At 72.8% G+C, this 54731-nt stretch carries 62 protein-coding genes and 1 riboswitch (1 of these 63 running past the window's edge); of the genes, 19 read left to right on the top strand and 43 right to left on the bottom strand.

All coding sequences use genetic code 11. From position 1 onward, the window contains the following. A protein-coding gene (gene cls / locus DEI81_RS05005) for a cardiolipin synthase (RefSeq protein WP_111009431.1) crosses the window boundary here: on the top strand, positions 1-648 show its 3' end. It extends 813 nt beyond the left edge of the window; 648 of the gene's 1461 nt are visible here — the last part of the coding sequence; its start codon lies off the left edge, out of view; the stop codon is at positions 646-648. Here cls and DEI81_RS05000 read toward each other — a convergent pair. The 4 genes from DEI81_RS05000 to DEI81_RS04985 all read right to left on the bottom strand — a co-directional run bounded on the left by DEI81_RS05000 (position 629) and on the right by DEI81_RS04985 (position 5101). Further along, positions 629-1696, bottom strand: coding sequence for a DUF418 domain-containing protein (locus DEI81_RS05000; protein ID WP_111009430.1), 1068 nt, complete (start codon positions 1694-1696; stop codon positions 629-631). The two genes, cls and DEI81_RS05000, sit on opposite strands and share 20 nt — an antisense overlap. A gap of 7 nt (positions 1697-1703) precedes the next feature. Beyond that, positions 1704-3074 (bottom strand): FAD-dependent oxidoreductase, encoded by a 1371-nt coding sequence (locus DEI81_RS04995; protein ID WP_111009429.1) that lies wholly within the window; start codon positions 3072-3074, stop codon positions 1704-1706. A gap of 43 nt (positions 3075-3117) precedes the next feature. After that, positions 3118-4194, bottom strand: coding sequence for a polyprenyl synthetase family protein (locus DEI81_RS04990; protein WP_111009428.1), 1077 nt, complete (start codon positions 4192-4194; stop codon positions 3118-3120). A gap of 88 nt (positions 4195-4282) precedes the next feature. Further along, positions 4283-5101, bottom strand: a complete 819-nt coding sequence (locus tag DEI81_RS04985; RefSeq protein ID WP_111009427.1) for a demethylmenaquinone methyltransferase — start codon at positions 5099-5101, stop codon at positions 4283-4285. 88 nt (positions 5102-5189) lie between these two features. On the opposite strand from DEI81_RS04985, the gene DEI81_RS04980 reads away from it, so the two are divergent. Further along, a complete protein-coding gene (locus DEI81_RS04980; RefSeq protein ID WP_375334762.1) occupies positions 5190-6476 on the top strand; it encodes an isochorismate synthase MenF in 1287 nt (428 codons plus the stop codon). A 30-nt stretch (positions 6477-6506) separates the two neighbouring features. Here the strand turns inward: DEI81_RS04980 and menD are convergent, their stop codons facing one another. Next, positions 6507-8204 carry a 2-succinyl-5-enolpyruvyl-6-hydroxy-3-cyclohexene-1-carboxylic-acid synthase gene (gene menD / locus DEI81_RS04975; protein WP_258368508.1) on the bottom strand — a complete coding sequence of 566 codons (1698 nt, stop codon included), beginning with the start codon at positions 8202-8204 and terminating at the stop codon, positions 6507-6509. Between the two features lie 61 nt (positions 8205-8265). Further along, a complete protein-coding gene (locus tag DEI81_RS04970) occupies positions 8266-8649 on the bottom strand; it encodes a PLD nuclease N-terminal domain-containing protein (RefSeq protein WP_111009424.1) in 384 nt (127 codons plus the stop codon). Between the two features lie 100 nt (positions 8650-8749). Here DEI81_RS04970 and DEI81_RS04965 point away from each other — a divergent pair, with 100 nt between their 5' ends. Further along, positions 8750-9082 (top strand): DUF4229 domain-containing protein, encoded by a 333-nt coding sequence (locus tag DEI81_RS04965; protein ID WP_111009423.1) that lies wholly within the window; start codon positions 8750-8752, stop codon positions 9080-9082. Between the two features lie 148 nt (positions 9083-9230). Here the strand turns inward: DEI81_RS04965 and DEI81_RS04960 are convergent, their stop codons facing one another. The 4 genes from DEI81_RS04960 to DEI81_RS04945 are packed head-to-tail and all read right to left on the bottom strand — an operon-like array spanning position 9231 to position 12881. Next, positions 9231-10190 (bottom strand): 1,4-dihydroxy-2-naphthoate polyprenyltransferase, encoded by a 960-nt coding sequence (locus DEI81_RS04960; protein ID WP_181435327.1) that lies wholly within the window; start codon positions 10188-10190, stop codon positions 9231-9233. 17 nt (positions 10191-10207) lie between these two features. After that, complete coding sequence (locus DEI81_RS04955) at positions 10208-11380, bottom strand: AMP-binding protein (RefSeq protein ID WP_111009612.1); 1173 nt, start codon at positions 11378-11380, stop codon at positions 10208-10210. 37 nt (positions 11381-11417) lie between these two features. Further along, positions 11418-12347: a 1,4-dihydroxy-2-naphthoyl-CoA synthase gene (locus DEI81_RS04950; protein WP_111009422.1), complete on the bottom strand. Its 930-nt coding sequence runs from the start codon at positions 12345-12347 to the stop codon at positions 11418-11420. 48 nt (positions 12348-12395) lie between these two features. Further along, positions 12396-12881, bottom strand: a complete 486-nt coding sequence (locus DEI81_RS04945; protein WP_146244018.1) for a hypothetical protein — start codon at positions 12879-12881, stop codon at positions 12396-12398. Positions 12882-13020: 139 nt separating this feature from the next. On the opposite strand from DEI81_RS04945, the gene DEI81_RS04940 reads away from it, so the two are divergent. Then, on the top strand, positions 13021-14028 hold the full coding sequence (locus DEI81_RS04940) for an o-succinylbenzoate synthase (RefSeq protein WP_258368507.1): 1008 nt from the start codon (positions 13021-13023) through the stop codon (positions 14026-14028). A gap of 26 nt (positions 14029-14054) precedes the next feature. Here the strand turns inward: DEI81_RS04940 and ccsB are convergent, their stop codons facing one another. The 8 genes from ccsB to DEI81_RS04900 form a co-directional block, all read right to left on the bottom strand. Beyond that, positions 14055-15038, bottom strand: a complete 984-nt coding sequence (gene ccsB, locus DEI81_RS04935; RefSeq protein WP_111009420.1) for a c-type cytochrome biogenesis protein CcsB — start codon at positions 15036-15038, stop codon at positions 14055-14057. A 103-nt stretch (positions 15039-15141) separates the two neighbouring features. Next, on the bottom strand, positions 15142-15489 hold the full coding sequence (locus DEI81_RS04930; RefSeq protein ID WP_111009419.1) for an ATP-dependent DNA ligase: 348 nt from the start codon (positions 15487-15489) through the stop codon (positions 15142-15144). 3 nt (positions 15490-15492) lie between these two features. Further along, complete coding sequence (locus DEI81_RS04925) at positions 15493-15828, bottom strand: hypothetical protein (protein WP_111009418.1); 336 nt, start codon at positions 15826-15828, stop codon at positions 15493-15495. A gap of 101 nt (positions 15829-15929) precedes the next feature. After that, positions 15930-17678, bottom strand: coding sequence for a cytochrome c biogenesis protein ResB (locus DEI81_RS04920; protein WP_375334761.1), 1749 nt, complete (start codon positions 17676-17678; stop codon positions 15930-15932). 70 nt (positions 17679-17748) lie between these two features. Further along, positions 17749-18447 carry a cytochrome c biogenesis CcdA family protein gene (locus DEI81_RS04915; protein WP_111009609.1) on the bottom strand — a complete coding sequence of 233 codons (699 nt, stop codon included), beginning with the start codon at positions 18445-18447 and terminating at the stop codon, positions 17749-17751. A 48-nt stretch (positions 18448-18495) separates the two neighbouring features. After that, the gene (locus DEI81_RS04910) at positions 18496-19143 is read right to left on the bottom strand and encodes a TlpA disulfide reductase family protein (protein WP_258368505.1); all 648 of its coding nucleotides are present in this window, start codon (positions 19141-19143) and stop codon (positions 18496-18498) included. Continuing rightward, on the bottom strand, positions 19140-19784 hold the full coding sequence (locus DEI81_RS04905) for a histidine phosphatase family protein (RefSeq protein ID WP_111009417.1): 645 nt from the start codon (positions 19782-19784) through the stop codon (positions 19140-19142). The genes DEI81_RS04910 and DEI81_RS04905 overlap by 4 nt, the downstream gene beginning before the upstream one ends. A gap of 103 nt (positions 19785-19887) precedes the next feature. Next, positions 19888-21390: a SulP family inorganic anion transporter gene (locus tag DEI81_RS04900; RefSeq protein WP_111009416.1), complete on the bottom strand. Its 1503-nt coding sequence runs from the start codon at positions 21388-21390 to the stop codon at positions 19888-19890. An 82-nt stretch (positions 21391-21472) separates the two neighbouring features. Here DEI81_RS04900 and aspS point away from each other — a divergent pair, with 82 nt between their 5' ends. Further along, the gene (gene aspS, locus DEI81_RS04895; RefSeq protein WP_111009415.1) at positions 21473-22816 is read left to right on the top strand and encodes an aspartate--tRNA(Asn) ligase; all 1344 of its coding nucleotides are present in this window, start codon (positions 21473-21475) and stop codon (positions 22814-22816) included. 87 nt (positions 22817-22903) lie between these two features. Here aspS and DEI81_RS16155 read toward each other — a convergent pair whose 3' ends face one another. From DEI81_RS16155 to proC, 6 genes are all read right to left on the bottom strand, one after another. After that, positions 22904-23197 (bottom strand): Dabb family protein, encoded by a 294-nt coding sequence (locus DEI81_RS16155; RefSeq protein ID WP_181435326.1) that lies wholly within the window; start codon positions 23195-23197, stop codon positions 22904-22906. Then, a complete protein-coding gene (locus DEI81_RS16150; RefSeq protein WP_111009414.1) occupies positions 23194-23448 on the bottom strand; it encodes a glutaredoxin family protein in 255 nt (84 codons plus the stop codon). Before DEI81_RS16150 ends, DEI81_RS16155 begins: the two co-directional genes overlap by 4 nt. Positions 23449-23528: 80 nt before the next feature. Beyond that, positions 23529-23627, bottom strand: coding sequence for a 30S ribosomal protein bS22 (locus tag DEI81_RS04880; protein WP_003792170.1), 99 nt, complete (start codon positions 23625-23627; stop codon positions 23529-23531). A 110-nt stretch (positions 23628-23737) separates the two neighbouring features. After that, positions 23738-23932, bottom strand: coding sequence for a helix-turn-helix domain-containing protein (locus DEI81_RS04875; RefSeq protein WP_111009413.1), 195 nt, complete (start codon positions 23930-23932; stop codon positions 23738-23740). Between the two features lie 120 nt (positions 23933-24052). Then, a complete protein-coding gene (locus DEI81_RS16650; protein WP_111009412.1) occupies positions 24053-24571 on the bottom strand; it encodes a helix-turn-helix transcriptional regulator in 519 nt (172 codons plus the stop codon). A 71-nt stretch (positions 24572-24642) separates the two neighbouring features. Next, positions 24643-25473 carry a pyrroline-5-carboxylate reductase gene (gene proC, locus DEI81_RS04865; protein WP_111009411.1) on the bottom strand — a complete coding sequence of 277 codons (831 nt, stop codon included), beginning with the start codon at positions 25471-25473 and terminating at the stop codon, positions 24643-24645. Positions 25474-25528: 55 nt separating this feature from the next. On the opposite strand from proC, the gene DEI81_RS04860 reads away from it, so the two are divergent. After that, on the top strand, positions 25529-26485 hold the full coding sequence (locus DEI81_RS04860) for a cation diffusion facilitator family transporter (RefSeq protein WP_111009410.1): 957 nt from the start codon (positions 25529-25531) through the stop codon (positions 26483-26485). A 93-nt stretch (positions 26486-26578) separates the two neighbouring features. Next, entirely contained in the window at positions 26579-26956 is a 378-nt protein-coding gene (locus DEI81_RS04855; protein ID WP_111009409.1) for a hypothetical protein, read from the top strand. Between the two features lie 24 nt (positions 26957-26980). Here DEI81_RS04855 and DEI81_RS04850 read toward each other — a convergent pair whose 3' ends face one another. After that, entirely contained in the window at positions 26981-27412 is a 432-nt protein-coding gene (locus DEI81_RS04850) for a nucleoside deaminase (RefSeq protein WP_111009606.1), read from the bottom strand. Between the two features lie 161 nt (positions 27413-27573). On the opposite strand from DEI81_RS04850, the gene upp reads away from it, so the two are divergent. From upp to DEI81_RS04820, 6 genes are all read left to right on the top strand, one after another. Continuing rightward, positions 27574-28209 (top strand): uracil phosphoribosyltransferase, encoded by a 636-nt coding sequence (gene upp, locus DEI81_RS04845; protein WP_111009408.1) that lies wholly within the window; start codon positions 27574-27576, stop codon positions 28207-28209. 623 nt (positions 28210-28832) lie between these two features. Further along, on the top strand, positions 28833-29675 hold the full coding sequence (locus DEI81_RS04840) for a winged helix-turn-helix domain-containing protein (protein WP_111009407.1): 843 nt from the start codon (positions 28833-28835) through the stop codon (positions 29673-29675). Between the two features lie 276 nt (positions 29676-29951). Continuing rightward, positions 29952-30491: a MarR family winged helix-turn-helix transcriptional regulator gene (locus DEI81_RS04835; protein WP_309146665.1), complete on the top strand. Its 540-nt coding sequence runs from the start codon at positions 29952-29954 to the stop codon at positions 30489-30491. Further along, a complete protein-coding gene (locus tag DEI81_RS04830; RefSeq protein WP_111009406.1) occupies positions 30488-31837 on the top strand; it encodes a deoxyribodipyrimidine photo-lyase in 1350 nt (449 codons plus the stop codon). The genes DEI81_RS04835 and DEI81_RS04830 overlap by 4 nt, the downstream gene beginning before the upstream one ends. After that, on the top strand, positions 31834-33351 hold the full coding sequence (locus DEI81_RS04825) for a serine hydrolase (RefSeq protein ID WP_181435325.1): 1518 nt from the start codon (positions 31834-31836) through the stop codon (positions 33349-33351). The genes DEI81_RS04830 and DEI81_RS04825 overlap by 4 nt, the downstream gene beginning before the upstream one ends. Positions 33352-33451: 100 nt before the next feature. Then, positions 33452-34153, top strand: a complete 702-nt coding sequence (locus tag DEI81_RS04820) for a TetR/AcrR family transcriptional regulator (RefSeq protein ID WP_111009404.1) — start codon at positions 33452-33454, stop codon at positions 34151-34153. On the opposite strand, the gene DEI81_RS04815 is transcribed toward DEI81_RS04820, so the two are convergent. The 3 genes from DEI81_RS04815 to DEI81_RS04805 all read right to left on the bottom strand — a co-directional run bounded on the left by DEI81_RS04815 (position 34143) and on the right by DEI81_RS04805 (position 37039). Further along, on the bottom strand, positions 34143-34757 hold the full coding sequence (locus DEI81_RS04815) for a superoxide dismutase (RefSeq protein WP_111009403.1): 615 nt from the start codon (positions 34755-34757) through the stop codon (positions 34143-34145). The genes DEI81_RS04820 and DEI81_RS04815 overlap by 11 nt on opposite strands. Next, positions 34750-35340, bottom strand: coding sequence for a flavin reductase family protein (locus DEI81_RS04810; RefSeq protein WP_111009402.1), 591 nt, complete (start codon positions 35338-35340; stop codon positions 34750-34752). The genes DEI81_RS04815 and DEI81_RS04810 overlap by 8 nt, the downstream gene beginning before the upstream one ends. 175 nt (positions 35341-35515) lie before the next feature. After that, a complete protein-coding gene (locus DEI81_RS04805; RefSeq protein ID WP_111009401.1) occupies positions 35516-37039 on the bottom strand; it encodes an MFS transporter in 1524 nt (507 codons plus the stop codon). Between the two features lie 138 nt (positions 37040-37177). Here DEI81_RS04805 and DEI81_RS16645 point away from each other — a divergent pair, with 138 nt between their 5' ends. Together DEI81_RS16645 and DEI81_RS16145 are read left to right on the top strand one after the other, a co-directional pair. Further along, the gene (locus tag DEI81_RS16645; RefSeq protein WP_111009400.1) at positions 37178-37726 is read left to right on the top strand and encodes a TetR/AcrR family transcriptional regulator; all 549 of its coding nucleotides are present in this window, start codon (positions 37178-37180) and stop codon (positions 37724-37726) included. 66 nt (positions 37727-37792) lie between these two features. Beyond that, the gene (locus tag DEI81_RS16145; RefSeq protein WP_181434856.1) at positions 37793-37963 is read left to right on the top strand and encodes a hypothetical protein; all 171 of its coding nucleotides are present in this window, start codon (positions 37793-37795) and stop codon (positions 37961-37963) included. A gap of 167 nt (positions 37964-38130) precedes the next feature. Here the strand turns inward: DEI81_RS16145 and ribH are convergent, their stop codons facing one another. From ribH to DEI81_RS04785, 3 genes are read right to left on the bottom strand one after another with little or no spacing between them, the layout of a single operon-like run. Continuing rightward, the gene (gene ribH / locus DEI81_RS04795) at positions 38131-38610 is read right to left on the bottom strand and encodes a 6,7-dimethyl-8-ribityllumazine synthase (protein ID WP_111009399.1); all 480 of its coding nucleotides are present in this window, start codon (positions 38608-38610) and stop codon (positions 38131-38133) included. Beyond that, positions 38607-39281 (bottom strand): 3,4-dihydroxy-2-butanone-4-phosphate synthase, encoded by a 675-nt coding sequence (gene ribB, locus DEI81_RS04790; RefSeq protein ID WP_111009398.1) that lies wholly within the window; start codon positions 39279-39281, stop codon positions 38607-38609. Before ribB ends, ribH begins: the two co-directional genes overlap by 4 nt. Beyond that, positions 39278-39895, bottom strand: coding sequence for a riboflavin synthase (locus DEI81_RS04785; RefSeq protein WP_111009397.1), 618 nt, complete (start codon positions 39893-39895; stop codon positions 39278-39280). Before DEI81_RS04785 ends, ribB begins: the two co-directional genes overlap by 4 nt. Positions 39896-39967: 72 nt before the next feature. Then, a riboswitch (FMN riboswitch) is annotated at positions 39968-40105 on the bottom strand. A 106-nt stretch (positions 40106-40211) separates the two neighbouring features. Here DEI81_RS04785 and DEI81_RS04780 point away from each other — a divergent pair. Further along, positions 40212-40643 carry a GNAT family N-acetyltransferase gene (locus DEI81_RS04780; protein WP_111009396.1) on the top strand — a complete coding sequence of 144 codons (432 nt, stop codon included), beginning with the start codon at positions 40212-40214 and terminating at the stop codon, positions 40641-40643. 7 nt (positions 40644-40650) lie between these two features. On the opposite strand, the gene DEI81_RS04775 is transcribed toward DEI81_RS04780, so the two are convergent. The 3 genes from DEI81_RS04775 to DEI81_RS04765 all read right to left on the bottom strand — a co-directional run bounded on the left by DEI81_RS04775 (position 40651) and on the right by DEI81_RS04765 (position 42326). Beyond that, a complete protein-coding gene (locus DEI81_RS04775) occupies positions 40651-41187 on the bottom strand; it encodes an Lrp/AsnC family transcriptional regulator (protein WP_111009395.1) in 537 nt (178 codons plus the stop codon). Between the two features lie 75 nt (positions 41188-41262). Further along, positions 41263-41907, bottom strand: a complete 645-nt coding sequence (locus tag DEI81_RS04770) for a hypothetical protein (RefSeq protein ID WP_111009394.1) — start codon at positions 41905-41907, stop codon at positions 41263-41265. 38 nt (positions 41908-41945) lie between these two features. Beyond that, entirely contained in the window at positions 41946-42326 is a 381-nt protein-coding gene (locus DEI81_RS04765) for a DUF5997 family protein (RefSeq protein ID WP_111009393.1), read from the bottom strand. A gap of 43 nt (positions 42327-42369) precedes the next feature. Between DEI81_RS04765 and DEI81_RS04760 the strand changes: the two genes are divergently transcribed. After that, positions 42370-43128 carry a LysR family transcriptional regulator substrate-binding protein gene (locus DEI81_RS04760; RefSeq protein WP_181435324.1) on the top strand — a complete coding sequence of 253 codons (759 nt, stop codon included), beginning with the start codon at positions 42370-42372 and terminating at the stop codon, positions 43126-43128. A 4-nt stretch (positions 43129-43132) separates the two neighbouring features. On the opposite strand, the gene DEI81_RS04755 is transcribed toward DEI81_RS04760, so the two are convergent. The 3 genes from DEI81_RS04755 to DEI81_RS04745 form a co-directional block, all read right to left on the bottom strand. Continuing rightward, on the bottom strand, positions 43133-43861 hold the full coding sequence (locus DEI81_RS04755; protein ID WP_146244016.1) for a DNA-3-methyladenine glycosylase I: 729 nt from the start codon (positions 43859-43861) through the stop codon (positions 43133-43135). Positions 43862-44053: 192 nt separating this feature from the next. Next, a complete protein-coding gene (locus DEI81_RS04750; protein WP_220035630.1) occupies positions 44054-44413 on the bottom strand; it encodes a hypothetical protein in 360 nt (119 codons plus the stop codon). Positions 44414-44441: 28 nt separating this feature from the next. After that, the gene (locus DEI81_RS04745) at positions 44442-46121 is read right to left on the bottom strand and encodes a sodium:solute symporter family protein (protein ID WP_111009391.1); all 1680 of its coding nucleotides are present in this window, start codon (positions 46119-46121) and stop codon (positions 44442-44444) included. 237 nt (positions 46122-46358) lie between these two features. Between DEI81_RS04745 and aroQ the strand changes: the two genes are divergently transcribed. Beyond that, entirely contained in the window at positions 46359-46799 is a 441-nt protein-coding gene (gene aroQ, locus DEI81_RS04740; RefSeq protein WP_111009390.1) for a type II 3-dehydroquinate dehydratase, read from the top strand. A 441-nt stretch (positions 46800-47240) separates the two neighbouring features. On the opposite strand, the gene DEI81_RS04735 is transcribed toward aroQ, so the two are convergent. Together DEI81_RS04735 and DEI81_RS04725 are read right to left on the bottom strand one after the other, a co-directional pair. Then, positions 47241-48236, bottom strand: a complete 996-nt coding sequence (locus DEI81_RS04735) for a hypothetical protein (protein WP_146244015.1) — start codon at positions 48234-48236, stop codon at positions 47241-47243. Positions 48237-49071: 835 nt separating this feature from the next. After that, positions 49072-49677 (bottom strand): NAD(P)H-dependent oxidoreductase, encoded by a 606-nt coding sequence (locus tag DEI81_RS04725; protein ID WP_111009602.1) that lies wholly within the window; start codon positions 49675-49677, stop codon positions 49072-49074. Between the two features lie 217 nt (positions 49678-49894). Between DEI81_RS04725 and DEI81_RS04720 the strand changes: the two genes are divergently transcribed. Beyond that, complete coding sequence (locus DEI81_RS04720; protein ID WP_111009387.1) at positions 49895-50383, top strand: MSMEG_6728 family protein; 489 nt, start codon at positions 49895-49897, stop codon at positions 50381-50383. 236 nt (positions 50384-50619) lie between these two features. Here DEI81_RS04720 and DEI81_RS04715 read toward each other — a convergent pair whose 3' ends face one another. The 4 genes from DEI81_RS04715 to nadB form a co-directional block, all read right to left on the bottom strand. Further along, positions 50620-50880: a hypothetical protein gene (locus tag DEI81_RS04715; protein ID WP_146244014.1), complete on the bottom strand. Its 261-nt coding sequence runs from the start codon at positions 50878-50880 to the stop codon at positions 50620-50622. A gap of 88 nt (positions 50881-50968) precedes the next feature. Then, the gene (locus DEI81_RS04710) at positions 50969-52108 is read right to left on the bottom strand and encodes a cysteine desulfurase family protein (RefSeq protein WP_111009385.1); all 1140 of its coding nucleotides are present in this window, start codon (positions 52106-52108) and stop codon (positions 50969-50971) included. A gap of 7 nt (positions 52109-52115) precedes the next feature. Then, positions 52116-53057 carry a carboxylating nicotinate-nucleotide diphosphorylase gene (gene nadC / locus DEI81_RS04705; protein ID WP_111009384.1) on the bottom strand — a complete coding sequence of 314 codons (942 nt, stop codon included), beginning with the start codon at positions 53055-53057 and terminating at the stop codon, positions 52116-52118. Continuing rightward, positions 53054-54682: an L-aspartate oxidase gene (nadB, locus tag DEI81_RS04700; RefSeq protein ID WP_111009383.1), complete on the bottom strand. Its 1629-nt coding sequence runs from the start codon at positions 54680-54682 to the stop codon at positions 53054-53056. Before nadB ends, nadC begins: the two co-directional genes overlap by 4 nt. Positions 54683-54731 lie beyond the last annotated feature (49 nt).

The raw sequence follows: 54731 nt of genomic DNA, 5'->3' as shown, positions 1-54731 counted from the left end.
GGGATCAACGCGCTGTTCGTGACCGACTGGTACTCGGAGACGGACGAGCTCCTCGTGCGCGAGAGCGACCCGGTCCACCGCGCCGACCGGCAGGACGCCCTCGACTGCCAGGTGGTCCCCTCGGGCCCCGGGTACGACGGCGAGAACAACCTCCGCCTCTTCAACGCGCTGCTCTACGCGGCGCAGGAGCGCGTCGTGATCACGAGCCCGTACTTCGTGCCGGACGAGTCGATGCTCTACGCGATCACGACGACGGCGCAACGCGGCGTGGCGGTCGAGCTCTTCGTCGGCGAGATCGGTGACCACGCCCTGACCTGGCACGCCCAGCGCTCCTACTACGAGGGGCTGCTGCGCGCCGGCGTCCGGATCTACCTGTACAACAAGCCGACGATCCTGCACGCCAAGCACTTCACGATCGACGACGCCGTCTCGGTGATCGGATCGAGCAACATGGACATGCGGTCGTTCAGCCTCAACCTCGAGATATCGGTCATGGTCCGAGGACATCGCTTCGTCGACGCGCTCCGCGAGGTCCAGGACGCCTACCGCCGTGACGCGTTCGAGATCACGCTCGACGAGTGGCTCGAGCGGCCCACCCGTTCGCAGGTGCTCGACAACGTCGCGCGGCTCACCGCGGCCCTGCAGTAGCCGCGGCGAGGAGCATCTCGAGCGGACCGCGCCGGAACCGGTGCCGCCAGAGCACGGCGACGAGCACGGCGCCGAGCAGGAACGAGGCCGCCACGGCGGGACCCTCGGTCGGCCCGAGGGTGTGCGCGAGCACGGCGATCGCGACGATGTGCAGCGCGTAGACGGACAACGGCATGCTGCCGACCGCCACCGCGGGCCACACGATCCGCGCCAGCCGGGCTCGGCGTTCGGTCAGGAGCAGACACGCGCCGAGGGCCGCGACCGCCACCCCGGTCGAGCCGAGGACGTCGACGACCGACGACGAGTGGGCCCGCGGCGACAGCCACTCCTGCACGACCGCTGACGGTCCCGTCGCGCCGCCGGCCGATGGCACCCCGGTGACGACGGCCACCGCGGGGTCGACCGGCGCGACGACCGCACCGACCGTGTACGCGGCGACGGCGAGCGCCGTCCCCGTGACGACGAGCAGCACCTGCGTCCGGCGAGCGGGGAGGTCGCTCCGCCCCACCGCGAGTCCGACGAGCAGGAACTCGAGGAAGGTGAGGACCGGGTACGTCCGGCCGAACTGCGCCGTCGCGGCGTCCGCGTGGGCGAACAGCGCGGCGGTCGCGAGCGCGACCGGGACCGACAACGCGACCGCCCCCGCGGCGAACGACAGCAGGACCGACCGGGGACACCGCAGTACCGGGACGACCAGCAGGAACAGCGCCCCGTACGTCGGCAGGATCACGGCCACGGACGTGCCGAGTGCCACGAGCAGCACCCCGAGCGCGACCAGGAGGACCGCCCGGACCACCAGCCGGATCCGGGCGGCGGCCATCGCGGTCGGAGCGAACGGGCGAGTCCGACCCGTGACGAGCGCGACCGACACTCCCGCGAGCAGCGCGAAGAGTGCGGAGGAGCGCCCGTTCACGACGGCGGACCAGGTGGACGGATCCGACCACGCCACGGTCTGGGGCACGGCGCCGACGTGCGCCACGACCATGCCGGCGAGCGCGAGTGCCCGCGCGAGGTCGACCCCCACGAGGCGGCCGCCGGACGGCGCCACGGGTCGGTCAGACCCGCTGTGTGGCGCCCCGGCGGAGCGAGACGTCCACCATGTCCTCGCGCGGGACCACCTTGACGCGCGCACGCCCCGCCGGTTCGCCGAGCGCGATCTCGTGCGCGTCGAGGGCGTGCCAGCCGTCGAGGTCCGTGTACTCGACGCCGCGCTCGCGGAGCAGGGCCGGGACGGCCTCCTCCGACGGATCCTCCGGACTCCACCAGCTCGCCTGGTCGGTGACGAGGTGCTGGACGGTCTCCATCGCGTCGGACTTCGTGTGCCCGATCAGTCCGACCGGTCCGCGCTTGATCCACCCCGTCGCGTAGACACCCGGCATCTGCTGGTTGTCGTCGTCGAGCACCTGACCCTCGTGGTTCGGGATGACGCCGTGGCGCTCGTCGAACGGGACACCGGGCACCGGCGACCCGAAGTAGCCCACCGCGCGGTACACGGCCTGCACCGGGACCTCGCGGAACTCGCCGGTGCCCTCGACGCCGCCCTGACCGTCGGGCCGGGTGCGCTCGTACCGCAAGGCGGTCACCTTGCCGTCGGCACCGACGATCTCGACCGGCCGCGCGTGGAAGTGCAGGTGCAGCCGGCGTGACGCCGTGCCGGGCTCGCGCTTGCGCCACTGCTGCAGGACGCGGTCGATCACCATGACCTGCTTGTTCGTCGCCACGGCGGCCTTGGACGCCTCGTCGTAGTCGAAGTCCTCGTCGTACACGACCATGTCGACGTCCGGCACCTCGCCGAGCTCGCGGAGCTCGAGCGGCGTGAACTTGACCTGCGCGGGGCCGCGGCGCCCGAAGACGTGCACGTCGGTGACGGGCGACGCCTTGAGGCCCTCGTACACGTTGTCCGGGATCTCCGTCGGGAGCAGGTCGTCCGCGTGCTTGGCGAGGATCCGCGCGACGTCGAGCGCCACGTTGCCGTTGCCGATGACCGCGACGCTCTCGGCCTCCAGCGGCCAGGTGCGCGGGACGTCGGGGTGGCCGTCGAACCAGCTCACGAAGTCCGCGGCGCCGAACGAGCCCTCGAGGTCGACGCCCGGCACGTCGAGGTCGGCGTCCTTGATCGCCCCGGTGGAGAACACGACCGCGTTGTAGTGCCGCTTGAGGTCGTCGAGGGTGATGTCCTGGCCGAACCGGACGTTGCCGAACACGCGGACGGCACCGCCGTCGAGGACGTCGCGGAGTGCGTTGATGATGCCCTTGATCCGGGGATGGTCCGGTGCGACGCCGTACCGGACGAGGCCGTACGGCGCGGGGAGCTGCTCGAACAGGTCGATCGAGACGTCGAACCCGCGTGCCTCGCGCTTGAGGATGTCGGCGGCGTAGATGCCGGCGGGGCCTGCACCGACGATCGCGAGTCGGAGAGTGGTCACCGTGTGCTCCAGTTCTTGTTCGGCGTGCGACGAGCGTCGCGGGTCAGCGGGTGCGGTCGACGACCGACTCCGCGAAGCGGGTGAGGGCGCGCTTGACCGGCCCGGACGGCAACGGTGCGATGGCCGCGACGGCCTCGTCCGCCCAGCGGTGCGCGACGGCGCGGGTGGCCGCGGTGGCCTCGTGCTCGCGGAGGTCCGTGACCGCCGACAGGTACGGCGCGCTCGTCACCGCGTCGTCCGGGGCACCGGTGACGTCGCGTTCGATGCGCCGGACGAGGTCCGCCGCCGCGGCGTCCGTCGCCGCGGCGCGCCGCAGGTGCAGGAGCGGCAGCGTGACGACACCGGCGCGGAGGTCGTTGCCCGTGATCTTGCCCGTGCGGTCACCGGCGGGGGCGAGGTCGATGACGTCGTCGACGAGCTGGAAGGCGACTCCGACCTTCTCGCCGAACTCCGCGACGGCCGGCAGGTACGTCCGGTCGGCTCCGGAGAACATGATCCCGGCGCGGGCAGCGGTGGCGATGAGGGACCCCGTCTTGTCGCTCAGCACCTGGATGTAGTGCGCGACCGGGTCGTCGTCCGGGCCGGGGCCGGTCGTCTCGTGGAGCTGCCCGAGGCACAGGCGGGCGAAGGTCTCGGCCTGCATGCGGATGCCCTCGACGCCGAGCTCGGCCGTGATGAGGCTCGCGCGGGCGAAGAGCAGGTCACCCGTCAGGATCGCGACGTTGTTGCCGTAGGTCACGTGGGCGCTCGGCACACCCCGGCGGACCGGCGCCTCGTCCATGACGTCGTCGTGGTACAGCGAGGCGAGGTGGGTCATCTCGACGCTCACGGCGGCACGGACCACGGCGTCGGTCACGCCCTCGCCGAGCTGCGCGATGAGCAGGGTCAGGGTGGGGCGGATGCGCTTGCCGCCAGCCGACAGCAGGTAGCGGCTCGTCGTGTCGGCGAGGGTGTCGGCCGACCGCATGGCCTCGTCGAGCTGTTGTTCGACGAGTTCGAGCCCGTCGTCGATCCGGCCGACGAACCGGCGCTCCGCGGGGGTCGCGAACATCCGCTCGCCGACGCCGAGCGACGCACGCAGGCTGGGCGCGCGTCGGGCGACGGGGACACTCGGGTTCACTGCTGCTCCGTACTGGGGACTGGGTCCGACGCGGACCGTTCGTCGTGGACCGGATCGGTGGGCTCGGCCGCGGGGCTGGCCCCGGCGGTCACGCTCCCGGTCGTTCCGCCGCGGGCGCGTCCGGCTCCGTCCCGACGCGGGGCTGCTCCCCCGTCGGCTGGTGGGCACGCCGTGCCTTCGCCCGGCGTGCGGCGGACTCGCGCACGGCACCCGCGACCGGCTTGCGACCGCGGTGGAGTGCCACGATACCGGCGGTGAGGTTCCGGTACGCCACCATCGTGAACCCCACACCGCGCAGCCACTGGCTCAGCACCTGCTGGTCGGGCCACGCGGAGATCGACTCGGCGAGGTACCGGTACGCCGCCGGGTTGCTGCTCGACAGCCGCGCGATGCCCGGCAGGACCCGCTTGAGGTAGGCCGTGTACGACAGGCGCAGGACGGCGAGCGGCGGGGTCGAGAACTCGCAGATGACGACGCGGCCCCCGGGCTTGAGCACCCGGTACATCTCGGCGAGCGCCACGGACGGCTCGTTGACGTTGCGGAGCCCGAAGGAGATGCTGACGGCGTCGAACGAATCGTCCTCGAAGGGAAGTTGCTCGGCGTCTCCGTGGACGAAGGTGATCTCGGGGTGACGCTGTCGGCCGACCTCGATCATGCCCGCGGACAGGTCGAGCGCCGTGACCTCGGCACCGCGCTTGGCGAACGCGACCGAGCTCGTCCCGGTGCCGGCGGCGAGGTCGAGCACACGTTCGCCGGGCCGGGGGTCCACCGCGCGGGTCGTCGCCACGCGCCAGAGCGCAGCGTTGCCCGCCGAGAGGATGTCGTTCGTCAGGTCGTACCGTGCCGCGACGTCGTCGAACATCGCCGCCACCTCGTCCGGCCGCTTCTCCATGTCCGCCCTGCTCACGAGGAGCCATCCTAGTTGGTCGACGCCGGACGGCAGCCGTACGACGGCGGGCCCGCGGAGGCCGGACGCGTACCATCGTGGGGTGCCCCTGACCGCCGTCGAGACCCCCCGTCTGACCGTCGCGACCCGCATGCTGGACGACCCCGGGGACGTGCTGGCCGCGACGCTCCCCGACCGTCCCCTCGCCTTCGTCCGGCGCGGTGACGGCATCGTCGGCATCGGCGAGGCCGTGCGGTTCGTGTTCACCGGCCCGGCCCGGATGCGCGACGCCTCCGCCACCTGGCGCCGCCTCGTGGAGCGCGCCACCGTCGACGACGGCCTCCGGGTCCGCGGGACCGGACTCGTCGCGTTCGGGGCCTTCGCCTTCGCAGACGAGTCCGCCGCCCCGAGCGTGCTCGTCGTGCCGCGGATCGTCATCGGTCGCCGTCACGGGCGGGCGTGGATGACGACGATCGACCCCGAGCCCCTCGACGGCGACGCGTTCCCCGCGGTCGTGGCGGACGTCGTCCCGACCACCGCGACCGCGTCGATCACCCTGCCCACCCCGGCGCCCGCCCACCTCTCGGCCGCGTTCGGTCCCGGTCGCATCGACGAGGACGCCTACGCGGCCGCGGTCGCCGAGGCCGTCCGGGTGATCCGTGCCGGCGGGGTCGAGAAGGTGGTGCTCGCCCGTGACCGCGTGGCGCGCCTCCCGGCCGACGCCGACCGCCGGGGGGTCCTCGTCGACCTCGCCGCGGCGTACCCAGACTGCGTGACGTTCGCGGTCGACGGCCTCGTCGGCGCGACGCCGGAGACACTCGCCCGTACCGACGGGCGGACGCTCACCGCGCGGGTGCTCGCGGGCAGTGCCGCGCGCGGTGCGGACGCCGAATCGGACCGCCTCGCCGCGGAGTCCCTGGCCGCCGACCCGAAGGACCTCGAGGAACACGCCTTCGCGCGGGCGAGCCTCGTCGAGGCGCTCGGCACGGTCGCCACGGACGTGCGGGCCGATCCCGCACCGTTCCGCCTGCAGCTCCCGAACCTCTGGCACCTCGCCAGCGACGTGTCGGCCACGCTGCCCGAGGGCACGACCGCCCTCGACGTCGCCGACGTCCTCCACCCCACCGCGGCGGTGGCCGGGACGCCGCGAGCGGCTGCGCTCGACCTCATCGCCCGACTGGAGGGCACCGACCGCGGCCGGTACGCCGGACCCGTGGGATGGATGGGTGCCTCCGGCGACGGCGAGTGGATGCTCGCGCTGCGGAGCGCGCAGATCGACGACGACGGCACCGTGACCGCGTGGGCCGGTGCCGGGATCGTCGCCGCGTCGGTACCGGACCGCGAGGTCGCGGAGACGGCCTTGAAGCTCCGGCCCGTCACCGACGCGCTCGCCTGAGCCGGACCTCCCGGCCGGCCCAGGAGGCGATCAGTCCTGGAGCGGCACCTCGATGACGAGTCGGTCGGCCGGATCCGTGAGGACCTGCTCGAGCTCGGCCCAGGTGGCGGCGCGACGGTACTCCCACCCGAGGCCACGGACGACGGGCTCGATCTCGACCACCTGCGGTGTCGCCATCATCCGGCGCATGTCCGCCGGGTCGGTCGTCGCGGCGACCTCGAGCCCGCCGAAGATCGCACCCCCGCCGTCGTTGCCGACCACGATCTGGAGGCGCTGGCGCCGCTCCTCGACGCCCGTCACCAGCCCGCCGAGGTCGTGCAGGAACGTCAGGTCGCCGACGAGGACGCGGGTCGTGCCCCCCGTCGCGCCCGAGGCCTCGACTCCGGCGGCGATGCCGAGCGCGGTCGAGATCGTGCCGTCGATGCCCGCCAGTCCGCGGTTCGCGTGCACCCGCACCTTCTTGCCCGGGACGCGGCCGTCCGCCACCCGGATGAGCAGCGACGCACCGAACACGAGGCGGTCGTGCGGCCAGGTGGCACCCCAGACCGCGTCGACGAGCATCGCCCGGTCCACGGGACGCCGCCGCACCGCGAGCTCGTCGCGGAAGAACTGCGCCCGTTCCGCACGGTCGGCGGACCGCTTGGCGTCGAGATCGGGGGCGGTGTCCCCGTCGCCGAGGAGGGCACGGCTCGCACCCACCCAGGTGCCCACCCATGCGCGGTGCTCCGGCCCCGGGCGCCCGTCGACGCGGATGCCCGGGACGACGACGGCCGGGTGCGGAGGACGGGCGGCGCTGCCGGGGTCGTACGCCTCGGCCGCTGCGCCCCGCACCACGACGACCTCGACGTCCGCGCGCTGGAGGAGCGCCGGGACCTCACGACTGAGCGTCGGGTGCCCGAGGACCACCACGCGGCGGACGCGACCGCCGAAGGCGGGGTCACGGAGCAGCTGACGGTAGGCCACGACGAGGTTGCGACCGAAGTGGGCGCCGCTCGAGACCTCGGCCAGGAGGGGCGCGCCGAGCTCCCACGCGATGCGCTCGGCGTCCGCACCGGCGTCGTGGCCCGCGACCACCACCGTGGCGGGGTCGGCGTCGACGACCAGGTCGCGGTCGCGCTCGGGTGCGGGTCCGGTGCGACGGGTGGCGAAGTCGGCGTCGACCTCGTGCGGCTCGGGGGCCGTCACGGCCCCGACCGCGGCCGAGAGCGGCTCGCGGAAGGCGAGGTTCACCTGCACCGGCCCGGGAGGCCCGTCGTGGCCGGCCGCCGCCGCGACGCCCTGGCGGACGAGTGCCCGGAGCGTGGCCCGGGTGGAGTCGTCCACTCCGTGGGTGGTCGGCGCCTCGACGTCCCGGACGAACCGCGTGGCGGCGCCGAAGACCCCCGGCTGGTGCGTGGTCTGGTTGCTGCCGATGCCACGGAGCTCGTCGGGTCGGTCGGCGCTCACCACGATCATCGGGACGCCCGAGTGGTGGGCCTCGAGCACGGCCGGGTGGAGGTTCGCCACGGCCGTCCCGGACGTCGTGACGACCGCGGCCGGCCGTTGCGTCTCGACCGCGAGTCCGAGCGCGAAGAACGCGGCGGTCCGCTCGTCGAGCCGGACGTGGACCCGGAGGGCACCGGCGCGCTCGACGGCGGCCGCGGCCAGGGCGAGGGCCTGCGACCGCGACCCCGGGCTCACGACGACGTCCGTGACGCCGGCGCGGGCCAGCTCGAGCAGGAACGCCACCGCGAAGTCGGTCGCCGGGCTCCCGGACCCTGCGGGCCGGATCGGGGAATCGCTGCCGGGACTACCGGTCGGGGCGGTCGCCGCCGGGGCCGCCGCTGGCGCCGGGGTCGTCGTCGAGGTCGGCGAGCTGTTGTTCGAGGTGCCGGAGGGTTGCGTCGCTCTGCTCTTTCTCGCTGCGGGTCATCCCGGCGCGCGCGGTGGCGCCGAGGAAGTCCGGGTCGTCGTCCGGCCCACGGTACCGCTGCCGGGGCACCGCCCGTGCCGGGGCCCGCCCGAGCAGGTACCAGAGCACGGCGCCGATGATCGGCAGGACGACGACGAGGACGATCCACAGGGGCTTGTTGAGGGCACGGACCCGATCGCGCGGCACCCATGCACAGTCGATGACGGCGTACACGGTGAACGCAACGGCGGCGACGACGGCGCCGATGAGGAACTTCACCATGGACGGAGTGTAGGTCGCTCCGGCTGGGACGCGCCGGGACGTGCACACCGGTCGCCGGACGCTCAGCTCCCGCGTCGTCGCCCGACCGTAGAATCGTCGGGTGAAGTCGTGGCTGGTGTACTCCCTGGCGAGGATCGGGATCTTCGCGGTCCTGCTCGCGGTCTTCCTCGTCATCCGGCTGCCGTGGCCCGTGGCGACGATCGGCGCCGCGCTCGTCGGGCTGCTCATCTCGTACATCGCGCTGCCGAAGCTGCGGTGGCAGGTGGCGACCAGCTTCGCCGAGCGGCGACGCGGGCCCGACCACGACGAGGACACCGACTTCGAGGACGACTTCGTCGACGCCGAGGACTCCGCTGCTCCGTCGGTCGACCCGGCCCGGAGCGCTGAGCCGGGCGTCGTCGAGCGTCCCGCGTCGCCCCACGCCGACGCCTGATCCCGCTGGTGCCTGATCCCGCCGACGCCTGATCCCGCCGACGCCTGATCCCGCCGGGGCCTGATCCCGCTGGAGCCCGGCCCCCGATGCCGCAGACCTCCTGGCGGAGGCAGCCGCCCTGGCAGCGACGTCGCGATCGCTGTCTGCCCTAGGGCGCGAGCGCGAGCGCGATGCCGAGCACGATGCCGTACGCGAGCGCCGAGAACGACGACAGCTGCAGCGCCGTGATGAGCTCTCGCGGGCGGCTCGACGTCGCGCCGATGATCGCGGCCGGCAGCGCCAGGAGCAGCGTGAAGTACGTGTAGCCCGTGCGGAAGTACAGCACGACGAACCACACGAGCACGACGTACGGCAGGACGAGGAACAGGACGTACAGGGTCCGCGCGGCGCGGCTGCCGAGCACGACCGCCAGGGTGCGCTTGCCCGCCAGACGGTCCTCGTCGATGTCCCGGATGTTGTTGACCATGAGCACGGCGCATGCGAACAGCCCGGCGGCGACCGCCGCGGCCCAGGCGTTCAGGGTCACGTGGTGGATCTGGACGAACTCGGTCCCGAGCACGGCGACGAGGCCGAAGAACACGAACACGAAGACCTCGCCGAGCGCGTTGTACCCGTACGGCCGCTTGCCGCCCGTGTAGAACCACGCGGCCAGGATCGCCGCGGCGCCGACCGCCAGGAGCCACCAGAGCCCGGTGAGCACGACGATCACGACACCCGCGACCGCCGCGAGCCCGAAGAACGTCAGCGCGACGGTGAGCACCGTCCGCGGACGCGCTCTGCCGGAGCCCGTGAGCCGCGCCGGGCCGACGCGGTAGCGGTCGGTGCCGCGGACGCCGTCGGAGTAGTCGTTGCTGTAGTTCACCCCGATCTGCAGGAACAGGGCGACCGCGAGGCACAGCAGCGCGATGCCGAGGTCGTACCCACCGTCGACGTACGCGACGGCGGTCCCGAGCACGACCGGGACGACGCCGAGCGTGAGGGTGCGGAGCCGGGCGCCGCCGATCCAGTCGCGTGCGGTCGCCTTCTGGGGGCGCCCGACCGGTCGGCCACCGGGCCGTCCGGATCGGCGCTTCGACGTCGGTCGGGGTCCCTTGCCTCGTTGTGCCACGGCCACCGATCGTATCGTCAGGTGTCCATCGAGCCGCTGGGAGCGGCGTCGGCGGCGAGCCGCTGCACCGCGCGTCGGTCCGGCTTGCCCGTCGGGAGCATGGGCACGGCGTCGACCACCACGACGGCGGCCGGCCGGGCGGCACGACCGAGCACGGCGCCGACGCGCTCCCGGAGCACCGCGACGTCCACCGCGACGTCGGTCACGACGACGGGCACCTCGCCCCAGCGGTCGGAGGCGCGGCGGGTGACGACCGCGCCGGACTGGCCCGGGGCCTCCCGGACGACCCGTTCGACCGCGCCGAGCGCGACCTTCTCGCCGCCGGAGATGACGACGTCGTCGAGGCGGCCGACCACACGCACCGTGCCGTCGGCCGCGATCTCGGCGGCGTCCTGGGTGCGGTACCAGCGGACCCCGTCGCCCTCGACGAACGCGGCCGCCGTGCGCTCCGGGTCGTCCAGGTACCCCTCGGCGAGCATCGGACCGGACAGTTCGAGGCCGCCGTCGACGAGCCGCGTGCGGACCGGGCCGAGCGGGACACCGTCGTACACGCAGCCGCCGCTCGTCTCGCTCGCGCCGTAGGTGGTGACGATCCGGGCACCGGCGGCACGCGCGCGGTCGCGCAGCGCGATCGGGGTCGCCTGTCCCCCGACGAGCACCGCGTCGAGCCCGGCCAGCGCGGCGGTCGCACGGGCATCGTCGAACACGCGTGCCAGCTGCGCCGGGACGAGCGACGTGTACCGGCGGTCGGCGTGCAGGCGGTCGACCGCGTCGGCGAACGCCGTCGGGTCGAAATGCCCGGGCGGCACGACGACGGGGCTGGTGCCCGCGGCGACGGAGCGGCTGAGGACGTTGAGACCGGCGATGTAGTGCGTCGGCAGCGCCAGCACCCAACCGCCCGGACCGCCGAGCGCCGCGTCCGCCGCCGCCGCGCCGGCCAACAGCGCCTCGGACGACAGCGCGACCCGCTTCGCGGCGCCGGTCGATCCGCTCGTCTCGACCACGAGGGCGACCCGACGCGGCACGACGGCGGGCGGCGTGGAGGACGTCGGGTCCGACGACGGCACCGACGCAGACCGGGGTGACGGCGTCCGCGGCAGGATCGCCGGCCCGCCGGACAGCGCGGACTCGAGCGCCCGCAGCACGTCGAACGGGTCGTCGGTGGGGACCGGGAGGAGCGGCCGCGTCATCGGCGTCGGCTCACCGCCGTCACGCCCCACCGATGCATCAGTAGTGCCACGGGTACGCGGTCCACTCCGGCGTGCGCTTCTCGAGGAACGCGTCACGCCCCTCCACGGCCTCGTCCGAGGCGTACGCGAGCCGCGTGGCCTCGCCGGCGAACACCTGCTGCCCGACCAGGCCGTCGTCGACCGCGTTGAACGCGTACTTGAGCATCCGGATCGCGGTGGGTGACTTGCCGAGGATGGTCTCGCCCCACTCGATCGCGGTCCGCTCGAGGTCCGCGTGCGGGACCACGAGGTTCACCGCGCCCATCTCGTAGGCACGCTGGGCGCTGTACTCCCGGGCGAGGAAGAAGACCTCGCGCGCGGCCTTCTGGCCGATCTGCCGGGCGTAGTAGGCGCTGCCGTACCCGCCGTCGAACGAGCCGACGTCGGCGTCCGTCTGCTTGAACCGGCCGTGCTCCGCGCTCGCGATGGTCAGGTCGCACACCGCGTGCAGGGAGTGCCCGCCGCCGGCCGCCCAACCGGACACGACCGCGATGACGACCTTCGGCATCATCCGGATGAGGCGCTGGACCTCGAGGATGTGCAGGCGGCCCATCGACGCCTGTGCCGCCGCCGGGTCCACGCCCTCGGGCGGGGCGCCCTCGTCGCCGACGTACTCGTAGCCGCTGTGGCCGCGGATGCGCTGATCGCCGCCCGAACAGAACGCCCAGCCCCCGTCCTTCGGGCTCGGTCCGTTGCCGGTCAGGAGCACGCAGCCGACGCGGGGGTCCTGCCGGGCGTCGTCGAGCGCGCGGTACAGCTCGTCGACGGTGCGCGGTCGGAACGCGTTCCGGACCTCGGGACGGTCGAAGGCGATGCGGACGATCCCGCCCGACACGTGCTTGTGGTACGTGATGTCCGTGAACGACGCGGCGATCGGCGCCGCGTCCCAGACGTCGGGATCGAAGGTGTCGGAGACGGGTGCAGCCATGCTCCGAGCCTATCCGGCGGCCCCGACCGGCTTCAGCCTCGGCCTCGGTCAGCTGCCGAACTGCGTGAGCACCTCGGGCGCCGCCACGACGAGGACGACCACGATGACGACGGGGTTCGCGGCGAACGCGATGAACACCGCCACGACGCCGTACCAGCGGCCGAGACCGCCCACCGCGGCGACGAACCCGAGCACCGCGGCGATCACGGTGAGGAACACCACCACGAAGCAGATCCCGCCCGCGAAGTCGACCTCGCCGCCCATGAAGACGGCGAACGCACTCGCGTCCACCGCCACACTCGCCACGGCCAGGGCCAGCCCGACCTTGCCGACGACCGGGCTCCGGCGGGCACGACTGGACGGTCGGTCGACGTCGACCGTGTTCGTCCGCAGCAGCTGCGCGAACTCGTCGGACCGGTCGACGGCCCGCACCCCACGGCCGCCGTCGGGAGCGACACGACGCGTGGACGAGGCGGGTCGACGGCCTCCGGTGCGCTGCTGCGACTTCGGCGTCACCGGCTCTCCCCGCGTCATCTCCGACCGTTCCTGGTCGTTCCCGTCCCTGGTTCGCGCGACCCGGCGGCCGCTCGACCTGAGGATGCTAACGGCCGGAACTGGCGGTCGCCTCCGAGCACACGGCGCGGCACCTGAGCGCGCCTGGGAGGATCGGGGGGTGACGACCGTGACTCCCCCACCCACCGCTCCGATCCCGTCGATCGACGAGCTCCTGGCCGCCGCGCACGTCGTGGCGCTGCCCATGCGTGTCCGGTTCCGCGGGATCACGGTGCGCGAGGCCATGCTGCTGCGTGGCCCCGAGGGCTGGACCGAGTTCTCGCCGTTCGTCGAGTACGACGACGCCGAGGCGGCCGCATGGCTCCGCGCCGCCGTCGACTTCGGCTGGCGACCGCATCGGGCGGACGCCGACACCGTGCCCGTCAACGCGACCGTGCCCGCCGTGCCCGCGGACGCGGTCCCCGACGTGCTCGCCCGCTACCCCGGGTGCCGGACGGCCAAGGTCAAGGTCGCGGAGCCGGGCACCGGCCTCGCCGACGACGTCGCCCGGGTCCGTGCGGTCCGGGCCGTGATGGGCGACGACGCCGCCGTGCGCGTCGACGCGAACGGACTGTGGTCGGTCGACGACGCCGCGCGGGCGCTCGAGGCCCTCGCGCCGTTCGGCCTGCAGTACGCCGAGCAGCCGTGCGCGACCGTGCCGGAACTCGCGGCGCTGCGACGGCGTCTCCAGGGGCTCGGCGTCGCGATCGCGGCCGACGAGAGCGTGCGCAAGGCAGAGGACCCGCTCGCCGTCGCGCGCGCGGGTGCCGCGGACGTCCTCGTCGTCAAGGCGCAGCCCCTCGGAGGGATCACCGCGGCAGGGCGCGTCGTCGCCGAGGCCGGGCTGCCGTGCGTCGTCTCGAGCGCGCTCGACACGTCCGTCGGGATCAGCATGGGCGCGCACCTCGCCGCAGCGGTGGCGGCTGACGGGTTCGCCTCGGGACTCGGCACCGCCGCGATGTTCCGGGGCGACGTCACGGCCCGGCCGATCCTGCCGCAGGACGGGAGGATCGCGGTCCGTCGCGTCGACGTCGCGCCGGACCTGCTGGAGCGCCACGCAGCCGCGCCCGACCGCCGCTCCTGGTGGATCGAGCGGCTGCGTCGGACGCACGCAGTCCTCACCGCGTGACGGGACGGGCAGGCGCCCGCGCTGCCTCACAGTCCGGAGTAGCTGTGCAGCCCCTTGAAGAACAGGTTGACGACCGAGAAGTTGAACATCACGGCCGCGAACCCGATGAGGGCCAGCCAGGACGACCGCGCACCCCGCCATCCACGGGTCGCGCGCGCGTGGATGTACCCGGCGTAGATCACCCAGATGATGAAGGTCCAGACCTCCTTGGTGTCCCACCCCCAGTAGCGGCCCCAGGCACGCTCGGCCCAGATCGCGCCCGCGATGAGGGTGAAGGTCCAGAGCACGAACCCGACGAGCAGCACGCGGTAGGTCATGACCTCGAGCCGGTCGGCGTCGGGGAGGGTCTCCATGAAGCGGAGCTGCTTGACGTCGCCGCCGTGGCCCTGCCGGTAGGTCTGCACGAGCTGTGACACCGCGAGCCCGGCGCCGAGGGCGAAGAAGCCCGTGCCGCAGATCGCCACGAACACGTGGAGGACGAGCCAGTACGACTGCAGCGCCGGCGGGAGGGGCACGACGTCGACGTAGAAGTTGACGGTCGCGATGCCGAGCAGGATCAGGACGAGTCCGCTGACGAACACGCCGAGGAACTTCAGGTTCTGCCAGAACTGCACGGCGAGGAAGATCGCGACGATGATCCCGGTGCCGGTGAGCGAGAACTCGAACATGTTCGCCCACGGCACGCGGTGCGCGGCGACACCGCGGAGCACGATCGACCCGACGTGGATCACGAGCCCGAGCACCATCATCGCCATGCCGACGCGCTCGAAGCGGCTGCCCGACCGGGGCCGGTCGACCGGCGCCTCGACCCGCTCGAGCACGACCGTGCCGCCCTGGACCGTCGCGACCGTCCGCGCCTCGGCCCGCTGTTCCTGCCGCGCCGAGCGCTCGAGCTGCACGTCCCCGGACCGCTTGGCGACGTCGAGGATGAACGAGATGAACGCGATGAGGTACACGGCCATCGCCGAGTACACGAGGACGACCGAGTACTGCGCGAGGTCCGAGGTCATGTCGTTCACGCCCTGATGGTACCGCGCGCCCCTGACCCTGCCGGGGCCGGGGCGGTCGAGCGGGCGCAGTCTGAGCGGATCCGCACCGCGGGCGTCCCCCGGTTCACACCGCTCCGGTCGACAGCTCGGGCCGCCGCGTCTGCGCCTCGCCCTCCGGGGGTTCCGCGAGCAGGTACAGGCCCGTCCCGCTGCCCGCCGCGTCGTCGAGTGCCGCGATCCACGCCCGGTTGAGGCGCGGAGGTCGGCCCCCGATGAACTTGAAGTGCAGCTCGCAGTACGGGTGCAACCAGATCGTGGTGCGGCCGTCGCCGACGCGGACGTCGTCCTTCCACGAGAACGCGAAGCTGTCCCCGCGTCGCAGCCGGTTCACGATCACGACCTGCAGGTGCGCGAGCGTGCGGTCCTCGATCTCCATCCCGAGGCGCATCGCGCCGTACGTCAGATGTCCCATCGCTCAGACCTCCTCGTCGCCCGGGGCGACGATGTCCTCGAGTCGTGTCGTGATGGGCTGCGGCTCGCGCAGGAGCATGATCCGCCGGCGGATCTCCGTCACCGTCTCGTCGTCGACGAGTTCCTCGCCGTCCGCGTCCGGGACGTCCGAGAGCACGATCTCGCTCGCCGGCCCGACGAGGAGCGACACGTGCACCACCGACCCGTCGGCGGCTCGGGCCGGGATCCGCACGGGCTCGGCCGTGGCCTGGTGCGCCAGCTCGGCCGCGTAGTCCACGACGGCATCGGCGATGGCGTCCCCCGTCAGCACGTGGGCGTCGCTGTAGTCGATCGAACGCATCGGGCCTCCTCCCGGTCGATGCAACCAGGACCCGCCCGTGCGCCGGTACGGGCTGAGCACGACCCGCACCGCCGGCGTCCCGATCGGGACGCCAGCGCGCGTCAGGTCAGCGAGGCCGCCGCCGTCGGCACCACCCCGAGCCCGGCCGTGTGCCGCTCGGCGATCTCGTCGACTGCGCGCTCGAGGTTCGGGTCCTCGCCGCGCGCCAGACCGGCGTACTCGAGGTCGAAGCCGTCCTCGCCAGGGCGGGCGACGGCCTTGACCCACACCCGCCGACGCGGCACGAACAGCGAGGTGAGGAGTCCGGCGACCGCGAGGATCGCGAACCCGGCGACCCACAGCTGCGAGGCGTCGTGGTGGACGTCGAGCGAGACGTACCGCTTGACGCCGTTGAAGGTGATCGAGCCGGTGCCGTCGGGCAGTCGCTTCGTCTGGCCCGGCTCGAGCTCGATCGCGCCGTGCGCCGCCGTCGTCCCCGCGATCTGCCGCAGCCCCTTCGTCGAGAGCTGGTACACGGAGCGCGGGACGCCGTCGTCGAGGCCGAGGTCGCCCGTGTAGACCTGCAGGCTCAGCAGCGGGTTCTCGGTGTCCGGGTAGTTCGACGTGTAGGCGCCCGTCGCCTGCTTGACCGCAGTGGGGTAGAAGAACCCGACCATGCCGAGCTGGTCCGGCTGCGCGTCCGGGACCTTGACCACGCCGAGCGAGGTGTAGTTCGTGTCCTGCGGCAGGAACGGGACCACGTCCTCGAACGCCACGTGCCCGTCGCCGTCGCGCACGGTGACGTCCATCGCGTACCCGTTGCCGAGCAGGTACACGTTCGTCCCGCCGATCGACAACGGGTCGTTCACCTTGATGGTGCGCTTGGTCGCCGCACCGCCCTTGGTCCGGGCGGTCACGACGGCCTTGTAGTCCGTCGCCTGACCGAGCGCGTTGAGGTTCTTCTGCTCGTACGTCGTCGTGAAGTCGTCGAGCGTCAGGTTGTAGCCGTGCAGCTGCGACTGGCTGAACCAGCGCCCCGGGTTGAACGAGTCGTACGAGCCGAGCACGTTCGAGAACGTCTGGCCCTCGACGAGGAGCCGCTGCCCCGTGTAGCTGAACCCACCACCGATGCCGACCGCGAGCAGGACACCGACGAGCGCGGTGTGGAACACGAGGTTCCCGGTCTCGCGCAGGTAGCCGCGCTCGGCGCTCACCGAGTCACCGAAGCGCTCCACCCGGTAGCCGGACCGCTTGAGAAGCGTCATCGCGCTCGTCACGGCGGTCTCGACGGTCGGGAGGGCCGGAGCCGGGCCCGTCGCGGACCCCCCACCCGTGACCGTGGTCGGGTCGACCGCGATGCGCTGGTACCCGGCGAGGCGCCCGAGGCGGACCGGCGTGCGGGGCGGGCGGGTCCGGAGGGCCTGCCAGTGGTGGCGTGTCCGCGGGATGATGCAGCCGATCAGGGACACGAACAGCAGGAGGTAGATCGCGGAGAACCACACCGAGGTGTAGGTGTCGAACACCTGCAGCTTGTCGAGGACCGGGTACAACGTCGGGTGGTCGACCTGGTACTGCGTCACGCCGTTCGGGTCGGCCGTGCGCTGTGGCACGAGCGACCCGGGGATCGCGGCGAGCGCGAGCAGCATGAGCAGGAACAGCGCCGTGCGCATGCTCGTCAGCTGGCGCCAGAAGAACCGGACGTAGCCGAGGAACGACAGCGCCGGCTGGTTCACCCCGCCGTCGTCGCCGCCCCCACCGCCACCGCCGCCGGTACCGCCACCACCGGTGCCGCCCGACGTGGGAGCGGCGTCGACGTGGTCGGACGGGCGCATCGGGTCGCCGACGATCGTCGTGCCGTCGGCCTCGTCCATGCCGGTGGAGGCAGCCGTGGACGTGCGGTCCGTGACCGGAACCGCTGCGGCGATCCGGGCCTCCCGGGTGTCAGACGAGCGGGACATAGCTCTGGATCACCGCCCCGACGCTCGACATGATGGCCGACCAGAGTCCGGTGACCATGAGCAGACCGATGACGATCAGGATCGCTCCTCCGATGACGTTGACGAGGCGGATGTGGCGCCGGACCGTGCGGAGGGCGCTCGACGCCCACCCGGCGCCGAGCGCGACGAGCAGGAACGGGATGCCGAGTCCGATGCAGTAGGCGACGCCGAGCCACATGCCCTGCCACGCGCTGCCGGCCTGCACGCTGAGCAGGTTGATCGCGGCGAGCGTCGGGCCGAGGCACGGGGTCCAGCCGAGGCCGAACACGACGCCGAGCAGCGGCGCCCCGACGAGGCCCGTGGCGGGCGACCAGGACGGCTTGACGGTGCGCTGCAGGAACGTGAACCGGCCGACGAACACCAACCCCATGGCGATGACGACGACCCCGAGCACCTGGGTGATGAGGTCGCGCCAGCGCACGAGCCAGAAGCCGAGCGCGCCGAACACGGTCGTGTACGCGACGAAGACGACCGTGAACCCGAGCACGAAGAACAGGACGCCGAGCAGGACGCGGCCACGACGTCGCCCGACCTCGGTGACGCCACCGACGTACCCGAGGTACCCGGGCACGAGCGGCAGCACGCAGGGCGACAGGAACGACACCAACCCGGCGAGCGCCGCGACGGGCAGTGCGACGGCCATCTGACCGCTGAGGATCGCGTCGGAGAAGGGGTTGCCGCCGGTCACGGGTCAGGCGTTCCCGTTGAGCTCGTCGCTCACGAGGGTGTCGATGATGCTCGACGAGTCGACCGCACCGAGGACGCGCGCGGCGACGCGTCCCTGCTTGTCGAGCACGATCGTGGTGGGGACGGAGTTCGGGGCGATCGTGCCCGAGAGGGCGAGCTGCATGGTCCCGTGGTCGGCGTCGAGGACCGAGCCGTACGCCGTCCGGAAGGTGCGCTCGAACGCCTGGGCGGTCGGCTTCCGGTCGCGCACGTTGACCCCGACGAACGCGACGTCCTTGCCCTGGAACGTCCCGTACGACTGGTTGAGGTACTTCGCCTCGGCGCGACAGGGCGGGCACCCGGCGTACCAGAAGTTGAGGACGACGACCTTGCCCTTGAGCGCGGCACTCGACACGTGGTCGCCGTCGTCGGTGGTGGCCGAGAAGGTCACGGGCGCGCTCCGCTTGTCGGCGGCGACCTCGGTCACCGCACCGTCGCCGGAGATGTAGTTCTGCGTGGTGCCCTTGCCGTACTGGTTCGTCAACTGGTCGTTCGAGCTCGACGAGCAGCCTGCGAGCGCGAGGGCCGCGACCACGGCACCGGTGATCGCGACGGCGAGGCGGGCGCGGGTCGAACGGCGCCGCGGTTGAACGGTCGTGCTGGTGGTGATCACACTGCTCCCATGTCGACGGCTCCGGCCCGGAGCGGACCCGCGGGATCGGCGTAGCCGACCTCGACGAAGCGCCCGCCACGGCGTTCCACGCTCGTGATGCTCGACAGCGCGCACCGACGGGCACGCGGGTCGTGCCAGAGGTGCTCGCCGGCCAGCCGGCGGTGCACCGTCCAGATCGGGAGCTGGTGGCTCACGAGGACGACGTCACCCCCGTCGATGCTCCCCCACGCGGTCTCGAGCGCGGCCGTCATGCGGTTCGCGATCGACGCGTAGGCCTCGCCCCAACTCGGCCGCAACGGGTTCGCGATCCACGGCCACTCCGTCGGCCGGGCGACCGACCGCCGCGTGAAGCCCGGCGGCTGGCCCTCGTACCGGTTCGTCGGCTCGATGAGCCGCTCGTCGAGCCGGACGTCGAGGTCGTACGCCTCGGCCCACGGCGCGGCCGACTCCTGCGTCCGCTGCAGGGGCGATGCGACGACCGCACGGACGTCCACTCCGGCGTCGACGAACGACCGTGCGGCGGCCGCGGCCATGCGCTGGCCGAGCTCGCTCAGCCGGAACCCCGGCAGGCGTCCGTACAGGACGCCATCGGGGTTGTGGACCTCGCCGTGACGAACGAGGTGCAAGCGGGTCGCGGGCATGGCCTCCAGTGTAGGTCGGGCGGCGCGTCCACCTCCCACCCAGTTGCCGCACGGGTATGCGGAACCGCTCAGCAGCGGCGTCCGGGAGGCCCGGGCGGGCCCGTCAGGACAGGTGGCCCGACAACCGCGTGTGGATCCGCAGCGACCGGGTGTCGAGCCCCACCACCTCGACGGTCGCACCGTGCATCGCGTACCGCTGCTCGATCGCGTCCAGCGCGGCGACCGTCGACGCGTCCCACACCTGGGCGCCGGCGAGGTCGATCTCCACCCGTGCCGGGTCCTCGGCGTACGAGAACCGCGTGGGCAGATCGCTCGACGAGGCGAAGAAGAGCGCGCCGTGCACGCGGTAGCGGACGAGGTCGCCACGGACCTCCCGCTCGACGGACACGACGTGGGCGACCCTCCGGGCGAACACGAGCGCGGACACGACGACGCCGATGAGCACTCCGGTGGCGAGGTTGTCGGTGAACACGACGACCACGACCGTGATCACCATGACGCCCGTCTCCCCGAGCGGCATCCGGCGGAGGGTCCGCGGACGGACGCTGTGCCAGTCGAACGTCGCGACGCACACCATGACCATGACGGCGGTGAGCGCCGCCATCGGGATCTCGGCGACCACCCCGCGCAGGGTCACCGTCAGCACGAGCACCGAGACGCCGGCGACGAAGGTCGAGACGCGGGTCCGGGCCCCGGCCGTCTTCACGTTGATGACCGTCTGGCCGATCATCGCGCAGCCGCCCGTGCCGCCGAAGAACGCACTGACGACGTTGGCGATGCCCTGCCCCCACGACTCGCGCCACCCGCTCGACCGGGTGTCCGTGAGCGCGTCGACGAGCTGTGCGGTGAGCAGGGTCTCGATGAGCCCCACGACCGCCATGCCGAAGGCCGTCGGGGCGATGATCCGCAGCGTCTCGAAGTCGAGCGGCACACGGATCCCGGCGAAGGTCGGCAGCGACGACGGCAGCGCGCCCTTGTCCCCGACCGTCGGGACGTCGACGTGGAACAGCAACGTGAGCGCGGTGACCACGATCACCGCGATGAGCGGGGCGGGCACCGCCTTCGTCAGGAGCGGGAACGCGATGATGATCGCGATGCCGAGCGCCGTGAGCGGCCAGACGACGAACGGCACGCCACGGCCGAACAGGTTCGGCAGCTGTGCGGTGAGGATGAGGATCGCGAGCGCGTTGACGAACGCGACGTTGACGCTCCGCGGGATGAACCGCATGAGACGAGCGACGCCGAGGAAGCCGAGCACGAGCTGGAACACACCGCCGAGGACGATCGTCGGCACGAGGTACGCGATGCCGTGGTCCCGGATGAGCGGCGCGACGACCAGCGCCACGGATCCGGCCGCCGCGGAGACCATGGCAGGACGACCTCCGACGAACGCGATCACGACCGCGATGACGAACGACGAGAACAGGCCGACCGCCGGGTCGACCCCGGCGACGATCGAGAACGAGATCGCCTCGGGGATCAGGGCGAGCGCCGTCACGACGCCGGCGAGCACCTCGCGCGTGAGCAAGCGCGGCGACCGCAGCGCCTGCAGCACGGAGTGGGCGACGGGTGCCGACGGACCGGACGGGACAGCTGCGGAGGTCATCGGCGACCACCTTACGGGCGGGCGTGAGCGCTCACCACGGCGTCCGACGCGGGACGGGGGCCGCCCGCTAGACTCGACCCCCGTGATCGAACGCACCCGCATCGCCGACCTCGCCGCACTCCCCGAGGGTCCCGTGACCGTTGGCGGATGGGTCGAGACCGTCCGTGACCAGAAGAAGGTGCAGTTCGTCGTACTGCGCGACGAGACGGGCGCCGTCCAGCTCGTCAACCCCGCCGTCCGCGCCGTCGACGACGACGCCGACGACAGCGCACGTGCGGCGCTGACCACGACCGAGACGATCTCCGGGCTCGCGCACGGGACCTTCCTGGTGGCCCAGGGCACGCTCAAGCACGACGAGCGCGTCAAGCTCGGTGGCATCGAGGTCAAGATCGACCGCCTCGACGTCGTGACCGCCGCGCTCCCCGAGACGCCGATCGCCGATGACTCCTCGCTCGACAAGCGCCTCGACTGGCGGTTCCTCGACCTCCGGAACCGCAAACAGAACCTCGTGTTCCGGATCCAGACGACCCTCGAGCACGCGTTCCGGACCTACTGGATCGAGCGCGACTTCATCGAGATCCACACGCCGAAGCTCATGGCATCCGCGTCCGAGTCCCGCGCCGAGCTGTTCGAGCTGCCGTACTTCGACACGACGGCGTACCTGGCGCAGAGCCCGCAGAACTTCAAGCAGATGGCGCAGCCGGCCGGATTCGGCGCGGTGTTCGAGATCGCGGACGCGTTCCGGGCCGACCCGTCGTTCACCTCCCGGCACGCGACGGAGTTCACCAGCGTCGACGCCGAGATGAGTTGGGTCGAGTCCCACGAGGACGTCATGGCCATGCACGAGGAGCTCCTCGTCGCCGGCATCACCGCCGTGCAGGCGAAGTACGGCGAGGAGATCAGCGAGGTCTTCGGCTTCGAGCTCCAGGTCCCCACCGCGCCGTTCCCGCGCATCCCGCTCGCCGAGGCCCGCCGGATCGTCGCGGAGGGCGGCTACGAGATCCCCCGCGCCGACGGCGACCTCGACCCCGAGGGCGAGCGCCGGATCTCGGCGTACGTCAAGGAGCAGTTCGGCTCGGACTTCGTGTTCGTCACCGACTACGACGCCACGATCCGGCCGTACTACCACATGCGTCACGAGGACGACCCGACGCTCACGAAGAGCTACGACCTCATCTACAACGGCACCGAGATCTCCACGGGCGCCCAGCGCGAGCATCGCGTCGACGTCCTGACGCAGCAGGCGGTCGAGAAGGGCCTGGACCCCGCCGAGCTCGAGTGGTACCTCGACTTCTTCCGCTACGGCGTCCCCCCGCACGGTGGCTTCGGCATGGGCCTGGCCCGGGTGCTCATGCTCATGCTCGGCCAGTCGTCGATCCGCGAGGTCACGTACCTGTTCCGCGGTCCCACCCGCCTGCTCCCGTAGCGGTTCCCGACCGCACGACAGGAGGCGCTGCTCCCCACCGGGGCAGCGCCTCCCGCGTGTGCGGCAGCGACGGCCGGGAGGCGCGGCTCAGGCCTCCCAGTCGATGGCGGTCCGCCCCGTGACCATCCCGCGGACGGTGTCGGCGGCGGCCTGGTGCTCGGGGTGGACCTGGTAGGCCTCGAGCCCGGCGAGGTCGTCGAACGTGGCGACCACCGCGACGTCCGCGTTGCTGCCGGGGTACGCCACGTTGTCGACCACGCGGATGGAGCGGATCGACGGCACGACGCCGTCGAGGGCTTCGAGCACGGCGCGGATGTGGGCGATCGCCTCGTGACGGACGACGTCGTCGCGCAAGCGCCAGGCGACGACGTGGTGGATCACGCGCGGGCCTCGGCCGCGGCGAGCGCACGCTCGAACCGCTCGGCGTCGACGCGCCAGGTGCTGTGGACCCGGCCGTCGACGATGACCACGGGGATGTCCTCCGCGTACTCCTCGCGCAGGGCGTCGTCCTGGAGGATGTCCCGCTCCTCGAACACGACGTCGGGGTGGGCGTCGAGCACGGAGCGGACGATCGGACGGGCGTCGTCGCACAGGTGGCATCCGGGCTTGGTCAGGAGCGTCACGGTGGGCACCCGTCCAGCGTAGTGCGGAGACGACGAAGCCCCGGCCGGTGATCGGTCGGGGCTCTCGTGGTGAGCAGGTCCGGTAGGACCTACTTCTTGTTGCGACGCTGGTGGCGCGTCTTGCGCAGCAGCTTGCGGTGCTTCTTCTTCGCCATGCGCTTGCGGCGCTTCTTGATGACAGAACCCATACGGCCCTCCTACGGCTGATGTGGACACCGGGTCGGAGACCGCGGAAAAATACCTCGTGCGACATTACCGGAGCCGACCGGCGTTGTCGAACGGCGTGGGCGTGGCGCGCTCAACCGACGTCGGCGACACCACCGCGGAGCATCTCCGCGACGGCGGACTCCGGGACCCGGAACGACCGGCCGAAGCGGATGGCGGGGAGCTCCCCCGCGTGCACCATGCGGTAGACCGTCATCTTCGAGACGCGCATCATCTCGGCGACCTCAGCGACCGTGAGGAACCGCACGTCGTCGAAGTTGCCGGCCATGCTCTGCCTTCAGGAGGGGCCCGGCACCTCCGGACCATGGTGTGACCTGCGTGGTCTCTGGCAACCATAGGGGCGGCCGTGGCGCGGTGTCCAGCCCGCCCGCTGCCCCGGGAACGGGGGTCAGTCGTCGTCCTCGCCGGCACGCCGCTGGAGCCGACGCCGCACCGGGTCGACCACGCGCTCCCAGCCCGTCTGCGCCCCCGAGATCGCCGTCGTGGCGCGGAAGGACGCCTCGGCCATCACCCGTCCGAGTTCGGTGCCGACGTCCACCCGAGACCGTCCCGCGGCGCCGCGGCGCACCGACACGGGGCGGCCGTCGGGGGTCCACGCCGTGGTCGCCGGAACCTCCTCGGCAGCGACGACACCGGTGAACGGTGCGAGCCATTCCTCGACGCCGACGAGGGGCTCCGGGTCGAGGCGGTAGTAGCGGTGCTGGCCCTCGTCGCGCGTGCGCACCAGGCCGGCGTCGCGGAGCACCCGGAGGTGTTTCGACACCGTCGGTTGGCTGATCCCGAGGCGCGTGACGAGCGCACCCACGCTGAGTTCGCCGACGGACCCGGCCGCGCCGTACTCCTCGAGCAGGGTTGCGAGCAGTCGGCGCCGCGTGGGGTCCGCGATCACGCCGAAGATGTCGGGCATGCGCTCAGGGTAACGGGGCGCGCGCGGCGAGGGCCATCCGGACGCCCTCGGGGTGCCCGAGGGCGCGTGCGTCAGAGCGCGGCGAGCTCCGCGGCTCGGGCGATGGCGGCATCGGCGGCACGGCGGAGGGTCCCCTCGAGGTCCGCGTCCTCGAGGACCGCGATCGCCCGCTCGGTCGTGCCCTTCGGACTCGTCACCGCGCGCCGGAGGGCCTCGGGGCCGTCGTCCGACGTGGCGAGGAGCTCGACCGCGCCGCGGAGCGTGCCCTCGACCATGACCCGCGCCTGCTCGCGGTCGAACCCGAGCGACTCGGCCGCACGCCGCCACTGTTCGACGAGCAGGAACACGTAGGCGGGCCCGGACCCGGACACCGCGCTGAGGGCGTCGAGCTGGGCCTCGGGGACCTCGAGCACATCGCCCGAGACCGCGAAGAGGGACGAAGCGAGCGCGACCGCCGCCGCGTCGGCGCGACTGCCCCCGCTGACCCCGGTGACACCGCGGCCGACGCGCACGGGGGTGTTCGGCAGCGCCCGGACGACCCGCACGCCCTCCGGCACCAGGGACTCCATCGTCACGCTCGTCACCCCGACGGCGACACTCACCACCACCGCGTCCGGCTCGAGGTCGGCCCGCACCTCGCGCAGCAGGTCGGCGACGAGGAACGGCTTGACCCCGACGACGACGAGCCCCGCCCCGCGCACGGCGCGCCGGTTCGCCTCCGGGTCGGTCTCCACGGCGACGGCGTCGAGGCCCCGGACGCGGAGCGCCTCGGCGGACGGCTCCGACCGGTTGGTGACGGCGAAGCGATCCGCGGGGACGCCTGCGGCGAGCAGGCCGTCCAGGACCGCTCCCGACATGGATCCGACGCCGAGCATCGCGGTACGTGGCAGATCGAGGACCATCCGGCCATCCTAGGATCTGACCGACCGCACAGGAACGAGAGCAGGGCTGGGCACCATGAGCGCATCCGGAGGCAACAGGGCGATCGTCGCGGCCCTCGGCGCGAACGTCGGCATCGCCGTGGTCAAGTTCATCGCGGCCGCGATCAGCGGATCGGCGTCGATGCTCGCCGAGGGCGTCCACTCCCTCGCCGACTCGGTCAACCAGGTCCTGCTCATCATCGGCGGCCGACGGTCGAAGCGGGCGGCGGACGAGGAACACCCGTTCGGCTACGGCCGCGAACGGTACGTGTACGCCTTCGTCGTGTCGATCATCCTGTTCTCGATCGGCGGCGTGTTCTCGCTGTACGAGGGCATCGAGAAGCTCGAGCACCCGCACCCCCTGGAGACCTGGTGGCTCCCGCTGGCGGTGCTCGCGATCTCCATCCTGCTCGAGGGCTTCTCGCTCCGGACGGCGTTGCGGGAGGCCCGGTCCGACCGCGGGGACCAGTCCCTGGTGCAGTACATCCGTCGGGCCAAGGCACCCGAACTCCCGATCGTCATGCTCGAGGACACGGCGGCGCTCACCGGGCTCGTGTTCGCGTTCCTCGGCGTCGGTCTGACGGCGCTCACCGGCAACGGCGTCTTCGACGCGATCGGCACGATCCTCATCGCCCTCCTGCTCGTCGCCGTCGCGGTCGTGCTCGGTGTCGAGACGAAGAGCCTGCTGCTCGGCGAGGGGGCGACGCCCGCGGACCTGCAGGCGATCAAGCGGGCGATCCTCGACGGCCCGGAGGTCGACTCGATCATCCACATGAAGACCCTGTACCTCGGCCCGGACGAGCTCATGGTTGCGGCGAAGGTCGCGGTGGACGGGGACCGTCGCCTGGGGGACGTCGCGGCGGGCATCGACGCCCTGGAGGCCCGGGTCCGGTCCGTCGTGCCCGTCGCCCGGGTCATCTACATCGAGCCCGACGTCCGGCACGACGCCCCGCGGCCGCCGACCGAGGCGATCATCATCCGCGCGGCCGACTGACGCGTCCTCCCCCGGTCGGGAGGCCGAGCGACCGTCCACAGGGAAGGCACGCCTTCGTGGCGGAGCCGGCCGGGCCTCCGCCACGATCGGAGCATGTCCGTGTTGCAGAACGTGTTCCTGGCTCTCCACTTCCTCGGTCTCGCCGCCGTGATCGGCGCCTTCCTCGCACAGGTCCGGCGCAAGGAGCACATCGAGACCCAGTGGCTCGTCATCGGCCTCGTGACGCAGCTCGTGACGGGTCTGGCACTCATGGGCATCATCGACGCGACCACCCACGGCGGGGCGAACCACGTCAAGCTCGGGGTCAAGCTCGTCATCGCGCTGTTCGCCCTCACGACGGCGTTCGTGGCGCGGTCGCGGCAGCGCCGGGCCGACGCGGGGACGGCCGGACCGAAGGCGGCGCTGCCGTTCTTCCACACGACCGGAGCGCTGGCGATCGTCAACGTGCTCATCGCCGTGTTCTGGCACTGAGGCGCGTCCGGTCGCCGAGCGGCCTCAGCGTCTCGCGGCGAAGAACGTGTCGAGCATCGCGGCACAGGGCTGTTCGAGCACACCGCCGACGACCTCGGCCCGGTGTGGGAGTCGTCGATCGCGCGCGATGTCGTAGACGCTGCCCGACGCACCCGCCTTCGGATCCCACGCGCCGAACACGATCCGGGGTACCCGAGCGGCGAGCACGGCGCCGGCGCACATCGGGCACGGCTCGAGCGTGACGACGAGGGTGTGCTGCTCGAGGTGCCAGTCCCCCGTGCGTGCCGCGGCGGCGCGGAGTGCGAGCACCTCGGCGTGCGCGGTCGGATCCTGTCGGGCCTCCCGTTCGTTGCGCCCCGTGGCGACCACCGCACCGGTCGCGTCGAGCACGACCGCGCCGACCGGGACGTCCCCCGTCGCGAGACACGCGCGGGCCTCGTCGAGCGCCCGTTCCATCGCGGCCACCCACGGCCGGGCCGCCGGGTGCTCGCCCCGGTCCGCTCCGCCGCCGATGCCCGAGGGTCCGGGGCCGACCGGCCCGGGTCCGTGCTGCCGGTGCTCCACTCGCCCTCCTCGTCCGCCGCGGTGGCGCCTCCGTGGCCGGTACCCTTGAGCGTATGCGAGTCCACGTCGCCGACCACCCGCTCATCACGCACAAGTTGTCGGTGCTCCGCGACCGCACGACGCCCGCACCGACGTTCCGCGCTCTGACCGAGGAGCTCGTGACGCTCCTCGCGTACGAGGCGACGCGCAACGTGCGAGTGACCGCGACCGCGATCGAGACCCCCGTCGCGAACACCGTCGGCGTCGCCATCGCCAAGCCGCGTCCGCTCGTCGTGCCGATCCTCCGAGCGGGCCTCGGGATGCTCGAGGGCATGGTCAAGCTCGTGCCGACGGCCGAGGTCGGGTTCCTCGGCATGGCGCGCAACGAGGAGACCCTCGAGCCCCAGACGTACGCCGAGCGCCTGCCCGAGGACCTGTCGAACCGGCAGTGCTTCGTCCTCGACCCGATGCTCGCGACCGGTGGCTCCCTGACGGCCGCGATCGAGTTCCTGTTCGACCGGGGCGCCGTGGACGTCACCGCCGTCTGCATCCTCGCCGCGCCCGAAGGGCTCGCCGCGGTCGAGGAGGCCACCGCGGGCAAGGACGTCACGATCGTCCTCGGTGCCCTCGACGAGCGACTCGACGACCGCGGGTACATCGTGCCCGGACTCGGCGACGCGGGCGACCGGTTGTACGGACTCGCTGAGTAGCCCCTTCCACCGCCCTCGCAGGCTCGGTCGCCGCTGGCGTCGCGCGGCGCTGGCGCGCCGCCTCAGCTCCAGCGCGCGGACTCGCCGAGTAGCCCCTTCCACCGCCCTCGCAGGCTCGGTCGGCGCTGGCGTCGCGCGGCGCTGGCGCGCCGCCTCAGCTCCAGCGCGCGGACTCGCCGAGTAGCCCCTTCCACCGCCCTCGCAGGCTCGGTCGGCGCTGGCGTCGCGCGGGCGCCCGTCCGCACGTCCGCCGGGACAGTTGACAGCCCCCTGGTATACCGCCGATACTCGCCCCATGACTGTTTCCTCGTCCACCCGCGTCCTCGTCGAGGTCCAGGGGACTGCCGGCATGATGATGCCGGGCATGGCGGTCATGTGTTGTCGAATGTGTGCCTGACCGGCACCCGTTCCAGCCGGACCCACCCCGACGGCGACCCCGTCCTGTGTGCGGTCCCCGGGATCCGGCGCCGACGACCATCGTGATCGTCGACGCGGAGGTACCCGCTCCCCTCGGTTCGTCCCGCCCTCGAACCCCCTCGCCGGGGTCCGGGCACCGCGGACGCCGCGACCGAGGACGCATTCGACGCACCGGCGCTCCGAGCGCCACAGCCAGGAGGACTCCCATGTCACTCACCATCGATCGCCCGCGACACACCACCGCCCCCGCCGACACCGCGCTCGCCGGCGCTGCCTCGCCGACCCATGCCGGGCCGACTCTCCCCGCGGCCCAGCACGCCCGCACTGCTGCGCCCGTGCGTACCCCCGCTGCCGGCACCGCCCTGCCCGCCCGTGCCGCACGGCCTGCGCCCGCTGCCGAGGACGTCCCGACGAGTCCCGTCGTCGCTCCCGCCCGGAGCCGCGCCCTGCCCGAGGGCACGGAGGCACGCGGATTCGCCCTCTACGTCGGGATCGACGAGGCGAAGGCCGCTGCGGCCGGCACCTCGCTCGCGGCCATCGTCGAGCAGCTCAAGGCCCTGACGGCCCAACTCGCCCCCGCCGCCGAGACCTACGCGGCGGTCGCCGTGGCGGCCGAGGGCTCCGGGGGCCGCGACGTCGAGGTCGTGCGCCTCGCGCTGCAGGACCGATCCGCGGTCGCGGCGCGGAAGCAGACCTCGCCCGCGGAGCCCGAGGAGACCGGCGTCGTGATCGACATCTCGCGCAAGCGGGTCGTGCTCGACGGCGAGACCGCACCGCTGACCTACAAGGAATTCGAGCTCCTCCAGTTCCTGGTGCTCCGCGAGGGCCGGACGGTCGACCGCCAGGCGATCATCGAGGGACTCTGGGCGGACGGCGAGGACGAGACGCCGAACGAGCGGACCATCGATGTGCACGTCCGACGCCTCCGCTCGAAGCTCGGTGCCTTCGAGGAGATCGTGCGGACGGTCCGGGGTGTCGGCTACCGGTTCGACCGGCACGCGGACGTCGCCGTCCGGTACGCCTCCACGCCGTCCCCCGACCTCTTCTGACGGCCGCGGGGGCTCCCGGCATCGGCATCGGGCGCTCTGGGTGAACTCGCAGTGAAACAACGATCCGGTACCTACCGCTCGTTACCACCTCGTTATATTCTGACGGAGCAGTCGCTGTTTGCTGTGGCAGCGGTTGCGGAATGTGATTGCAGGACACTCTTGGGTGCAAGGGAGGAGGGCGGCCACCACGCCTCTGGTGGCCGCCCTTCGTCGTGTCCGAGCCGGTCGGGCGTCCGACCCCGTCGATACAGTTGGCGGAGGTCGGAAGGAGCCGCAGTGAGTGACACATCGAAGGCCGTCGCCGCGTGGGAGGCCCTGTTCCGCGCGCAGGTCACCGTGATGCGCAACCTCAACACCGCGTTCCCGTCGTCCGACATCTCGTTCAACGAGTACGACGTCTGCTACAACCTGTCCAAGCAGCCCGGACGGCGCCTCCGGATGCGGGACCTGACCGGCCAGCTCCTGCTGACCCAGCCGAGCATCAGCCGCCTCGTCGAACGGCTGGCGGCCCGCGGCGTCGTCGAGAAACTCCCCGATCCGACGGACGCGCGCGGTGTGATCGTCGCGTTGACGACACACGGCTTCGACCTCTACCGCACCGTGGCGAAGCAACACGCCGCCACCATCGCCGAGCAGGTCGGCGCCGGACTCGACGACGACGAGCTGGGCGAGCTCGAACACCTGTGCACGAAGCTGCGCACGGCCGCCGCTGCCGCCACCGACGGCACCACGGCGCACCCGGCGCACCCGGCGCTCCGCGCGAACCCGGACCCGTCGGCCTCCGATCTGGCCTCCGACACCCTGCCGAGCGTGTGAGCGGCGCGCTCGTCTGGCTGCGGGACGACCTGCGCCTCCACGACAACCCCGCCCTGCACGCCGCCGTCACGGCCGGCGGCCCGGTCACCGTGGCGTACGTCCTCGACGACCAGTCGGAGGGCCTCCGTCCGTTCGGTGGCGCCGCGCGCTGGTGGCTGCACGGGTCGCTCGCCGCGCTCGACGCCGACCTCCGGGCCCGCGGGAACCGCCTCGTCCTGCGCCGGGGTGCCGCGGCCACCGTGATCGACGAGCTCGTGCGCGACACCAGGGCGGACACGATCCTCTGGAACCGTCGGTACGGCGCCGCAGAACGCGCGATCGACACGGGGATCAAGCAGTCGCTCACCGACCGCGGTCACGTCGTGCACAGCGCGGCGGCGGCGCTGCTCTGGGAGCCGTGGACGCTCGCCACCGGCCAGGGCCAGCCCTACCGGGTGTTCTCGCCGTTCTGGCGCGCGGCGCAGGCGATGCCGACACCCCGCGAACCGCTCCCGCGGCCCGTGACGGTGCCGGCCGGGCCGTCTGTGGCGAGCGACGCCCTCGACGACTGGGGTCTGCTGCCGACCCGACCGGACTGGGCCGGCGGCCTGCGCGCGACCTGGACCCCCGGCGAGGCCGGAGCCGCGGCCCGGTTCCGCCACTTCCTCGAGCACGGTCTCGAGGACTACGACCAGCGTGACCAGCCGTCGGCCGACGCCGCGAGCGGACTGAGCCCGCACATCCGCTGGGGCGAGATCAGCCCGTACCAGCTCTGGCACCGTCTGCACGGCGAGCTCACGCCCGCGCAGCGTCGGCAGGCGCCGTCGTTCCTCCGACAGCTGGCCTGGCGCGAGTTCAACTGGCACGAGCTGTACCACGAGCCGGACATGGCGACCGTGAACGTCCGCCCCGAGTTCGACGCCTTCCCGTGGCGCTCCGCGTCGTCGGACGAGCTCGACCGCTGGCGGTACGGCCGCACCGGCATCGACCTCGTGGACGCCGGCATGCGGGAGCTCTGGCACACCGGCGCGATGCACAACCGCGTCCGCCTGGTCGTCGGGAGTTTCCTCGTCAAGAACCTGCTCGTCGACTGGCGCGTCGGCGAGCAGTGGTTCTGGGACACCCTCGTCGACGCCGACTCCGCGAACAACGCCGGCAACTGGCAGTGGGTGGCCGGTTCCGGGTTCGACGCCGCCCCCTTCTTCCGCGTCTTCAACCCGCAGCTCCAGGCGGACAAGTTCGATCCCCACCGGAGCTACATCCGGCAGTGGATCCCGGCGGACGAGGTCCGGCCGGAACCGATGGTCGACCTCAAGTCGAGCCGCGCCCGAGCCCTCGACGCCTACCAGCAGATGCGGGCCGTGTGACCAGCGCATCCTCGTCGGACGCCGCTCCCGGCGGCGCCGCCTCCGCCAGGGCTCCACGACCCGCGGACCGACTCCCCGCGGACGTCCTGAGCCGCATCGACGACCTGTTCCGGCAGCGTGTGGAGCGCGGTGTCGCGCCGAGTAGCGCGTGGGGCGTGTTCGACCGCCAGGGCCTCGTCGCCAGTGGCGGCCACGGGGACCGCGGTGACGGACGAGCGCCCGACCATGACACGGCGTACCGGATCGCCTCGTGCACGAAGAGCGTCACCGCCGCGGCCCTGCTGCTCCTCGCCGAACGGGGCCTGCTCGACCTCGACGACCCGGTGACCGCGTTCGTGCCCGCGTTCGCGTCGGTCGCACTGCCCCGCCCGGACGCCCCCGTCCCGACGCTGCGGATGCTGCTGACGATGTCCGCCGGGTTCCCGACCGACGACCCCTGGGCCGACCGGCAGGAGTCCCTGTCCGACGACGCGTTCGACGGCGTGCTCCGCGGCGGCCTGCTCTTCGACCGGGTGCCGGGAACGGGCTTCGCCTACTCGAACCTCGGTTACGCACTGCTCGGCCGTGTCGTGGCGCGGGTGAGCGGTCGGCCGTACCAGCGCTTCGCGACCGAGGAGCTGCTCGACCCGCTCGGGCTCACCCGGACGGCGTTCACCGCGCCCGACGGGGCCGCGCTCGCGTCCGGGTACCGATCTGGCCCGGACGGCTGGGAACGGCTGCCGTTCTCCGGCCCGGGTGCGTTCTCGAGCATCGGCGGTCTGTTCTCGACGGTCACGGACCTCGCGGCGTGGGCGCGGTTCCTGGCCGCCGCGTTCGACGGCATCGGCGTCGGGACGACCGGGGCGGCGGCGTGGTCCGGGTCGGCGCCACTGTCGGCAGCCGACCGTCGTGCCATGCAGCAGGCGTCACGGACGATCCCGGGCGGGACGGGCCTCCCGGGTCTGCGGGATCGCCCTGCCGGGTACGGCTTCGGGCTGTTCGTCGAACAGGACCCGGTCGTCGGGACGATCGTGTCGCACTCGGGCGGCTACCCGGGCTTCTCCGCACACATGCGATGGAGCACGGCCGACGGCGTCGGCGTGGTCGCGTTCGAGAACGCGACCGGGGCTCGGGTGCCGATGGCCGCGACGGAGGCGCACGACCTCCTGCTGTCCGCACGACCCGCACCCCCTGCGGACCCGGTGCTCGACGTGACGCGACGCGCGCAGGCGGCCGTGACGCGCCTCCTGGCCGACGGGTTCCCCGACGACCTCGCCGACGCGGTGTGCACACCGAACGTCGCGATGGACGTGCCCTACGAACGCCGCCGTGCAGCCGTCCGGGAGGCCCTGTCCGCGTCCGGCGCGGACCTCGCGGCCCGCCCCGTGCGCGAGGAGACGCGGTCACCCACGCACCTGGTGTGGTGGCACCCGGGGAGCACCGGTCTCCTGCGGGTCGAGATCCGTCTCGCTCCGATCGCGGCCGGACTCGTGCAGACGCTCACGGTCCGGGTGGAGGACGCACCTCCGGTCTGACCGGCCGCGGACGCCTGTGGAACGTGCACGGGCGCACGACCACCTCCGGTAGCATTCCACATGCCAGTCGACCTCGACGACACCGGAGGACAGGACCGCCGTGCCACGCAGACCCGATCCCAGCATCAAGCCCGCGATCGTCGAACGCGTCGCCGCGCATCTGCGGGCCACACCGATCGAGGCCGTCACGCTGCGCGGCGTGGGTCGGGCCCTCGGCACCAGCGCGTACCCGCTCGTGTACCACTTCGGATCCCGGGACGCCCTGGTGGACGCCGTGGTGGAGCACCTCGAGCGGACGTGCGACCACGTGGAGCTCGACTCCGCCGCGACGCCGACGGACCTCCGCAGCTGGTTCCGGGAGCAGTTCGGCAACCTCGGCGATCCCGATCGGTACTTGGCCGCGCGGTTGACGTTCGAGCTCGGCGCGACCGAGCCGCTCCGCGGCGGATGTCGGCACCGCCCGCGGCACGACCGCCAGGTCGCGTCCGTCGTCGCGTGGTGCCGGCATCACGACGTCACTGATCCCGAGCGACGGGGGCGCGAGGCCGTCCTGTACGCGCGGGGCGTGCAGTGGGGCGGTGTGCTCGACGGCGACCAGCAGGCGGCGGACCAGGCGCTGCACCGGATCGCACGCACGTTGGCCCTCGCCGCCGGACGTGCCGATGCGGCGGTGGGGCCGATCGACACCACGGGGCCGGACGCCGAGCACGACGAAGGCCGCCCCGAACGGGGCGGCCTCCGTGTCGAACCTGATCGCGATCGCGGCGTCGTGCCGGACCGCGACGGTCAGGTCAGAGCGTGACGAACGACTGCGCCTTGGCGTTGGCGAAGCGCGCGGCGACGTTCTCCCAGTCGACGATGTTCCACACGGCCTTGACGTAGTCCGCCTTGACGTTGAGGTAGTCGAGGTAGAACGCGTGCTCCCACATGTCGAGCATGAAGATCGGGACGAGCCCGAACGGGATGTTGCCCTGCTGGTCGAACAGCTGGAACGTCGTGAGCTGCTGCCCCACGATGTCCCAGGCGAGCACCGACCAGCCCGAGCCCTGGATGCCCGTGGCGACCGCGGAGAACTGGGCCTTGAACTGGTCGAACGAGCCGAAGAACTCGTCGATCGCCGCGGCGAGCTCACCCTCGGGCACCTTCGTGTCCGGGCCGAGGTTCGTCCAGAAGATCGAGTGGTTCACGTGGCCACCGAGGTTGAACGCGAGGTCCTTCTCGAGCTTGTTGACGTTCGCGAGGTTGCCCGACTCACGGGCCTCACCGAGCTGCTGCAGGGCGGTGTTCGCCCCCGCCACGTAGGTCGCGTGGTGCTTGTCGTGGTGGAGCTGCATGATCTTGCCGCTGATGTGCGGCTCGAGCGCGGCGTAGTCGTACGGCAGTTCCGGAAGGGTGTACTCAGCCATCGGATGTCCTTTCGTGTTGGGTTGGACGTGCGGGTCCCGCGGCCGGATGGACCAGCCGGGAACGATCGGTGAGGGAGTGGAACTCCCGGTTGTGGTAGACGAGCGGCTCACCCTGCTCGAGGCCGAGCACGATGTCGAGCACCTCGGCGACGACCACCGTCGAGCTGCCGATCGGCGTCGTCGAGAGCGGACGGCACCGCAGGACCGATGCCGCCGCGGGCAGGTACCAGTCGCCGGAGGGCAGGCGCTCCCAGATGCCCGGCTCGTCGACGGACGGACTCCCCGTGGAGGCGAAGCGCCGGGCGAGCTCCACGCCGCCCGCGTGCATCAGGTGGACCACGAACAGCGGCGCACCGAGCACCGCACCGGCCGACCCGGAGTTCGTCGACAGCGAGAACACGAGGACGGGCGGGTCGACCGCCACCGACGCCACCGACGACGCCGTGAGCCCGGTCGGACCGTCGGGTGTGTCCGCCGTGATGACCGCGACCCCCGCAGGGTGTCCGCGGAACGCCGCCTTGTAGGCGCCGGTCAGGTCACCGGGGGTGCCGGGCACGGACTGGGGGGTGTCGACCTGGGGCATCAGTCGGGCTCGTTCTCTTCCTCTTCGGGCGCGACCCGTCAGGGCCACGTCCCAACGTAGGACTTCGAGCGCCGTTGAGGTCAAGATCCACAGCAATCGCGTGCGGTCGGGCGTGGCACGGGCGGCCGAGAGTCCACCGGCGCGGCGGGCCCGACCGGCGCGGCGGGCCCGAGGGTCAGCGGACGCGCCGGAGCGTGAACCACGCGCCGACCGCAGCTGCGACCATGAGCACCGCGGCGACGCCGGCGGTCGTCGTGACGCCCGAGTCGAACGCGGCGCGCGCCGATGCGAGCAGTTCGGCGCCCGCGTGGCCGCCGAGGGACCGGGCGGCGGCGACCGCCCCGCCGAGCGTCTGGCCGGCGGCGACGTGCTCGGTCGATGACAGCCCCGCCGGCACGACGACGTGCGCGCGGTACGCGGCGGCCAGCACGGTCCCGAGCACGGCCGTGCCGAGCACGGCGCCGATCTCGTAAGCCGTCTCCGACAGCGCGGACGCCGCACCCGACTTCGCGGCGGGCACCGTCGACACGATGAGGTCGTTCGTCACGGTCTCGGACGCGCCGATCCCGACGCCCAGGAGCACGTACGCCACGGCGAGCGCCCGGATGTCCGCACCGTGTCCGAGCGCGGCGACCAGGGCGTACGCGGCGGCCGAGGACAGCAGCGACACCGCGACCACCCATCGCGGAGCGATCCGGGCGACGACCGGGACGACCACGAGCCCGGCGACGACCGACAACACCGTGCCCGGCAGCAGGACGAGTCCGGCGGTGAACGGGTCGAGCCCGGCGACGAGCTGCAGGTGCTGCGAGATGAAGTACAGGAACCCCGTGAGCGAGAACATCGCCGTCATGTTCGTGACGATGCTGCCCGTGAACGGCACGCTGCGGAACAGCCGGACGTCCAGCATCGGCACACGCGCGGTGAGCTGGCGCCGGACGAAGGCGACGCCGCAGACGACCCCGACCGCGAGTGCGGCGAGCGCGGCACCCCGGGTGTCCGGATCGGCCAGCGACTTGATCGCCCACGCCGTCGGGGCGAGCGCCGCGAGCGACAACGCCATGCTCACGAAGTCCACGGGACCCGGAGCGGGATCACGGGACTCGGGCACGAGGAACGGCGCGGTGAGGAGCAGCAGGACGAGGATCGGCACGGCGAGGAGGAACACGCTCCCCCAGGCGAAGTGCGCGAGGAGGACGCCACCGACCAGGGGGCCGAGCGCGCCGCCTACGGAGAACGTGCAGGACCACACCGCCAGCGCGAGGCGTCGCTCTGCACGGTCCTCGAACACGTTGCGGATGAGCGACAGCGTCGACGGCATGAGCATCGCGCCGAAGACGCCCATCGCGACCCGGGCGGCGACGAGCATCCAGGCATCGGTCGCGAACGCGGCGGCGACCGAGAACGCGGCGAAGCCCGTCGCGCCGACGAAGAGCAGGCGGCGGCGCCCCCACCGATCGCCGAGGCTGCCCATGACGACGAGGAGCCCAGCCAGGACGAGGGGGTACGCGTCGACCACCCAGAGCAGCGTGGTGGCGGCGGGGTGGAGGTCGGCGGAGATCGCCGGGAGCGCGAAGCTCAGCACGGTGTTGTCGACCGCGATGAGGAGCACGGGGAGCATGAGGACCGCGAGGGCGGCGAACCGTCGGGTGCGTGTCGACGCGGACGGACGGCGGACGGGGGCGAGGAGCAGGGACATCGGTGGTGCTTCCGGGACGGCGGTGGTGCTGCGCAGGCGACGGCACGCGTCGCGGCGAGGTTGACCGATCTACTGTACCGGCTGGACGGTACACGGTGCAAACGCTGGCTCCCGCACCGCGCTCCCTAGACTGAGGAGATGACCAGCGCGCGGGACCGCATCCTCGACAGCTTCGTCGGCATCGTGTGCGACGACGGCGAGCGCGTCGCCACGCTCGATGCCGTCGCGGCCCGCGCTGGGGTGTCGAAGGGCGGACTGCTCTACCACTTCGGGTCCAAGGCGGCGCTCGTCGCGGGCCTGTGCGAGCGGCTCTCGGACCTCGGGGTCGCCGACGTCGAGCGGATGCGGGCGGCGACGGACGGCCCGGCGCGGTACTTCGTCCGCAACTGCGAGTTCGTCGGCAGCGAGCTCGACCTCGCACTCCTCGCCGCGTCACGGCTGCAGCAGGCCGGCTACGAGGAGGCCGGTCGCACCCTCGACGAGGTCGAGGGTGCGTGGCTCGCGGCGCTCGTCGACCACCTGGGCGACGTCCCCACGGCCCAGGCGATCAAGCTCATGGGCGACGGCCTGTACCACGCCGCGGCGCTCGGCGCGGTCGCGGGCGGGCGCTCCCGTGCCGAGGGCGTCGTGATGGAGGACATCCTCGGCGTCGTCGACCGACTCGTCGCCACCCGCCCCGGCGCCTGAACGACCGCGGCCGTCACCGGGGACTAGACTGGGCGTCGTTCAACCGCTCGTCACCGGAGGTACCTCGTGGGCCGCGTCTTCCTCGCCCTGTTCTCGATCGCACTGTTGGTCGTCGCGATCTACCTGTTCGGTGTCGCGTTCCAGGTCTCCAGCGGGCAGGGCTTCATCTTCTTCGGCGGCATCCTCCTGATGTGCCTGTCGTTCGGACTGCCGATCCACGCCTTCTCCAAGCGCTAGCGTTCCTCGACGGAACGGGACGGCCCCGCATCCCATCGGATGCGGGGCCGTTCGCCGTCCCGGCGGCAGTGTCGATCGCGTGCGGGGCCGTTCGCCGTCCCGGCGGCAGTGTCGAGCGCGTGCAGGGCCGTTCGCCGTCCCGGCGACAGCGGCCGGTCGTGGGTCGGTCAGGCGCGACGGTGGAGACCGCGCAGCGCCACGGCCGTCGAGACCGCCGCGTGCAGCGCCTCGGCACCCTTGTCCTCCTTCGAGCCGGGCAGCCCGGCACGGTCCAGCCCCTGCTGCTCGTCGTCGAGGGTGAGCACCCCGAAGCCGACGGGCTTGCCCGTGTCGAGCGCGACCCGGACCAGGCCGCTCGTCGCGGCGTCCGACACGTACTCGAAGTGCGGTGTGCCGCCGCGGATCACGACGCCGAGGGCGACCGCCGCGTCCGCCCCGGCCACGAGCGCGGCCTTCGCCACGACCGGCAGCTCGAAACTGCCGGGGACGTGGATCACCTCGGTGCTCGCCCCGAGCCGCTCGGCCTCACGCAGGGCGCCCTGGAGGAGCCCCCCGGCGATCGTCTCGTGCCAGCGCCCGGCGACGATCGCCACGTGGACACCCGTTCCGTCGACCTCGTCACGCTCGGCCGCTCCTGCTCCGCTCATCCGTCCTGTCCTCTCCGGGACCGTCCGGCCCCGTCCCGCGCCGTCAGCCACGCGCTGAGCTCGGCGATCGTGATGACCGGGACGCCTTCGCGCGCCCCGAGTTCCAGCAGCGCCGGCAGGCGCATCATCGCGCCGTCGTCGCCGACGATCTCGCAGATCGCTGCGGCAGCGCGGAGGCCGGCCGCCGTCACGAGGTCGATCGCCGCCTCGGTGTGCCCCGGGCGCTCGCGGACGCCGCCGGGACGTGCCCGGAGCGGGACGACGTGACCCGGTCGGTGGAGGTCCCCGCGCTGCGATCGCGGATCGGCGAGCACGCGGAGGGTCCGTGCACGGTCGGACGCCGAGATGCCGGTCGTGATCCCCGCGGCGGCGTCGACCGTCACCGTGTAGGCGGTGCCGCGGACGTCCTCGCTCCGCTCGACCATCGGCGGCAGGTCGAGGGCGTCGGCGATCGCGGCGCTCACTGGCGCGCAGATGAACCCGGACGAGTGCCGCACCGTCCACGCGATCCACTCCGGTGTCGCGAGTTCCGCGGCGAGGACGACGTCGCCCTCGTTCTCACGCTGCTCGTCGTCCGCCACGATGACCGGGCGGCCGGCGATGAGCGACCGGAGGGCCTCCTCGACCGACGCGAGCCCCGCCGGCGGTGCGTCGGCGCCGGTGGCGGTCATCGTGCCTCCAGGCGGAGCATGCGGCGGACGTGCCGGGCGAGCACGTCCGTCTCGACGTTCACACGGTCGCCGGTGCGCAGGGCGCCGAGCGTCGTGGCGGCGAGGGTCTCCGGGATGAGCGAGACCTCGAACCACGCTGCGTCCGGGGCGACGGCCTCGTCCGAAACGGCGCTGACGGTCAGGCTGACGCCGTCGAGGGCGACGGACCCCTTGTCGACGACGAGGGGCGCCAGTCCCGGGGTCAGGGCGAAGCGGACCCGTCGCCAGCCGTCGCCGTCCTCGGTGGCGAGCACGGTGGCCGTCCCGTCGACGTGCCCCTGCACGATGTGACCGCCGAGTCGGTCGCCGACGCGCGCCGCCCGCTCCAGGTTCACGCGGTCACCGGCCCGCAGGCCGCCGTGCACGCTCATGTCGAGCGTCTGCCGCATGACGAACGCCGTGAACGACGACGCGTCGTGTTCCACGACGGTCAGGCAGACGCCGCTCACCGCGATCGAGTCGCCGTGCCGGACGCCCTCGACCGCGACGGGCCCGGTGACGGTGAGCGCGATGGAGTCCCCGCGGTCCTCCACGCGGTCGACGTGGCCGAGTTCCTCGATGATGCCCGTGAACACTGGTGTCCTGTCTGTCGGGACTCCGGAGGGTTCCACGGGAGGACGCCACGGACGGCCCACGACGGTGGACCGCCCAGCGCTTCCTCCCGTCCGGACTCTCACCGTCGGTCCCGGAGTTCCACCGGGTCGACCACGGTCGGACATCGGTCCGCCCGCAGCTCGTGGACTGTCACCACCGGTTCGGAATTGCACCGACCCCGGAGCGCTGTACGTGGACGGAACATTACCGCACCGGCCCCGCCCGTAGAGTGGACGACGGCCGCCACCCGGAGCGGCCGGTTCGCATCGCCCCACGACGGGCGGCAGGAAGGACACCGTGGCCTCGATCTTCAGCGCCCCGACCCGCAACCTCGACGTCGTCACGCTCCACGAGATCCTGCGGCTACGGCAGGACGTGTTCGTCGTCGAGCAGGAGTGCGCCTACCCGGACATCGACGGCCGGGACCTCGAGCCGGGGACCGTGCAGTGGTGGAGCGGCAACGGATCCGTCGACGCCACGCTCCGGGTGCTCCACCAGCCGGACGGCACCGAGCGCATCGGCCGGGTCGCCACCGCCCGCGGGGCGCGGGGCACGGGGCTCGCGTCGGAGCTCATCCGCGCCGCGATCGACTCGTGCCGCAGCGGCAGCATCGCCATCGACGCCCAGTCCCACCTGCGCGACTGGTACGCCCGGTTCGGCTTCGTGCAGACCGGTGACGAGTTCATCGAGGACGGCATCCCGCACGTCCCGATGACGCTGACGCGCTGACGCGTCGCTACGCCTGCCAGCGCCGGAGTTCCCCGAACGAGCGCGCCTGCCGGGGTCGCTCGGCGACGAGCCGCTCGAACACGATGTTCGTCTGCGTGGTCGCGACGGACGGGTCGCCGCTCAGCTCGTCGGCCACGAAGTCCCGCAGCTGCTCGGTCGAGGTGCACGCGATGTGCACGAGGAAGTCCTTGTCGCCGGCGAGGAACGACACGTCGAGCACGACCGGGATCGCGAGCAGTCGTTTGGCGAACTCCCGGAGTTCTCGACGTGCCGCGGCGTGGACCCGCACGGAGACCATCGCCTCGATCGCGAACCCGAGGCGTGCGATGTCGACGTCGGCGCGGTACCCGCGGATGATGCCCGCCTGCTCCAGGGCCCGGACCCGGGTCAGGCAGGTGGACGGAGCGACGCCGACCTCGGCCGCCAACCGGTTGTTGGGGATCCGAGCGTCGGATGCCAGGACCCACAGGATGCGCTCGTCGACCTCGTCGAGGCGGACGGACCAGCTGTCGGCGCGGGTGGCCGGAGTCGAACGATCGAGCACGGGCGGGCCTCCTGGTCGAACCATCCGTCGATGGTGTCCTTGATCGTCGCACGACGGGGCAGCCGGCACCACCCGTCACATCATGAGCGTCATGCCGACGACCGCGACCGTCATCGCGAAGACCTCGCCGCTCCGCACCGCACGGCGGTCCTCCCGGCCCCACTCGTACCGCAGCAGCCACCCGCTGAACGCGCAGTACCCCACGACCCCCGCACCGAGCACCGCCGTGAGGACGAGCGTGTGCGCCATCGGATCGGCCGACGCGGCACCCAGCACCGCCGACGCGGTCGAGCCGTGCCCGGCCCCGCTCGTCGTGACGCCGCTCGCGCCGCTCGATCCGGCACCGCTCATCGCACCGCCCATCGCTCCACTCATCGCACCGAGCAGCAGCATCCCCGCCATGACGACCGCGGAGAGCGCCCGGTGCACGTCCATCGGGTCCGCGCGCCGGGCCTCCCGGCCGTCCTCGGCCCGTCCTGGTGCGCCGGCCGCCCGAGCGCGCGACCCGATGACCGGGAGGGGCGCCACGAGCAACAACGCCGCCCCGGCCACGAGGGACCAGCCGGTCCCCACGCCGAACGCCGGGAGCAGCATGGCCACGAGCATCACCAACGCCGGTACGACCACCGCTGGCCGGGGCCGGTACCGGTCGCCGACGACGCAGCAGACCGACGCGAACTGCGGCACCACGAGCATGGCGGTCGCGATCGGGTCGTGCACCGGGAGGCCTCAGCGGCTCGGCAGTCGGGGGTGCGGGGTCAGCGCGTCGCGGCCCGTGCGGCTCGCTGCTCCTTGACGCGGGTGTTCTCGGCACGCACCGCGGCCTGCGTCGCACGCTCGCGGACGAGCCACTCGGGCATCTCCTGCAGGAGCGCCTTGATCTCGGCCGTCGTCAGCGCGTCGTCGACACCGGCGCGCGCGAGTCCCGAGACCGACACGCCGAGCTTCGCGGCGACGACCGGCCGGGGGTGCGGACCCTCGCGCCGGAGCTCCGCGAGCCACTCCGGCGGCTCGGCCTGCAGCGCCTCGAACGTGGAGCGCGACACCGGCGCCGAGCGGAACGACTCGGGCGCCGCGGACACCAGGATGCCGAGCTTCTTCGCGGCCGTCTCCGGCTTCATCGTCTGTTCCTGCGCCATGCCCACCAGGGTACGGGACCCGCCCCGGTCCTATGCTCGACGCATGCCCGGAACCCTCACCGTCGCGTTCGTCCCGGGCGTCTCCCCCGCACGGTGGGCACGGGTGTGGCGGGAGCGGATGCCGGACGTCGAACTCGTGCTCCGCGCGGTCGGCGCCGACGAGGTCGACCGGGCGCTCGACGGCGACGCCGACATGTGCTTCGCCCGGCTCCCCGTGACCGAGGGTCTGCGCGCGATCCCGCTGTGGACGGAGACGCCGGTCGTCGCCGCTCCGAAGGACTCCGAGTTCGCCGAGGTCGACAGCGTCACCGAGCGCGACCTCGTCGGGATGACCCTGCTCGGCGGCGGTCCGGTTCCCGACGACCTCGACGGCACGCTCGATCTCGTCGCCGCCGGCGTCGGACTCGCTGTGCTGCCCCAGTCCCTGTTCCGTGCGGCGAGCCGCCGCGACCTCGTCGCCCGTCCGCTCGTCGACGTCGAGGGCACGCGCGTCGCGCTCGTCTGGCGCGACGCGGACGCCTCCCCGGTGACGGACGAGTTCATCGGCATCGTCCGAGGGCGCACCGCGAACAGCTCCCGCGGGCGGGACGCCGCGGACGTGCGTGACGCGGACGGCACGGACGGCCGGCAGACCCGCGGTCGCGTCAGCAGCGACGGCCGGGAGGCCCGCGGTCGCCCCGGTGCCGACGGCCGGGAGGCGCGGCGCGGCTCCGGCAACGAGTCCAACGGCCGCCCCGGCACGGCCGGCGGCCGCGGTCGGACCGCCCGCCCGACACGCGGACGTCCGAGACGAGGGCGCTGAACGGTCAGGCCGGCCAGACACCGGAGCTGCCGCGACGGTGGCTGCCCACGAGGTGGGTGTCGACGATCCCGACGGCCTCCATGAGCGCGAACATCGTCGTGGGACCGACGAACGCGAAGCCCCGCTTCCGCAGGGCCTTCGCGAGCGCGACCGACTCCGGGCTCGTGGTCGGGACCTCGGCGACGCTCCGGGGCGCGGGTGTCGTCTCGGGCCGGAAGGACCACACGAACTCGGCCAGGCCGCCCTCGTCGCGGAGGGCGATCGTCGCGTTCGCGTTCGTGATCGTCGCGAGCACCTTCGCGCGGTTCCGGACGATGCCCACGTCGGCCATGCAGCGGGCGACGTCGGCCTCGCCGAAGGACGCCACGACGTCCGGGTCGAAATCGGCGAATGCACGTCGGAATGCCGGTCGCTTCGCCAGGACCGTGCGCCAGCTCAGGCCGGACTGGAACGCCTCGAGGCTCAACCGTTCGTAGAGGCCGCGCTCGTCCCGGACGGGCATCCCCCACTCGGTGTCGTAGTACTCGCGCAGCAGCGGATCGGTCGCCGCCCACCGGGGGCGTGCCAGGCCGTCCTGGCCTCGGACGAGGTCGGGAACGGCGCTCAGCGCATCGGCGGGCACCGGATCAGCAGGCGGATCGGCAGGCACCGGATCGGCGGGCACCGGATCGGCGGGCACCGCATCGGCGGGCACGGGCACGGGGTCGGGGTCGGCGGGCGTCGGGTCGGTCATGTGCCGATCCTCCCGGCCCCCACCGACAGGTGCCCGGCGCCGGCCGGGGGCTGGCCCTCGGCAGCGGAGGACGCGAGGAGCGGGTCGGGTGCGGCGCGTGGCGGTTCCGCGCCGCGCCTCCCGGCCGGGACACGACGGCCGGGAGGGCCGTACCGGTGCCGGTACGACCCTCCCGTCGGGCGTGTGCGCGCGTCAGGCCAGCTCGTGGCCCTCGCCCGCGGCCTTCTCGACGTCCTCGCGCTCGAGGTTGCCGACGATGTCCTCCTCGGGCACCGGCGCCAGCCGGTCCCACAGGAAGAAGAGCAGCCCGAGGACGAGCATCGAGATGCCCGTCCACAGGTTGATCTGGATGCCGCCGGTCTTCTGACCGTCGGTCGCGTGGTGCGCGATGCCCGTCAGCGTGACGATGATCCCGTACAGGACGAACAGGCCCCCGAGGATGCGGCGCAGGTCGAACCGACGGGTGGACGTGACGTACTCGCGCTTCTCGGCGTCCGTCATGGGAGCGCCCTCGCCGCCGGGAGCGGTGCCCGGCTTGTTGGTCTCACTCATGGTGATCTCCTTGTCGAATCAGGACGGTCTACAGGAACGGCAGGTACAGGAGCACGCACAGGACGAGCGCAGCCGTCCCGAGCAGTGCCGGCGACCGGTACCAGGCGGTGTCCGTCGCGACCGAGTCCCCGTGCAGGTCGATCTTGCCGATGCCGTACACCAGCCCGCCGAGTTCACGCTCGTCCCGCGGCTTCGTGAACATGCTGATGAGGAACCCGAACACGAGCACCGTGACGAACGAGATGATCGCGCCGTAGAGGGTCTCGGCGGTGCCCGTCGCGAAGAGCTTCGGGTTGACGAGGTAGGCGATCCACGTGACGGTCGGCGCGATGATGCCCGCGATGTACGACCACAGCGCCGCCGCGGTCGTCATGCGCTTCCACAGCAGGCCGAGGATGAACACGGCGAACAGCGGCGCGTTGAAGAACGAGAACAGCGTCTGCATGTACGTCATGATGTTCTGCGCCTGCGCGGCCAGGAACGCCGTCGCGATGCCGATGAGCACACCGACGATCGTCACCCAGCGCCCGGTCTTGAGGTAGTGCACGTCCGGCATGTTCGGCTTGATGTAGCGCTGCCAGATGTCGTAGGTGAAGACCGTGTTGAAGCTCGACACGTTCGCCGCCATGCCGGCCATGAAGCTCGCGAGCAGCCCGGTCACCGCGACGCCGAGCACGCCCGTCGGCAGGTACATCTGGATGAGCTTCGGGATCGCGTCGTTGTAGCTCAGTCCGGAGTGGTGCGCACCGGCGAGCTGGTTCCCGAGCGTCGCCGCGGCGATCAGACCCGGGATGACGACGATGAACGGGATGAACAGCTTCGGGAACGCCGCGATGAGCGGGGTCCGACGGGCGGCCGACATGTTCTTCGCCGAGAACGCGCGCTGCACCTCGGTGAAGTTCGTGGTCCAGTACCCGAAGCTCAGCACGAAGCCGAGGCCGAGCACGATGGCGAGCCAGTTCGCCCCGATCGGGTTCGTCGTGTGCCCGATCGCCGTGCCCGCCCAGGTGGACAGGTGCCGCGCGCCGTCGGTGTGCTCGACCGCTTTGGTGAGCCCGGACCAGCCACCGACACGGTGCAGGCCCACGATCGTCAGCGGGATGAGCCCGGCGATGATCACGAAGAACTGCATGACCTCGTTGTAGATCGCGCTCGAGAGCCCGCCGAGGGTGATGTACACGAGCACGAAGCCCGCGCTGACGATGATCGCGAGCCACTCGGGCCAGCCGAGCATCGCCTCGATGACGATCGCCATCGCGTAGAGGTTGATGCCCGCGATGAGGACGTTCGACACCGCGAACGCCAGGGCGTTGACGAGGTGCGGGGCCTTGCCGAACCGGCGGAGCATGAACTCCGGCACCGATCGCACCTTCGAGCCGTAGTAGAAGGGCATCATCACGAGGCCGAGGAACACCATCGCCGGCACCGCGCCGATGAGGTAGTAGTGCAGGGTCGCCATGCCGATCTGCGCGCCGTTCGCGGCCATGCCGAGGATCTCGGTGGCACCGAGGTTCGCGGAGACGAACGCCAGACCGGTGATCCAGGCGGGCATCGACCGGCCTGACAGGAAGAAGTCCATGCTCGTCCGGACCCGGCGACGGGCCGTGAAACCGATGCCGATGACCACCGCGAAGTACACGATGATCATCACGTAGTCGACCCAACTCAGATCGAGTTGGATCCCGTTCTGTCCTGCAGCGAGAACCATGTCAACTCCTCGTCGAAGTGCTTGCGGGGCGGGGCCCGGGGACGGGCTCGGGAGACGCACTCGATCGTGTCGGCGTGCCTCCGTGTGGGGGCGGGAGCGGCTCGGAGCCGATCCGACCCGGAACGTTACACCTCAGGGAACCGGGTGGAACTTCTCCGCCGACTCTCGGTTTCGTCGCGTGTGACCGTTCACATCCGGTGAGGCGCACAGGATGGGCTCGGTCGTTATCCTCGGAGGATGCCCGCGCCCCGCATCCTGGTCCTCAACGGTCCGAACCTCGACATCCTGGGACGCCGTGATCCCGCGCAGTACGGCACGGTCACGCTGCAGGAGCTCGAGGACCTGGTGCGGACGACCGCGGAGCCGCTCGGACTCGAGGTCGCCTTCCGACAGAGCAACCACGAGGGCGAGCTCGTCACGTGGCTCCACGAGGCGCTCGACGACCACGCCGGCGTCGTCATCAACCCCGCTGCCTACGCCCACACGTCGGTCGCGCTGCACGACGCGGTCGAGGCCCTGACGGTGCCCGTCGTCGAGGTCCACCTGTCGAACGTCTTCAAGCGCGAGCCGTTCCGCCACGTCGACCACGTCGCGACCGCGGCCACCGCCGTCATCGAGGGCGCCGGGGCCGACGGCTACCGGCTGGCCGTGCTCCACCTGGCGACCCTGCTCGGCTGATCAGGTCGGGACCGCGCGCGCTGCCGGTCGACAACGCAGGAAACCGCCGCCGGGAGGGACGGCGCGAGCCCGCACCGCGCCTCCCGTCCTGCGTTCTCATCCGAGCCGCGGCAGGCGGCAGGCGGCAGGACCGACTCGCGTCGACACCGCAGGAACCCGCAGCCAGGAGGGACAGTGCGCGGCCGTACCGCGCCTCCCGTCCTGAGTTGTCGCCCCCGAGTCGCGGCGGGACGCGCGCGCGGGCGGTCGACACCGCAGGAACCCGCAGCCAGGAGGGGCGGGGCGCGGCCGTACCGCGCCTCCCGTCCTGAGTTGTCGCCCCCGAGTCGCGGCGGGACGCGCGCGCGGGCGGTCGACACCGCAGGAACCGGCAGCCAGGAGGGACAGTGCGCGGCCGTACCGCGCCTCCCGGCCGTCGGCCGTCCGCGGTCGGCCGCCGACCTACGTCGCGGGGTCCATGGCGAACGGGGCGCTCGTCATCGTGTCGTCGGCCGTGTCGCGGTCGGCGTCGTCGGAGACGCCGGTCGCGATCGACACCACGACGCTGTTGTACGCGAACCGCTCGACACCGACCGGCCGGACGTCGAGGGCGACGGTGAAGCCGAACGCGGCCCCGGCGGGGATCGGGACGGCCACGACGAAGTCCTCCGCGAATCCCTCCTCCGGGGCCACGGGACGTGGGGTGACGGTCGCGGCGCTCATCCCCAGCGCGGTGGCCGTCGCGCTGAAGGCGACGATGCGAGCCGCGGAGACCAAGGCGCCACCGGCGGGCAGCACGTCCGGCACGACCACCCGGACGACCGCGCCGGCAGGGGCGTCCGGTCCCGTGTTGCTGAAGGCCGTCGTCACGGAGTACGTCCTCCCGCTCTGCCAGAGCCACTGCTGGTGCTCGTCCAGGTACTCGAGCGGCCGCTCGACGAACGGCTGCCAGCCGCTCCCGGCTACGTTCCCCACCTCGGTCACCGCGAGGTCCAGGATCGGCGTGGTCGTCACCTGCGCCACCGCGGGCGGCAGTCCCGCGACCGACGCGGTGAGCACGATGACCCCGGGATCGAGCGATGCGACGAGGCCGGTCGCGGTGGCCTGTCCCGCCGCGTCCGTCACCGCCGTCGCCGTGGTGGTCCCCGGCGTGCCGAAGAACGCCGGTCCGGACACGCTGAAGACGACGGTCTCCCCTGGCGACGGGGTTCCGCTCCCGGAGAGCACCCTCAACATCGCGTCGGACAGCGCGCCGCCCGCGGGGCGCACCGATGCGCCGGTGAAGGCGAGGGTCGCAGTCGCTTCCGCACTCGCGGCAGCCGCCGGGGTCGCCACCACCACGCCGAGCGCAGGGACGGTCCACGCAGCCGCCGCGACCACCGCCCGCCGCGGTAACGAGGACGGCGGAACCACCGCCTCCCGTCCGGTGCCGTCGTCGTCCGTGCTGCCCTGTCCCACCGTGGGGTCCCTCCTGCGGGCCGCGACCGACCCGACGACCGGACCATAGGCTCGCCAACCGTCCTGGCGGCGCTTCGGGACCCCCGTTCCACCACCGACGTCACCCCCTGCCTCGAGGGAGGTCACCCGCAGGCGCGTCGACAACGCAGGAAAACGCCGCCGGGAGGGACCGCACCCGCCCGCACCGCACCTCCCGTCCTGAATCACCGACCGCACCGGCCACAGGACCGACCCGCGTCGACAACGCAGGAAACCGCCGCCGGGAGGGACCGCACCGGCCCGCACCGCACCTCCCGTCCTGAATCACCGACCGCACCAGCCGCAGGACCGGCCCACGTCGACAACGCAGGAAACCGCCGCCGGGAGGCACCGCACCGGCCCGCACCGCACCTCCCGTTCCTGAACTGCCGACACACCGGCCGCAGGACCGACCCGCGTCGACAACGCAGGAAACCGCCGCCGGGCGGCACCGCACCCGCCCGCACCGCACCTCCCGTCCTGAACTACCGACACGCACCGGCCGCAGGAACGGCCCACGTCGACAACGCAGGAAACCGCCGCCGGGAGGGACCGCGCCCGCCCGCACCGCACCTCCCTTCCTGAATTGCCGCCCGCACCAGCCACAGGACCGGCCTACGTCGACAACGCAGGGAACCGCCGCCGGAAGGGACCGCACCCGCCCGCACCGCGCCTCCCGTCCTGAATCACCGACACACCGGGCCCGGTGGCCGCGGCCGGCAGCGACCGCGCCGCCGCCAGCAGGCCCGATGGGCTGGGTCGACGCGACGCGTCGGAAGGCTGCGCAGCAGAACGCCGCCCAGCGGAACGCGGCGCGTCAGAACTCGGCGGGCCGCCGCACGTCCGCTCCGGCGAGCGCACCGAGGCGCCCGCTGCGGACGATCGGGAGCGCCCGCTGCACGGCCTGGTCGATGCGCAACTCGAGCTCGACGCTGCGCAGCTCGTACGACCCCTCGTGCTTGACGAAGTCCCGCTCGTTCCCGAACACCCCGATCGGCAGCGTCGTCGACTGGAAGAACCCGAACAGCGGCCGCATCTGGTGCTCCACGAGCAGCGCGTGCCGATCGCTGCCGCCGGTGGCCGTGAGCAGCACCGGGGTGTCGACGAGCTCGTACTGCCCGACCCAGTCGAAGAACAGTTTGAACGCGCCCGAGTACGCCGCTCGGAAGGCCGGGCTCCCGACGACGAGGACGTCGGCGGTCTCGACCGCCTCCAACGCAGCTCGTGTCGCCGCTGCCATGCTGTCGCGGGTGGGCGCGGCGCCGAGGTCGGCGAGCACGGGTCCGATCTCGACGACCGTGGTGCGGGCGTCCTCGAACTCGGCGGCGAACCGGTCCACGGTCGCGCGCACGAGCGCCGACGTCCGGGACGGGTCCGAGGGACTCCCGCTCACGCCGACGATCCGGGGGCTGCTGCTCGTCATGCGCCGATGCTCACACGCCCGGCCATGGACGAGCCGCGATGTGACGACATGTGTCGAGGAACGGTGACCGGCACGGCGCCGGATCGGACCGCCGCCAGCCCGATCGCGACAGGCGGTCCGGCCCCACTCCCGGTCCCCACCGACCGCTCGCGCGTAGCGTCGGTCGCGGTTCGGCGCGCCCCGGACCGCACCGACGACCGGGAGGCACGACCGCGGCATGCAGACCTTCCTGCCCTATCCGGACTTCCGTGCCTCGGCGGAGTCGCTCGACGACAAACGCCTCGGGAAGCAGCGCGTGGAGACCCTGCAGGTGATGCGGGCGTTGACGTTGCCCGGGTACGGCTGGCAGCACCACCCGGTGGTCGCGATGTGGCGGGGTTTCCGACCAGCGCTCATGGCCTACCAGGACGCGACGTGCACGGTCTGGCTCGAACGGGGCTACGCCGACACGTGCCTCGGCAAGACGCTGATCGACCTCGGCCGGGTCGAGGAGGACCTCGAGGCGTACGAGCACGGCGACGTGACCATGCCGCCGTGGTTCGGGGACGAGGCCGTCCACCGATCGCACCGCTCGAAGCTCGTGCAGAGGGCGCCGGAGTTCTACCGGGAGCGGTTCCCGGACGTGCCGGACGACCTGCCGTACACGTGGCCGGGCGAGACGGTCCGCGCGGAGGCGGCGCACACGCCCGAGGCCGACCTCGACTGACGCCGCTCCGCGGGCGGAGTACGCGCGGTCCGACGCCCGGGAACGGCAGAGCCGGCCCCGCCACGGTTCAGGGGGATGTCGTCGTAGGGTCAGGGGTTCGTACGACGACGCCGTGGCGGAGCCGGCTGCCTGAGCGCGACCACGTGGGCCGTGCTCCCCGCCGGGCGCTCAGGGTGCGTCCGGCGGAACGCGTCGATGACCGATCAGGGGGTGGTCACCGGCGCGGGTCCGAGGTGTCAGGAAGTGCGGCGATCGCCTCCGAGGGGGTGGCGGGCCGGTTCGGCGGACATCGGGAGGACGGCGCTGCCGACCGTCGCCAGGATCCCGGCGACCGCGACGACCGCGAGCGGCACGAGTGTCAGCCCGTGCGCCGCACCGAAGCCGAGCGCGAGGATCGTCGCGGGGGCCGGCAGGAGCTGCACCGCGTGGAACCGGGAGGTCCGGGTCGCGGGGCGCAGCGCCGGACTCGCCAGTCGCTGCTCGCTCGTGTCCGTCATGTCCTCCATTGTGCGGACCCCGGGCTGTCCGCGGAAGGGGGGACACGCCCCCCGACATGGAGTAGACCGTCTAGTACACCCCTCCGGGTCAGACGGCGAGGGCGCGGACCGTGTGGACGGCTGCCGCGATGGCGTCCACCACGGCGGCGGCGCCGTCCGGCCCGAGGTGCTCGTCGAACGTGAACCGCACGGCGGTGCGAGCGACCTCCTCCGGCAGCCCGAGCGCCGCGAGCACGTGCGACGTCTCCGTGCTGCCGGCCGCGCACGCGCTGCCCGCCGACGCCAGGATCCCCTGCTGCTCCAGCTCGAGCAGGACCGTCTCGCCGTTCGTGCCCGGCAGGCAGAACGACGCGTGGCCCGGGAGGCGGTGCTCGCGCGACCCGGTCAGCACCGCGTCCGGTACGCGGTCCAGGACACCCGCGACGAGGACGTCCCGCGCCGACTCGGCGACCGCGGCAGCGTGCGCACGTCGCTCGAGCGCGAGTTCGAACGCCCGGGCCAGACCGACGGCACCGGCGACGTCCTCGGTGCCCGAGCGGACGCCACGTTCCTGCCCACCGCCGTGCAGGAGCGGCTCGATCGGGACGCCCCGACGCACCGCGAGCGCGCCGATCCCCTTCGGGGTGCCGAGCTTGTGTCCGGACACGCTGACCGCGTCCGCGCCGAGCACGTCGAGCCCGACGGGCAGCCACGGGGCGGACTGCACGGCATCGCTGTGCAGGGGGACGCCGACGGCGTGCGCGACCGCGGCGAGCGCCGGGATGTCCTGCACCGTGCCGATCTCGTTGTTCGCGTGCGCGACGCTGACCAGCGTGGTGTCCGGCGTGAGCGCGGCGGCCAGGTCGGCCGGATCGAGCCTCCCGTCCGACCCCACCGGCAGGAGGTCGACGGTGAAGCCGTGGTGCCGTACCAGGTGGTCGCAGCTCGCGAGGACGGCGTCGTGCTCGGTCGGGAGGGTGAGCACCCGGCGACCGCGCGGCGCGGCGAGCGCGATGCCCTTGACCGCGGTGTTGTCGGACTCGGTACCGCCGCTCGTGAACACGACCTCGGCGGGTCGGCAGCCGAGCGCGCCGGCGACCACCGCCCGCGCCGCGGCGAGGCCCTGCGCGGCCCGGGCACCGACCTCGTGGGTGGACGAGGGGTTGCCGAAGTCGCCCGTGAGCCAGGGCCACATCGCCTCGAGGACCTCGCGGCGGACGGGCGCGGTCGCGGCGTGGTCGAGGTACACGGCCGTCCTAGCGATCGCGCGGGGCCGTGGCGACGTCGGGCTCGACGACGACGTCGAGCCCGAGGTCGAGCGCCCGGGCCGAGTGCGTGAGCGCTCCGACGGACACGATGTCCACGCCGGTCGCCGCGATGGTCGCGACGGACTCGAGCGTCACGCCACCCGACGCCTCGACGAGGGCGCGACCGCCGACGAGCGCCACGCCCGCTCGGAGCATGTCCGGCGTGAAGTTGTCGAGCATGATCGTGTCGACGCCGGCGCCGACCACGGGTTCGATCTGGTCGATGCGGTCGACCTCGACCTCGAGGTGGACGGTGTGCCCGAGCCGCTCCCGCGCTGCGCGGATGGCCTCCTCGATCGGGACGCCCCGGGCTGCGAGCACCGCCAGGTGGTTGTCCTTGGCGAGCACCGCGTCGGACAGCGACGTCCGGTGGTTGTGTCCGCCCCCGCAGCGGACCGCGTGTCGCTCCAGCGCGCGGAGGCCGGGCGTCGTCTTGCGGGTGTCGACGATGCGAGCACGGGTGTCGGCCACCGCCGCGACGTAGCGCGCGGTGACCGTGGCGATGCCGGACATCCGCTGCACGAGGTTGAGGGCGACGCGTTCCGCGCGGAGCACCGACCGCGCGGCACCGGAGACGATCGCGAGCGTGTCGCCGGCCGCGAACGTGGCGCCGTCCGCACGCTCGAGTGTGACGACGATGCCGGGGTCGACCGCGGCCATGACGGCGGCGAACACGGCACCGCCGCTGAGCACGCCCGGCTCGCGCGCGGCCAGGGTGGCGGTGGCCGTGGCGTCGGCGGGCACGAACGCCTCGCTCGTGACGTCGCCCCAGGGGGCGTCCTCCTCGAGGGCGGTCTCGATGACGCGACGCAGCGCATGCGGCGGGATCGCCCCGACGGCGGTGGGGGTCGTGGGCGCGGCGGCAGTGGCACCGGTCGTGATGTCGGTCATGCAGGAACTCCCTGTCGTGGTGCGGTGGTGGGGACCGTGCGGGACACGGTCCCCTGCGTCGTCGACACCCAGGCGAGGGGCCGCGCCTGCGCGGGGTCGGTGCCGGGGTGGTCGGTGCGGGCGTGCGCGCCGCGGGACTCGGTGCGGGCCGCCGCCGCGTGGGTGACGAGGCGGGCGAGGGTCAGGAGGTTGCGGTCCTCGAGGGCGCCGACGCTCGGCGTCGGGGCGGCGACCTCGAGCGCCGCGAGGTCCCGCGCGGCGCCGCCCAGTCCGTCGGCGTCGCGGAGCAACCCGACCCGGTCCTCCATGACGGCTTGGAGCGCCGGACGCACGCGGGCCTCGTCGACCGGTGCCGGGCCTCCCGGCCGGGAGGCCCGGTCCGGGTCCGCCACGGACGTGACCGCGAGTGCGTGCGGACCCCGCAGGCGCGGCCGTGCCGGCCGCGGGACGTCGAGGGCGTCGGCGGCGCGCACGCCGAAGACGAGCCCCTCGAGCAGGGAGTTCGACGCCAGGCGGTTCGCGCCGTGGACGCCGGTGCAGGCCGCCTCGCCGACCGCGGACAGGCCCGGGAGGCTCGCCCGGCCCTCGACGTCGGTCGCGATCCCGCCCATCGCGTAGTGCGCCGCCGGCGCGACGGGCACGGGTTCGCGCGTCCAGTCGAACCCCGCCGCGCGCGTGGCCCGGGTCAGCCCCGGGAACCGGATCGGGAGCGTGGCACCGAGCGCGGTGGCGTCGAGCATCACGGGATCCCCGCCCTGCGCGCGCATCGCGGCCGCGATGCCGCGAGCGACGACGTCACGGGGCGCGAGCTCCGCGTCGGGGTGCACGGCCGTCATGAAGCGGCGCCCCGCCTGGTCGCGGAGGACCGCGCCCTCCCCGCGCACTGCCTCGGAGACCAGGCCGCCGCCGGGGACCGCGAGGCGGGTCGGGTGGAACTGCACGAACTCGAGGTCCGCGAGGACGGCACCGGCACGCCACGCGGCCGCCACGCCGTCCCCCGTCGCCACGAGCGGGTTCGTGGTGTGTCGGTAGAGGTGCCCGGCCCCACCCGTCGCGAGGACGACCGCGTCCGCGGCGATGCGCAACGGTTCGCCGAGGAGGTCGAGGACGTCCACGCCGCGGACGGCGCCCTCGTGCACGACCAGGTCGACGAGGAACGTCCGCTCGAGGATCGTGACGTGGCGGTCGAGCAGCGCGCGGACGAGCGCTCGTTCGATCGCCGCGCCGGTCGCGTCGCCGTCCGCGTGCAGGATGCGACGGCGGCCGTGGGCGGCCTCGACACCGCGCGTCAGGTCGTCGCCGTGCACCTCCTGGCTCGCCGGGTCGCGGGTCCGGTCGAACGCGATGCCGATCGCGAGGAGGTCCCGGACGCGAGCCGGTCCGTCGGCGCAGAGGACCTCGATCGCGTGCTGGTCCCCGGCTCCCGCACCGGCGGCGACGGTGTCCGCGACGTGGGCGCCGACCGAGTCGTCCGCGCCGAGCGCGACCGCGATGCCGCCCTGTGCGTACGTGGTCGCCGCGTCGGTGAGGGCGCCCTTCGTCACGAGGGTGACGTCGTGTCGTCCGCTGGCACGGACGGCGGTGGTGAGGCCCGCGATGCCGGAGCCGACGACGACGACGTGCATCAGGCCTCCCGGCCTGCGTCGAGGGGACGGGCGGGGGCGAGGGGACGAC

The sequence above is a fragment of the Curtobacterium sp. MCBD17_013 genome, from assembly GCF_003234565.1.
Lineage (GTDB): Bacteria > Actinomycetota > Actinomycetes > Actinomycetales > Microbacteriaceae > Curtobacterium.
This window is presented reverse-complemented; position numbering and strand designations above follow the sequence as displayed.

What these genes read in the sequence shown, in the direction of transcription:
- DEI81_RS04970 (WP_111009424.1), bottom strand. Translation starts at nt 8,649, where the DNA reads ATGGTGAAGTTCCTCATCGGCGCCGTCGTCGCCGCCGTTGCGTTCACC.
- DEI81_RS04955 (WP_111009612.1), bottom strand. Translation starts at nt 11,380, where the DNA reads ATGACGCGGCCGCTCCTCCCGGTCCCCACCGACGACCCGTTCGACGTG.
- DEI81_RS04950 (WP_111009422.1), bottom strand. Translation starts at nt 12,347, where the DNA reads ATGGCTGCACCCGTCTCCGACACCTTCGATCCCGACGTCTGGGACGCG.
- DEI81_RS04945 (WP_146244018.1), bottom strand. Translation starts at nt 12,881, where the DNA reads ATGACGCGGGGAGAGCCGGTGACGCCGAAGTCGCAGCAGCGCACCGGA.
- ccsB (WP_111009420.1), bottom strand. Translation starts at nt 15,038, where the DNA reads ATGACCTCGGACCTCGCGCAGTACTCGGTCGTCCTCGTGTACTCGGCG.
- DEI81_RS04930 (WP_111009419.1), bottom strand. Translation starts at nt 15,489, where the DNA reads ATGGGACATCTGACGTACGGCGCGATGCGCCTCGGGATGGAGATCGAG.
- DEI81_RS04925 (WP_111009418.1), bottom strand. Translation starts at nt 15,828, where the DNA reads ATGCGTTCGATCGACTACAGCGACGCCCACGTGCTGACGGGGGACGCC.
- DEI81_RS04920 (WP_375334761.1), bottom strand. Translation starts at nt 17,678, where the DNA reads ATGGACGAGGCCGACGGCACGACGATCGTCGGCGACCCGATGCGCCCG.
- DEI81_RS04915 (WP_111009609.1), bottom strand. Translation starts at nt 18,447, where the DNA reads ATGGCCGTCGCACTGCCCGTCGCGGCGCTCGCCGGGTTGGTGTCGTTC.
- DEI81_RS04905 (WP_111009417.1), bottom strand. Translation starts at nt 19,784, where the DNA reads ATGCCCGCGACCCGCTTGCACCTCGTTCGTCACGGCGAGGTCCACAAC.
- DEI81_RS04900 (WP_111009416.1), bottom strand. Translation starts at nt 21,390, where the DNA reads ATGACCTCCGCAGCTGTCCCGTCCGGTCCGTCGGCACCCGTCGCCCAC.
- DEI81_RS04880 (WP_003792170.1), bottom strand. Translation starts at nt 23,627, where the DNA reads ATGGGTTCTGTCATCAAGAAGCGCCGCAAGCGCATGGCGAAGAAGAAG.
- DEI81_RS04875 (WP_111009413.1), bottom strand. Translation starts at nt 23,932, where the DNA reads ATGGCCGGCAACTTCGACGACGTGCGGTTCCTCACGGTCGCTGAGGTC.
- DEI81_RS16650 (WP_111009412.1), bottom strand. Translation starts at nt 24,571, where the DNA reads ATGCCCGACATCTTCGGCGTGATCGCGGACCCCACGCGGCGCCGACTG.
- proC (WP_111009411.1), bottom strand. Translation starts at nt 25,473, where the DNA reads ATGGTCCTCGATCTGCCACGTACCGCGATGCTCGGCGTCGGATCCATG.
- DEI81_RS04860 (WP_111009410.1), top strand. Translation starts at nt 25,529, where the DNA reads ATGAGCGCATCCGGAGGCAACAGGGCGATCGTCGCGGCCCTCGGCGCG.
- DEI81_RS04855 (WP_111009409.1), top strand. Translation starts at nt 26,579, where the DNA reads ATGTCCGTGTTGCAGAACGTGTTCCTGGCTCTCCACTTCCTCGGTCTC.
- DEI81_RS04850 (WP_111009606.1), bottom strand. Translation starts at nt 27,412, where the DNA reads ATGGAACGGGCGCTCGACGAGGCCCGCGCGTGTCTCGCGACGGGGGAC.
- upp (WP_111009408.1), top strand. Translation starts at nt 27,574, where the DNA reads ATGCGAGTCCACGTCGCCGACCACCCGCTCATCACGCACAAGTTGTCG.
- DEI81_RS04840 (WP_111009407.1), top strand. Translation starts at nt 28,833, where the DNA reads ATGTCACTCACCATCGATCGCCCGCGACACACCACCGCCCCCGCCGAC.
- DEI81_RS04815 (WP_111009403.1), bottom strand. Translation starts at nt 34,757, where the DNA reads ATGGCTGAGTACACCCTTCCGGAACTGCCGTACGACTACGCCGCGCTC.
- DEI81_RS04810 (WP_111009402.1), bottom strand. Translation starts at nt 35,340, where the DNA reads ATGCCCCAGGTCGACACCCCCCAGTCCGTGCCCGGCACCCCCGGTGAC.
- DEI81_RS04805 (WP_111009401.1), bottom strand. Translation starts at nt 37,039, where the DNA reads ATGTCCCTGCTCCTCGCCCCCGTCCGCCGTCCGTCCGCGTCGACACGC.
- DEI81_RS16645 (WP_111009400.1), top strand. Translation starts at nt 37,178, where the DNA reads ATGACCAGCGCGCGGGACCGCATCCTCGACAGCTTCGTCGGCATCGTG.
- ribH (WP_111009399.1), bottom strand. Translation starts at nt 38,610, where the DNA reads ATGAGCGGAGCAGGAGCGGCCGAGCGTGACGAGGTCGACGGAACGGGT.
- ribB (WP_111009398.1), bottom strand. Translation starts at nt 39,281, where the DNA reads ATGACCGCCACCGGCGCCGACGCACCGCCGGCGGGGCTCGCGTCGGTC.
- DEI81_RS04765 (WP_111009393.1), bottom strand. Translation starts at nt 42,326, where the DNA reads ATGGCGCAGGAACAGACGATGAAGCCGGAGACGGCCGCGAAGAAGCTC.
- DEI81_RS04760 (WP_181435324.1), top strand. Translation starts at nt 42,370, where the DNA reads ATGCCCGGAACCCTCACCGTCGCGTTCGTCCCGGGCGTCTCCCCCGCA.
- DEI81_RS04755 (WP_146244016.1), bottom strand. Translation starts at nt 43,861, where the DNA reads ATGACCGACCCGACGCCCGCCGACCCCGACCCCGTGCCCGTGCCCGCC.
- DEI81_RS04750 (WP_220035630.1), bottom strand. Translation starts at nt 44,413, where the DNA reads ATGAGTGAGACCAACAAGCCGGGCACCGCTCCCGGCGGCGAGGGCGCT.
- DEI81_RS04745 (WP_111009391.1), bottom strand. Translation starts at nt 46,121, where the DNA reads ATGGTTCTCGCTGCAGGACAGAACGGGATCCAACTCGATCTGAGTTGG.
- aroQ (WP_111009390.1), top strand. Translation starts at nt 46,359, where the DNA reads ATGCCCGCGCCCCGCATCCTGGTCCTCAACGGTCCGAACCTCGACATC.
- DEI81_RS04725 (WP_111009602.1), bottom strand. Translation starts at nt 49,677, where the DNA reads ATGACGAGCAGCAGCCCCCGGATCGTCGGCGTGAGCGGGAGTCCCTCG.
- DEI81_RS04720 (WP_111009387.1), top strand. Translation starts at nt 49,895, where the DNA reads ATGCAGACCTTCCTGCCCTATCCGGACTTCCGTGCCTCGGCGGAGTCG.
- DEI81_RS04715 (WP_146244014.1), bottom strand. Translation starts at nt 50,880, where the DNA reads ATGACGGACACGAGCGAGCAGCGACTGGCGAGTCCGGCGCTGCGCCCC.
- nadC (WP_111009384.1), bottom strand. Translation starts at nt 53,057, where the DNA reads ATGACCGACATCACGACCGGTGCCACTGCCGCCGCGCCCACGACCCCC.
- nadB (WP_111009383.1), bottom strand. Translation starts at nt 54,682, where the DNA reads ATGCACGTCGTCGTCGTCGGCTCCGGCATCGCGGGCCTCACCACCGCC.